This window comes from Pseudarthrobacter sp. NPDC055928, from assembly GCF_042270935.1.
In the GTDB taxonomy this organism is placed as follows: Bacteria; Actinomycetota; Actinomycetes; order Actinomycetales; family Micrococcaceae; genus Arthrobacter.
Genome location: NZ_JBHJZH010000006.1, coordinates 89,345 through 146,462 on the forward strand (window position 1 = coordinate 89,345; position 57,118 = coordinate 146,462).

Here is a 57,118-nt window from a genome sequence, read left to right on the forward strand (position 1 = left end):
TGTGGCCCAAGCGAACATCTAAGGCAACGATGACGATTTTGCCGGCACCCCTGAGGGTGATACCTAAAATGTGATGCCGACCAACGGAAGAATGCGCATACATTTTCCCCGGATGCCTCTTTCGCAGCCGTCTCAGGACTGCTTTCGGTCGTGAAGTCCTCGCCTTCCTGGCCGATCGGGCTGTGTTTATGCGCTGCTCTGCCGGGTCAGTCCGTACGGTACCTCCGGGTGGGCGCGAACAATGTAGTGGCCAGGCCCGGTCTGGGTGATCATGATGCCTACTTGATGGTGGGTTGCGGCGGGTTGGATGCTGTCCACAGCATTGTTGAGCGCCTTGTCGACTTCTAAGACGTTTTCGACGCGGACTTCGATCATTCCGGGCGACCTCTGGAACCCCTGGACATCGTTGTTCAGAGTTCTCATAACAGTTTCCATTGAGGCGTGCATCCGTGGGTTACACGGCTACGGACGGGCGGGTGGCCATCTCCGCGGCCTGGTGCAGCGCCTCCACCATGGACCGGGAATCGGCGATCGCCTTGCCGGCGATGTCGAACGCAGTGCCGTGGTCCACGGACGTGCGGATCACCGGCAGGCCGACCGTGATGTTCACGCCGGCCTCGATGCCCAGCACCTTCACCGGCCCGTGGCCCTGGTCGTGGTACATGGCCACCACCAGGTCGTAGTCGCCGCGGCCGGCCAGGAAGAACAGCGTGTCCGCCGGCAGCGGGCCCATCGCGTTGATCCCGTCAGCCTGCGCGGCCTTCACGCCCGGCTCGATCTTGTCCGCTTCCTCGCCCTGGCCGAACAGGCCGTTCTCGCCGGCGTGCGGGTTGATGGCGCACACGCCGATCTTCGGGTTCGGGATGCCGGCGCGGACCAGCGCTTCATGCCCGCGCCGGATGGTTCGCTGAACCAGGTCAGGGTTGATCTTGCGGACCGCGTCCATGAGGCCGATGTGCGTGGTCACGTGGATCACCCGGATCTTGGGCGTGGAGAGCATCATGGACACTTCCTCCGTGCCCGTCAGGTGCGCCAGCAGCTCGGTGTGTCCGGGGAAGATGTGCCCGGCGGCGTGCAGCGCCTCCTTATTAAGGGGCGCGGTGCAGATCGCCTGCACCTTCCCGGCCATCGCCAGCTCACTGGCCACCCGGATGTACTCGTACGCGGCGTGCCCGGCCACGGGGGAGAGCTGGCCCCATGGCAGGTCTTCCGGCAGCAGCGCCAGGTCGATCACGTTCACCCGGCCCGGCGTGAACACCGCGTCCTCCACGTCCCGGATGCTCTGGATGTCCGCCTCGATGCCCAGGACGTCCGCGGCCTGGCGCAGGCGCAGCGCGTCGCCGATCACCACGGGCCGGCACTCGGCGTTGCTCTGCGGATCCAGTACGGCGGCCACCACCACCTCCGGCCCCACCCCGGCGCCATCGCCCATTGTCACGGCCACATAGGGGAGTGGCTGGTTGTTCGTTGCTGACTCAGTCATTGTTGCTCCAGATTCGTGAAAGTATCGTGGGAAGGGCATTGGCAGGGTCCGGCGGGCTGGCGTCGGCGCTTCCGGATTTCGTCGTAAAGCTGCAGGAGGGCCAGGTCGTCACCGAAGCTGCCGGGCTTGGTGCCAACCAGCGTCCCGTCATCGGCGCGGCTCAGCACGGCCCCGTGCTGCACGGCCGCGAGCGGCACCAGGCTGTGGCGGCCGACGGCGTCCAGGACTTCCCGGGCCGTCTCACCGCCGGTAAGGATCAGGTCAGTGGGTGTTGCCTTCGCTGCCTCGGCCGCGAACTTCGACAGCGCACGCACGATGGTTGCTGCCTTCGCCGGGTCCACTTTCGCTGCTGCCAGGGTGACGGCAATGTTCTTGCCCGCCCTGAGGGCCTGCTTGGTTTCCTCAAGCTGCGTTTGGAAAGCACCGCTGGCTCCGGCATATAAAGGGTGCAGCCTGACCACCGTGAAGCCCCGTGCTTCCAGCTGAGTCAGTTGTGCCTGCGCGGTTTGGGACGCGGAACCGACGACGGCGAGCACTGGTCTCATGGATGGCTGCGGTTCGACGGTGGCTGCGTCCATGGATGCTACCTTTTGTGCAGTGCGAGCAACTTTCGCAGACAGTCGCTGGGCGAGCACATCGGCAACTCCACCGGTTCCCACCAGTACCACGCGCCGTCCGCCGGCGTGAAAGTGCAGCTCGAGTAGGGCATCCACCACGCGCTCCAGATCCTGCACCGTTTCGCCGTCGGCGACCACGAGCTGCGGCTCGTCAGAGTTCAGGAGTCCGGCCAGCTTGGTGGTCAGGGAACTGGACCGGACCTCGGCCAGCTCAACAGTCCTTACCAGATCAGGATCCTCGGGACGCAGCAGGGAGGCGACAGCAGCCGGTGCGGCGGAAGCCTCTGCCTGCCACAGGTCCGTCTCGGCCAGAGAAGTGCCAGCGATTAGAGGGCGGCCATGCACGATGGAACGCTGCAGCTGCGGGAGTGCCCCCGCCACTACGGCATGGAAACCGAGACTCGTCAGTGCGGAAATTTCGGCACGGATGTTGCCGCGCCACAGGGAGTCCATCTTCTTGAACAGCACCGGCGTACGGGAAGCTGCAGGGCTGGAGAAGACATCCTTTACCAGCGCCTCAGCGGCGGCCTCGGAAAGCCCGCGGGAGTGCGTATCGGCGACCATCACGTCGGCGGCTGACCCCGTACAGGAGGTGCAGCCGTCTTGGGTTCCCTGAAAAGTGCCAATGCCCAGGACGACCTGGGCGGATAGCCCGTGCTCCACAAAGCAGCAGCCAACCTCGGAGGCGCCGGAGAAATCGTCGGCTTGCACGTACACGGTGGCCATGGTGCTCCTCTCTGCGGGTGGTCAGCTGTTCTCCACGGGTAACTAGCTGGATCTGCTAGACATCATTACATATTTGCGCGAAACGCGCTATATAGACTGCACGAGGCGCGCATACGGTTTGGGGTAATGCAACCACTCGACCGAGCGCCAGCCTTGACACTTGGGCAAAGTCCGTTGAGCGGCCGGGAAGAAGGTGTGGTTTCGCGGTAACCGCGGGGTCTGTGAACAGTTTCCGAAGCTGCCCGCAGGCCTGGAACCCCCGACGAGAATATTGCTTTCACTACAACCCCCGCTGGGCCGGCCAGGCGGACAAATCGTCCGCCCCGCGGAACCGAAGTGTGGCTGTGGCAGCCTCACTGTCCCCAGACTGTGGCTGGAATGCACACGTACTTGATGGCGTCCCGGAGGTATGAGTAGGTCACATGAGCGGTCCCCGCCTCGTCAACGTAGATGCTGGGGTAGGAGATCTCCAGGCCACGGTATTCCGCCTCAGTCTCGACAACTCCGGCTTCAGCGAGCGTATCGGCATCCTCCAGATTGAGCACAGGGTGCCACGACTGCCCTTCGTCCTCAGACACAAGCAGGCTGAGTGGAAGGCGGGGAGTACCCCATACGGCGTGCCGCGAAAGCGGCTGCCGAGCGCCGGGCGCCGTGTACTTGCCTTCGGTGAGCAGTTCATCGTCGTCACCCTCATGCGCTCCTTCGGGGGCCGCGACTGGATTCGCGACGAGAAGGAGCGGGCTGGAGGCGTCTCGGGAGCCGACAGCGATCGATGAGTTGTTGTTTGGCACCTCCGTCGGCGTCGGTGCAGACCAGGTTTCGCCGTCGTCGTCTGAAGTTGTGCGGTATACCTTGTCGGCCCAACGGCTCCTGAAAAAGCCCACAAGTCGACCTTCAGATCGCCGTGCTATCGCCATATGTACGAGGCCGGTCGAGTCGGGAACCTCCACTTCGCGCCATGTTGCGCCCGCATCGTCGGTGATGAGAACAACGGTGACATCTCCCGAGCCCCGCCACTGTCGTCCCGGAAGCGGCAGGCAGCGGAACGCGGGTAGCAGCCACCGTGTCGGGGAGAGGGCGACGACCGGCTGGCGGATGAAAAGCCCGGGATCGCCGGCTATCGCGGCAGGCTCTGACCAGGAATCGCCGCCATCGCTGGACCGACGCAAAAAAACGCGCGATGTGTCCTGGGCTCCCAGGACCTGCGCAGTGTGCAAGAGCACCAGTTCACCGGTGGGGCTCCGAAAGAGAACAGGGTTCTGGTCGGATCGCCCTGGGGTGGCGGCCACCACCCGCTCCTCCGTCCAGATATCACCTTGCGAGGCGGCGGTTGACATCACGATGTCAACGTCCGGTTTTCCTTCGGCGCTTCCTGCAAACCACACGCAGCCGAGCGCGCCGTCCCCGAGCCCGGTAATAAAGGATGCATGGTTCTCCGGTGCGGATGTCGGAAGCAGCCCGGACGTAAGCCCTTGCGTTGTTGTGTCGAACGTGCTGGTGGGTTGACCCTGACTGCTGTGCATGATGCTCCTCAAAAGCTGCGCGTTGTGTTCATTCATACTAGCGCGTTACGCGCAGATTTCGAGACCCTAGACTTGGCGTGTGAGAGAAAAGGGAGATGTCGTGACAGAAACCAAAAATGACGAGACGAGTGGTCTGCAGTCCCTGTCGGCCCGCGAGCGGCGTGAACGGATCGTTCAGCTTGCGGGCGAGATGGGTGTCGCCAACGTCGCTGCGATCGCTCGGCAGTTCAATGTGACGCCATCCACTGTGCGCCGGGATCTGGCGCTTCTGAGCAGCAGCGGCCGTCTGGCGAGGACATATGGCGGCGCAATCGCCACCGTGGGGAAGCTTGAGAGCACTCTCGCGGTTCGGAGCCGCGAAGCCTACGAGCAGAAAGCGGCAATTGCTTCCTGGGCTGTTGGGCAAATCGGGCAGGGAGACAGTGTCCTCCTTGACGCTGGCTCTACGTGTGCCCTGGTTGCGCGTTCCCTGCCGGCGGACTCTGCTTTGACCGTCACCACCCCGAGTCTTGTCGCACTGAACCATGTCCACGCACGAGAGGATCTGGAGGTGTTCTGCCTTGGTGGACGCCTGCGAGCCACGAGCGATTCATTCATTGGCCCGCTTACCGAGTCCACGCTGGAAAGAATGTCATTCGATATCGCGTTCCTCGGCGCGGACAGTGTGCTGCCAACGGGGGAAGTTGTTGAAGCCGACCTCGAGCAGACCCGCCTCAAGGAGCTCATGGCGCGACGGGCGAGGAAGGTGTACGTGCTTGTGCACGCAAGCAAGTTGGGGACCAGGACGTACAAATATTCGGCGCGATTCGACAATAGGGAATGGACGATCGTTACCGATTGGACTGCCGACCCTGAGGTGCTCAGCCAGTTTGACCTAGAAGGAATCAATGTAGAGGTGGTTCCAGCACCGTAGCCACCCGGGTGTACGGGCGATGCCGCGCAAACGGCCAGTTCAATGCATCGAGGGGGCTCGCCACCCATTGCGGCATTACCTGGCGCGAGAAGATGCCACTGATCCGGTGGTTTTCACGACGGGCATAGGTGTCTCCATGACTTACCGCGCCTTCCCGCGACCGGGCGGTTCTTCGCGGCTTGAGGCCGGAGAGTACCTGCGTGCTTTCCCGGTTGCGGGCCCCGTATCTGGCCGTTCGAGAGCCCGCAATGGGCGTGCGACCGCCGGCTAGACCTTGCTCCCGCAAGATCTGAGCGCCGTCTCTAACTTCCGCAGGCGCGTTGTTCGGCCTCGTATTTCTAATCGGGCTCGACCCTGCTGCGCTGGGCAACTGCGACGACACCTCCACCAAGCCTCACGCCCTCAGAGTCGGTGAGCAAGTCCATTCGTTTGCGCGAAACAAGCGTGAACGATTGCTTGCAACGCGCAGTAGTTTGTCTTAGAGTGGTTCCACTCACACGTGAAAACGCAATGCGTCAACACGGTTTTCCCCGAACACAAGGAAGTGCGTTGAAGACTTCAATCAAGAAAATGGCCGCCGTTGCCGGGTCAGCCGCCCTCCTTGCGGCGCTTGGTGCCTGCACCCCGGGGGCGCCGGATAACAACTCGAGCGCCAGCGGCGGTTTCTCATACCGCCTCGCTACCCAGTACCAGGACTGGCTTAAGGATCTCCAATGGTTCCCGGCTGCACAGAAGCAGTCGGGCGTGAACGTAAACCTCGTTGACGGCGGGGCGAACGACAGCTACTACCAGAAGCTTGACCTTGCAATGACATCCGGCGATGTGCAGGACGCGGTGATTTCCTCCTACGCCCAGTCCCAGGTCTACGGCGCGCAGGGCGCGTTCCAAGACCTTGCCCCGCTGATCAAGCAGGAGGCGCCGAACATTCAGAAGTACCTCGACTCGAACGCCGAGTACCGCAACCTCGTCACGAACTCCCAGGGTCAGATCTTTGGGCTCATGGCAGAGCAGCCCAAGCTGTCGCATGTCACCTTCTACCGGTCTGACATGTACAAAGCAGCAGGTATCACGCCCGCTGAATCGGTAAACACCCAAGACTTCACAGACCAGTTGCAAAAGCTCAAGGACTTCTACGGGCAAAAGGTCGAGAACTACTACCCGCTCTCTGGCCGTGACTCCTTCCTCAAGTTCAACTACGCATTCGGCGCCGAGGACCGCATTGTTGACGGCAAGGTGCAGGGAGCATATGAGAACGGAGCTGGCCAGGACCTGTACTCCCCAAACTTCAAGAAGGAAATTGAGTGGTACAGGGACCTGTACTCACGTGGTCTCATCGATCCCGAATGGGTGAACGGCTCGAACACCGAGGATTCCTGGCAGGAAAAGATGCTCACGGGGAAGGCTTCCGTGGCCGATGATTTCTTCACCCGCCCACAATGGTTCATGCAGAACGGCGGACCTAAGAATGATCCGGCGTACGCGATCGACGTCCTGCCGGCATTCACAACAAGCGACGGCCAACCCGGGAAACGTCCGACCAGCGTCTACCAGACCAACCGCGTTCTGGCCGTTAGCGCCAAGTCAAACAAGGCGCCTCAGGTTCTGAAATTCCTCGACTACTTGTACAGCCCTGAGGGACAAACCACCTTGCACTACGGCGTCGAGGGCGAGTCCTACAAAATGGTTGACGGAAAACCCCAATACACGGTCGACTTCACCACGGAAGGCAACAAGCCCGTGGGAACGCCTGCATGGAACTTCCTCCAGGAACGGCTCACCTTCCCGACACCGGCGGACAACGACGCGTATCAGCAGTGGATGGACCCGCAGACCAAGTCCTTCGCTCCTGAATACTTCAACAACTCTGTCAAGGTTGTTCCCACGCTCACTTACAGCGCGGAACAGCTCGATAAGCGGACCTCGCTGAAGGCAACTGTCGACCCCTTCGTGACCGCGCAGATTGCGCAGTTTGTGCAGGGCAAGCTGGGCATGGATCAGTGGAACTCGTTCCTGGACCAGGCCACAGCTAAGGGCTACAAGGACATTGTGGCCATTGACCAAGCTGCCTACGAATCTTTGCAGAAGTGATGTTAAGGACGGACCAGGCAGCATCATGACCACCCTCGAATCAAAACCCATTGCTCCGCCGGCGGCTCCCGCAAGGGGCCGCCGGCGCGGCAAGCGCAGCCTCCTGCGGAACAAGTGGCTCTACCTCATGCTTGTCCCGGGGCTCATCCACCTTGTGGTATTCAAAATCGCGCCGGTTGCCGCGCTTGTCATCGCCTTCAAAAACTTCAGCCCGTTCCTGGGTCTATGGGGCAGTCCTTGGGTAGGACTTCAACAGTTCCAGGCCATCTTCAATGACCCTCAGATCCCGGGCCTGGTGGTCAACACACTGATCCTCGCGGTCGGAACCCTGATATTCAGTTTCCCCGCGCCGATAATCTTCGCCCTCTTCCTTAACGAAGTGCGGTTCACCGTCGCCCGGAAGTTCATTCAGACCATGAGCTTCGTCCCCTACCTCATCTCCTCAGCAGTTCTCGTCTCAATCCTCTACACCCTGCTCTCCCCGCAGGGGGGCCTGGTCAACGAGATCATCAAGGACTTCGGTGGCCAACCAATCTCATTCCTCACTGACCCGGACTGGTTCCGCCCGCTTTACATCGGGCTAAACGTCTGGCAGACCTTCGGGTATGGGACCATCATTTACCTCGCCGCAATGACTGCAATCGACCCATCGCTTTACGAAGCCGCAGAGATGGACGGCGTTGGCCGGTTCGGCAAGATGCGCTACGTGACGCTGCCGGCATTGGTGCCCATGATGGTCGTCATGTTGATCTTGGCGCTCGGCCAGGTGCTGACCGTCGACGTCGACAAGATACTTCTCATGTACAACCCCAACACATATGCGACCGCCGATGTGCTCCAAACCTATGTTTATCGCCTGGCGTTCGCCTCAGAAGGCTTCCCCAAGTACAGCTACGCGGCAGCAGTCAGCCTGCTGCAAGGCATCGTGGCGTTCGTTCTCGTGCTCGGAACGAATCGGATCACCAAGCGACTCACCGGATCGGGGCTCTTCTAAATGACTCTCACCCTCCGCCAAAACAAGCGGTCTTCAACGCTTCCGACCATCCGTCGGCGGAAGCTCACGGCGTTCGAATTTGTGAACCTCGTCGTGCTCTTCGCTATCGTCGCGGCGTGCATCTACCCCTTCGTCTACATCCTCGCAGTCTCGCTCTCCGACGGCACCGCAGTGAATGCGGGCAAAGTGGCGCTCATCCCCGAGGGCTTCAACCTCGAAACCTACAAATACGTGCTCACAAACGAGCGCCTCGGAATCCTTCGCTCGCTACTGAACTCGCTCCTCTACACTGCAGTCGGCGTTGCCTTCTCCGTTACCATCACGTATCTGACCGCCTATCCGCTGTCCAAGGCTCGGTTGGGGGGCGCAGGAGCCATCGTCATGCTCTTTCTCGTCACCTGGGTCTTCGATGCCGGCATCGTCCCCACGTACGTCATCAACTCGCAACTGGGCTTCGTCAACAACTGGCTGGCGATGGTGATCCCGTTCGGGTTCAGCACCTTCCTGCTATTGATAGCAATAACATTCCTGAGGAACATCCCGGTCGAGCTCGAAGAATCTGCATTGATCGACGGTGCCAACGATTTGCAGACCATGTGGCGGATATATCTGCCACTTTCTCGGCCTCTGCTCGGAACAATTGGCATCTTCTACGCCGTCCAAATTTGGAATGCATTCCTCGTCCCCCTGATCTACTTGCAGGAGAAGACCCTTGCCCCGATCCAACTCGTGCTCTACCGGCTGCTGCTTAACACCGATACGAACGCCACGTCATTCCAGCAAATAACGATGGGAGGACATCAGTTGGTCCCCCAAAACATCGCAGCGGTCACTATGATCTTCGCGATCGTGCCCATCCTCGCCTTCTACCCCTACGCCCAGCGCTACTTCCAGCAGGGCATCCTCGTCGGGGCGATTAAGGGATAACATCATGCCTTCTCAGACACACCCCGTCCCGCGCTCTGGCGTCAACGCCGCAATCGCTCTCGCAAACCCCGGTGTCGAATGGATCTGGCGCCTCGCCCTTCTCAACCTGCTCTGGATCGGACTGACCCTGGCTGGAGGGGTAATCTTTGGCCTGTTCCCAGCTACGGGTGCGGTGTACGTTGTGATGCGAAGTTGGTTCGTACACCCTGAAACACGCGACCAGTCTTTAATCCGTGCCATGACCGCCGCTTGGCGCGAGGGGTTTTGGCGGGTCAATGCGCTGGGCTGGGCCCTCACGGTGGTGGGGGCCCTGCTCGCCTACGGACTTTGGCTCAGCATTGGAAATCCAGGCCTGGCCGGATCGGTCGCCTTCTACGGCATCGTCATTGTGGCGGCTATGTTCTGCGCTATGCTCATTCACTTGCCCTTCGTTGCCGCTCACCTCGAGGCGGGCGGCATCCGGCTGATACGCGCAGCATGGATGCTGGCGCTGGCCCAGCCATTCGCGACGCTGGCGCTTGCTGCCCTCTTCGTTGGTTTGTCGTACATCCAGGCCGCCGTACCGGCGCTTCTTCTCTTCGCGTCGCTCAGCCCCCTCGCACTAGTGACCACGATCCTCGACTTGAGAACCTTTGCGGGGGCCGTTCAGCGAACGGACCAGTGATTCAGCGGACAGAACGGTCTCCGGTAACCCACGTTCAGGAGAGGTAAGGACCTTTCCTGAATGTAAGCGACTAAGCAACCACGAGGAATAAACGTATGAGCACGCAGCCCGAAGGCGCCCAGGTGGACGGCCTGAAACTTCCCATCTCCCAGCTGGTCCTGGGGACCATGACGTTCGGCGACACCGCTGACGAGGCCACCGCGGGCCGGATGGTGGAGGAGGCACTCGCGGCCGGCATCACCACCATCGACACCGCGAACGCATACGTGGGCGGGGTCACCGAGGAGATGCTGGCCCGGCTTCTCAAGGGAAAGCGCGACGGCGTCATCCTGGCGTCCAAGGCCGGCATGCCCCATCCGGATGCAGGATCCAACCCGCCGCTCTCACCAACGGCGTTGCGGGCCAGTGTCGAAGGCAGCCTGCGCCGACTGGGCGTGGACAGCATCGACCTGTTCTACCTGCACCAGCCGGACCGGGCCACGCCTCTTGCTTCCACTTTGTCTACAGTGGCTGAGATGGTCGCCGAAGGAAAGATCGGAGCGCTTGGTGTGTCCAACTTCGCCGCGTGGCAGATCGCCGACGTGATCCACACAGCGCGTGAAGTGGGGGCGCCGCGGCCCGTCGTCGCGCAGCAGCTCTACAACCTGGTGGCCCGCCGGCTCGAGGAGGAATACCTCGAATTCGCCGCCACCGACAACGTGCACACCATGGTCTACAACCCGCTGGGCGGCGGCCTGCTCACCGGCATGCACAGCTTCGACGCCAAGCCCACCGAGGGCCGCTACGGCGATTCCAAGCTCGCCGCCATGTACACGCAGCGGTACTGGGACAAGCAGCTGTTCGACGCCATCGGCGAGCTGTCCCGCATCGCGTCTGACGCCGGGATTTCCCTGGCCGAGCTGTCCCTGCGCTGGCTCGCGTACCGTCCCGGCGTAGGGTCGATGCTGCTGGGTGGATCCAAGGTGGAACAGCTGCGCGCCAACATCGCGGCCGTGGCGAACGGGCCGCTGCCGGCCGACGTCGTGGACCCCTGCGACGCCGTGGGCACCTCCTTGCGCGGCCCGATGCCCGCCTACAACCGCTGATTTCCCCGCTTGCTGAACCGAACTCTTGACAGAACCGACTGACTGAAGGACTCTGATGACCTCCGAACTGGCCACCGAATTCGCCCGCAAGATCCGCGCCCGTGAGCAGGCGGTGGGCTACTGGGCGGTCCTGGACGCACCCGTGGCCACCGAACGCATCGGCCGCCTCGGCTACGACTACGTCGCCCTGGACGCACAGCACGGCCTGCTCGGCTACTCCGGCGTGCTCAACGGACTGATGGCCATCGACGCCGGGCACACCGGCGTCGGCATGGTCCGAGTGGAAGCCAACGACTTCACCGCGATCGGCAAGGCACTCGACGCCGGGGCCGTGGGCGTCATCGTCCCGCTCATCAACAACGCCGGGGACGCCGCCGCCGCCGTGGCCGCGGCGAAGTACCCGCCCATGGGCGGCCGCTCCTACGGCCCCATGCGTTCGGCCCTGCGGATCGGGCCGAAGCCTGCTGACGCCAACGGCACCACTATGGTGTTCGCCATGATCGAGACCCCCGAGGGGCTGGCCAACGTCAAAGAAATCTGCGCCACTCCCGGTCTGGACGGCATCTACGTGGGGCCCTCCGATCTCGCGATTGCCGTGGGCGGGGCCTTCCCCGGAGACCCGCAGGTGGACGCCGAATTCAATGCGGCGCTGGAGACCATCGCCGAAGCCGCAGCCTCCGCCGGGATTGCCGCCGGCATCCACACCCCCGCCGGCACTGTAGCCGCGCAACGGCTGGCGCAGGGCTACACCTTCGCCACCATCGCCTCGGACCTGACGCACCTGGAACAAATCGCCAAATCCCACCTCGACGCCGCTACTTCCAAAGACTGACCTTCATTTCAAACACCACGACCGACGCGTACAGCACCATCACCGCCGACGGGCGGTGAAGCAGGCCAACGGCCCTCACTTACCTGCCTGCGCCGCCCTGTCTGCACCCGCCGCGCCAGCCACGGACGATGCCCCCAAAAAACGCAGGGTGGGACGGGCCATCTCAGGTTACTTTCCTCTAGTCCTGTTCAGCGCCGATAACAGCGATTCGGTCAAGTGGCCGACGGATCGTAGCCACGAATGAGAATCGGTACCGCCGCAGCACGAGGTTTGGTGGAAGTCGTCTCGCCGAAGCCGGCGTTGGCGTCAGAACAGGGTGTAATTCGTTTCATTGACAGTCGCTCAATGAAGTTCTCAGATCCCACCCTGACATTCCCAGAGTCAAGGAAACAGACGGGTGAAGAGCCGTGGACAAGCTTGAATGGCCGAAATATGGGGCGTGGCGGTCCATTTGGGGGAGGTGTTCGCCATGTCTCTGCTAACAGCCCTACCGGTGGGTTAGAAGCAGGCCAGAGCTCCGCCGACAGGCGCATTCTTCCTGGTGAGGCGCCCTAACGTCAGCTTGGGGTGTAGCTCAAAGAGAAAAAGCAACCTCCACTCACGCGGGTGAGTGGTTTAGAGAATCTATTCAGAGAGCAGCCGGCATTCAGGACGGAAATTTGTTCTCTAGGCTTTATGGACGGCGGGCAACCAAGTTGTCTTGTCCTCTAGTTCACCTTCGCGCGATCTATTCGCGGGACTCCCGAGCTGTGCCGCAAGGCACTTCGTGGTCTAGCCGAACGGTGTACTTACCATAATCGCGTTGTACGACCAGGATTCCCTGCCTGCGTTCAAGAGCGGCGGGTATGAGTCTGTTGATGGCACGGTTAAGCTTCTCGTCTCTGCTTTGGGGCTCCTCCACCGTGACGACTTCAAGGGAAAGAGGAAGCCCCGGGCTTGGCAACAGGACGCCGCCCGTTAGCGAGAAGGCAGCGCTGGACTCCGGTTCATGCAACTTGTAGGACACAAGTCCTCCTTACTAGGTCGACCGGGAGGAGTGCACGGTCGAAATTGCCGTTCGTTGGTTTCCTGCCGGATCACATGGCCTGCTTCCAGTCCTCTCGTCTAGTGAGGCGGAAGCTTCCACCCGACTGCATATGAGGTTGAGTCCTGGGTCTTGCCTGCAAAGAATCCAAGGTCCGGCCGAGGGCGTCGGATTGAGGTGTGCCCCAAGGGACGGACGGCCCACCCTGCGCTTCCTTATCAAACTCTTGCGTCAGACCCTCTGAGGCATGGCTAGTGGCGGTGTACGCGCCGCGATAGTGGCAGTTCGTGGACCAGGGTCCAGAGCGTGCGTGAACCGCCGAGGGGAGGCATAATTTCTCCCTGCTGCACATAGCGGAACGGTTGCGGGTCTTCGTCGGGCCGCCACCATCCGCTGGTTGGTGCATGGTCGCCGGTAGCCGCAAGGGAGGTGGTCTGTCGGGTGGGAGAAGTGGTTTGGATCACGGCGTGACCTTTTCCTTAGTCGCTTGAAGAGCTTCGTTTGTTTCTGTTAGAGCCGTCGCCTGAGGCATCAGGCCTCAAAGGCAAATGGCGTGGCGCGTGAATGGTCAGGATCAGCACCGGGACGCAATCGAAGTGATTTCAATGGACGCCTATGTAGACCTCGTCCTTGTCGGGGAAGATCCAGCCTTGCGTTGGCTGGTTTTTGTACCGCGGACCATTCTCTTTATTTCCGGTGCTGATATTCCGGTTAGTGCCGCGATCTGGTAGTCGTCGTAGGTTCCGAGCCTTTGCGCAGTCACGATGAGTTCGTAACGTTGGTGTTCCAGCCGGGCCTTGTCTGCTTCGGCGTTCTGCAGCTCCGTGGCAGTGGATAAGAGTGTGGCGACGTGGGCATCCTTGTGTGCTCCTTGGGGGAGCATATCGTCGTAGGACAGCCCGATGGTGCGCACTGCTGTCAGGCTGGTTCCTGTTGCAGAGGCGACGGCTGTGGGCAGAACGCCGTCCCAGAGCGCATCAGCTATCTGTTGGTTCCTGCGTGTATTGATCGCCCTGACTGTGGCAGCGGCTTGGGACAGTGCCTGACGATTCTCCAAAAGTAATTTCTCGACGTTTGGCTTCATGGCACTGGAGGTGCCTTCGGTTTGGTTGGATTTACCTCGGTACCGGTAGCCGCCTCTGGGACTGGAAGCGGGGACCGGGTGATAGATTCTTCCTCCGACTGCTGGGCTGTGCATCATTGCGTTTGGTTTCCCACCGGCTGGATTTGGGGCTCGAGTTGGAGTGCCGATGCGGTCATGCGGTAGCACCGCTTGCCTTCGAGTTCCTGGGGCTCCACCCATACGACGTGGTCTTCGGCGGCTTCGAAGATCGCCCTGTTGTGGAACTCATCAGCGGCGAGCCACAGTACCGACGAGTCGGGCATCGAATCATCGACGAATCCGCTTCGGATGGTCTTGGAGTTTTGCCGGATTTCGACGAAGGCGCCAACGAGCTGGTGCCAATCGTCATGGCGGTACGCGGTCATGTTGTTTCCTCGGTGGTTCCGCCAGTGTGCTGGGGATCCTCCCAGCACACTGGCGATAAGAATGGCTTAGGCGTCCCGGAGGGGCACGTGGGCCTTGTCGGTGACGGTGCTGACGGCGATAAGGGTGCCGAGCGCGGTGATGACTGCATAGAACGCGGGCATGTAGACATTTCCTGTGGTGTTGATCAGCCAGGTCAGTACAAACGGCGCGGTGCCACCGAAGATGGCCGTGGAGATGTTGTAGCCCAGGCCGTAAGCGGAGTAGCGGACACGGGTCGGGAACAATTCAATGATCATGACGTGCATGACCCCGGTGTGTCCGGCAAAGATGACGGCCATGATGGTGGCGCCCAGGATGGCCAGGGGAACGGACCCGGTTGCGATGAGGGCGTAGCAGGGGATACCCGCGACGGCCATGCCGATGGAGGCGCCGATCAGGACCTTTTTACGCCCGATTCGGTCGGAGAGCCGGCCCGCGAAGGGGATGGCGATGCAGATGGCGATCAGGCTGGTGCCGGTGACCAGGAGGCCTTGGGCGACGGGGAATTTCAGGGAGCTGGACATGAAGGCAGGCATGTAGCTGAAGAGTACGTAATAGCCGGCGCCGTTCATCAGGGGGATAAAGAGGGCCAGCAGCATGGCACGGCGGTGCTCGGGTGAGGAGAAGGCTTCCTTGAGCGGGTTGTTGGAGAGCCCGCCTTCTTCTTTGAGCTTGATGAAGTTGGGGGTGTCTGTTATTTTCTTGCGGATGTACCAGCCGATGAGGCCCATGGGGATGGCGAGGAGGAACGGGATCCTCCAGCCCCAGGCGAGCACATCTGCTGCGGGGAGAACGTGGTACATCAAGAACGCGACGGCGGTACCGGTGAAGAGCGCGAGGAAGGATGCGAGCTGGGCGTAGCTGGTGATCTGGCCACGTTTGCCTTCGGGGGCGTATTCGGCCAAGAAGGTCAGTGCACCGGAGGTTTCGCCGCCTACTGAGAAGCCTTGGACGAGGCGCAGGGCGATGAGCAGTATGGGTGCCGCGATTCCGATAGCTGCGTAGGTGGGGAGCAGGCCGATGCCTGCGGTTGCAATGCTAATCAACATGATGCATAGGACGAGCATTTTTTGGCGGCCAATTTTGTCGCCGAGGTAGCCGCAGACGACGGCGCCAAGGGGGCGCACGAGGAATGAAACGGCGTAGCCGGCGAATACCAGCAGTAGGGCGTCGGAGGGCTTTTGGGCCTGCATGAACACCAGGGCGAGCGTGGTGGCCATGAAGCCGAAGATGCCGTTGTCATACAATTCAACGAAGACACCGACACACCCGGCCGTGACGACTTTTCGGACCTGTTTGGGGTCCAAGTGTGTGTGGTCAGTTGTGGGGGCTACTTGGGACATGTTCCTTTTTCCATTCTTCCCTTAAAGGCGGGAAAGGGTTTTGAGAAGTTGTTTAGGCTGCACGGCTGAACGACTCGATGCCGTCAAAGATGGCCTTCATCGTTTCTTCGAGGGTGTCGAGACGGCTTCTTTCGGCTCGGTAGTTCGCCGCGGCCTTTTCGACGGTGACCTGGCGGAAGCGGACCTTGTTGCCTGGTGGGACCTGTGCCAGGGCGGAAAGTCCCGTTAGGGTGGTCACGGCCAGCACGGGGTAGCCGGCGGTGACACCGCGGCCGCGGTGCAGGATGAGCAGCTCGCTGCCGGTGGGGACTTCAATCGCCCCGACGGGTACGCCTCGGGAGAGCATTTCCCCCGTTGTTTGTTTCTTTGGGAGCGGGCCGGTGAGGCGGAGCCCAATGGTGTTGCTCCTTTCGGTCATGGTGAATTCGCCCGTATACAGGTTCTCGGCGGTATCACCGAAGTCCGCAACGTCGGGGCCTTCGGTGACGTCGATGATCGTGGTGTCGGTATAGGTGGGCGGTTGGAAACCTGGGCGGTACAGCGGATGGACATAGACGGGGTGCTCGACCGGGGGATGTTCACCGAGCAGCGTGATTTCGTGTCCGGTATGTAGGAGCGTCCCGAACCCGAGGACCGGGTCGGGGGAGACGCTTCCCATGTAGGTGTCGGCTTCGAATGAGCCATGCACTGCAAGGTAGGTGCGCAGACCGCCTCGGATGTTGCGGATCGCAAGGCGCTGTCCTGCGCGGACGGATACGGGCAGCCATTGGGGGCAGGTCAGGCCGTCCACGGTGACCTCGGCGGGCGCGCCGGTGACGGCGATGAGGGTGTCAACGCCAGGGGTGGCGGCGAAATCGAGGGCGGTGATTTCGATGACCGCAGCGGTCTGCTCGTTGCGTGCCAGGATGTTCGCTGCCCGGCAGGAGAAGTGGTCCATGGCTCCGTTAGCGGGCAGCCCATATTGGGCGCCGTGAGGGCGCCCAAGGTCCTGGACGCATGCAAGGGAGGCCTGCTGGATCTTCAGAGTTCTAGTCATGGTCGGCCTCAAGTTTGGCGCCGGCGTAGTCGTCCCAGCTGCTTTCATCGATAGGTTCGAAGATAAACCGGTCCCCGGGTTTATAAGGGGTCAGTCTGTCACCGGCCGGGTCCACGATGTCTACGGGGGTCTGGCCGATAAGGGGCCATCCGGATGGTGCCTGCAGGGCGATGATGATGGCCTGTCTTCCGGCGATGGCCACTGACCTGGAGGGAACTTTCGTGCGGGGTTCCCCAAGCCGGGCTACCGGTGCGGGCAGGTCGGGCCCGTCCATCATGGGCGATCCCGCGGGGGAGCCGAAGCAACGCACGGTGTAGGGGGCTTCTGAGTGCCGGCGGATCAGGTCCGCAGACGTGATGCCGAGCTGCCGGGCGACCAGTTCCAGGTCCGGCCCGTGCTCACCGCCGTAGACCACCGGGACCCGGAAGGTGCTGGGCTGCCCGCCGAAATCGGAATCGGACAGGGAGGACTCGATCATCCTCACGGTGTGTTTCAGAGAGGAGTGGGTGATGGTGAAAGGGTCGAATTCGACCAGGACGGAGTCGTAGGTCGGCGCCAGTCCTGTTAGGCCGGGGATGGAGCATTTGTCCAAAGCTTCGGCGAGGGCGTGGACCCGCTTCCAGACGGCAATTTTGTCGTCGCCGCTGACGATAGCCCTCAGGGCTGAGTCACCGGCATCGACGATGGTGAAGGTTGGGGAGCAGATCATGTCAGGAAACCTTGTTGTGGAGTATCTCGGCGACGGGGGCGAGCCGTACACCGGCCTGCAGAAGTGCTTCGCGGGTCTTGAGAGCGACTTGGATGGACTCCGGGTTGTCGCCGTGCAGAAGGACGCTGTCGCACTGGATCGGGATGGCTTTGCCGTGGATGGATTCAATGACGCCCTCGGTGACCATCTTCACCGTCCGCGCAGCGATCAAGACCGGATCATGCAGGACAGCGTTGTCCTTGGAGCGGGACACCAGGGTGCCGTCATCTTCGTAATTTCGGTCGGCGATTCCGAAGATGGCCACCGGCAGTCCCCGTCGCCGGGCCAATGCGGCCAGTTCCCCTTCCTGAGCGAGGAAGATGATGTCGGGGTTCACGGCGGTGGCTGCGTCGATGACGGCACGGGCATAATCTGCGCGGGTGACAACGAGGTTGCCCAAACTTCCATGAGGGGTGATGTGCTGGAGCTTTATACCGTGCGCGGCAGTGAACGCTGAAAGGGCGCCGAGTTGGTACATGACGTCGAGGCGGATCTCTGTTTCTGTCAGTTCCATGGGGCGGCGTCCAAAACCTGTGCGGTCCGGGAAGCTGGGGTGGGCCCCGACCGCCACGCCGCGGAGCTGGCATGCAGCGACCGTGCGGTCCATGACCTGGGGGTCCCCCGCGTGGAAACCACAAGCGACGTTAGCCGAAGTGAGGACGTCCAGGAGCGCATTATCGTCGCCTAAAGTGTAGGCGCCGTAGCTCTCGCCAACATCAGCCACAAGATCCAAAGTGGGTGTCACCATCTTCTCCTCAGTTCGTTTTCGCGTTTGCCGTTCTGCAGCCGAGCTTAGGTCTGCGGGACAGGCACTGCTTAGGGCCTGAACACTGTTTTGCGGCCCTTGCGGAGCCCGACCTGGCCGCGGGTGAGCTCAAGGTTCATGTCGCGCAGGACGTGAAATGGACCGAAGTGCTTGTTCACTCCCTGCATGGAAATCATGGTCGCCACGGTCGAAGTATCACTTTCGGAGATCAGGACCGCTCCGGGAGTCTGGGAGGAAGCCATGGTTACCACCCGTATCGCTGAAGAGTAGGGAGCAGACCAAGAAGCTCTGCCGTGGAGGCACCCTCGTCCAGGATGCGGCGCCGGAATTCCTCCTCCTTGGCCTCGCGGGCTTCGGCTTTTGCCAGAGAGTCGAGGACGTCGGCGGCCTTGACGACGACGAGGCCGTCCCGGTCACCTATGATCACGTCGCCGCGGTCTACCAGGGTGCCGGCGAGGTTGATGGTTTCGCCGACCTGTCCAGGGTCAACCTTGGTTGTTCCACGGATGGAGATTCCGCGGGAAAAGACCGGAAAACCAGCGTCGATGATGGCCTCGGAGTCACGGACGGAACCGTCAATGACGAGTCCTGCAATCCCTGCCTGCTGCGCGGCGAGGGTCAGGACGTCGCCCCAGGGGCCGGCGTCGGTGAACCCTTTGGCGTCAACAACCAGGACGTCGCCGGGGCGTGCCACCAGGACCGCCTGGTGGAACATGAGGTTATCCCCGGGAGTGGTGTTCACCGTGAGTGCGGTTCCCACCAGTTTCATGGCGGGGTCCAGCGGCCTGATTTCGGACGCGATGGATCCGCGTTGGCCCTGTGCTTCGTAGACGGTCGCGGTGCCGAGCTTCAGCAGCCGTCGCAAATCTTCATCGGTGAACTCCGGGGGCGTGGTGTTTGCCTGGGTGGTCTGTTCTTGAGTCTGGGTCATTGGGATCGGCGTGACGCCTGGTCTCCTTCGGTATTACGGTGTTGGCCCGGGGGCTGCGAGAGACGGGAGGCGGCTGCGGGCATCCCGGTCCGATGAGAGGGACTGCCCGGCGCCGAATGGCGGACCACCTCATGACGAGTGCTGTTCCTAAGCTCGACGAGCGATCTGCGCTTCATCCTGGCCTTCTCCTTGTCATTGGGGTTCAAACGAGCCCCGCACTTCCTTGTGCCTTCCATCACACTAAAGCACGCTGAGAGCGGAGTCGCAAGTACGAGTCTTGTCGCATTATCTTGGGACGTCAATGGGTTTCCCAAGTGTTTACACGCCAGAAACACGGAGGCTGTTGCTGGAACTCCCTTGAAACACAACAAATCCACCGTACGCGGGATGCGGTCTTGTGAACTTGCGACTGATGTCTTAGTTTGGAATAGAACCCTACAACTTCGGAGCCAACCGTGAATCTATACAGGCCCTCAGCAACCATCGCCCGCGTCACCGCCGCTTCTTTGCGCCCTACCGGTGCCGCCGCTCCGGCCGGTGCAGTGTCGCTGTCGATGGGTGAACCGGACTTTGAAACGCCCCGGGAAATCGTCGACGCCGCCGTCGACGCGCTCCACGAAGGCTGGACACACTACGGGAACATGAACGGTGACCCCGAGTTGCGCCAGTGCATCGCCGACCTAGTCTCGGCCGAGTCCGGTCGAAGTGTCGATCCCGAGTCGGTCCTGGTCTCCCATGGAGGAGCCGCGGCGATCACCGCGACCATCCTGGCCACCGTGAACCCCGGGGAAAAAGTAGTCATCCCTGAGCCCACGTACTCGCTGTACCCTGACGCGGTACGGCTCGCCGGCGGAGAACCTGTCTTCGTACCCACGCGCCCGGACAACCAGTTGGACGTCCCGGCCCTGCTGGCGGCAGCGAAGGATGCGCGCCTCATTACTCTCTGCAACCCCGTCAACCCCACGGGTGCAGTGTTCAGCGGGGAATCGCTGGAGCAACTGGCTGAAGGGCTCCAGGGAACCGATACCTTGGTCCTGGCTGATGAGGCCTACGCCCACATAGTCTACGACGAGGGCTTCATCTCCTCGCTGGCCATCCCCGCCCTGCAGGAACGCCTGGTCTACTGCCAGACCCTGTCCAAAACATATGCCATGACCGGTTGGCGGGTGGGCTACGTCGTGGCCCCCGAGGAAATCGCGGAGTCTATCCGTGCGGTACACCGCACCATGAACAGCTCCGTCAACGCATCAGCGCAGCGGGCTTCGCTCAAAGCCCTGCAACTCGGGCCCGGAATCTCCACTGACATGCTTGCCGCCTACCGGGAACGCCGGGACTACGTGGTCAAACGCCTCAAGAACATCCCTGGGGTGGAATTCACCGAACCGACTGGAGCGTTCTACGCGTTCTTCCGCTACCCTCAGGCGCTCCCTGCAACCGTCATGCTCGAGAAGTTCAAGGACCACGGCGTCGTCCTGCGCGCTGGAAGCGAGTACGGCCTATCCGGCGAAGGGCACCTGCGGCTGTCGTTCGCCGCAGACCTCGATACCCTAAAGACTGCCCTTGATCGCATCGAACAAGGCATTCAGGAGATACAGGGGTGACCGTCCTGGCTACCGAACAGCTCAACGGGGCCGCAGTGCGCGGGCGCCGCGATGTGGTGCGCAACAAACGCCGGCTGCTCAACGCTGCCGGGGAGCTGCTGCGGGAAGACCCTAAAAATGCTTCCATGCCCGCAATAGCGGAAAAAGCTCAGCTTTCAGTTGCCACCGCATACCGGTACTTTCCCACCATTGAAGAGTTGCACAGCGCCTACCTGCACAGCGTGCTGGTCAACGTACGTGACTACACCCTGGCCTCGCCGCTGCACGGAACAGCACTATTCGAAGACGTAGTTATCCGGTGGGTGAAACTGCTTGAAACCTACGGCCCGGCCATGATCCAGGTCCGCTCCAAGGAAGGCTTCCTCACCCGCCTGCACGCGGACGATGACGTCATCCGCACGGTCCATGACGGTTGGGAGCGGCCAATCCGCGAGGTCCTGCGGGAACTGGGCGTACCCGAGGATCGCTTCGACTTCGCCCTGATGTTCTACAACGCCCTGTTCGACCCCCGCGAAATCAACGACCTGCTTCACAACCGCGGCAAGCTCTCAGAGGACGAGGCGATCCACACCCTGATCCAGGCGTACTACGGGGCCCTCAAAGGCATGGCCGCGGGCTAATCCTCGACCGGACCGATCTCAGTCAGCACGGTCTTCGACCTGGTCTGCATGTTGGCTGCGATCGGTGTCTGGGCCGTGCTCATGCCCGAGGTGCTCGGTCAGTTCCGCTTCCGGCGCGGTCTCCAGCACGTTCCTCGTGAGCTGGTTCAGCAGCACGCCCGGGCCTACCAGGCTCACGCCCTGCTCCTTTGTTTTCGCCGTCGATGATTGTTTGGCCAGCATCATGCGCATCTCCGGCAGCTGGCTCACGGCCCATTTTTGAGGCACTCTCCCGGGCTGTTTTAGAACGCCGATAACGGATATTCCGTCAAGCTTTCGCCCGGGGGACAGGCTCGGCTGTAGCTGAGATTCAGCGGGTTTCAGTGGGCTCCGGTTTGCATGGCTTGGCGTACTGCTTCGGCGGCGCCCTGCTTCCAGGGGGCTCCGTGACCGGGCAGGAGCACGGCAGCGCCGGTAGCTCCTATGGCCTCCAACGAGGCCAGGGACTGCCGGGTGTTTTTTGTTGCTGCGGAAGCGACAATTTGAGGGCCGGACTTTCCGGTGTAGGGGTCCAGGGTGACCAGGGCGTCACCGCTGAGGACGACTCCCCGGTCCGGCAGCTGGAGAATGCAGTGGCCGTCAGTGTGACCTGGTGTGTGTGCAACGGTAGGGCACCCGGGCACCGGGACGGCGGTACCTGGTTGCAGCCGCTGGGTAGTTGATACGCCCTTGACCTTGAGTGCCCCGGCGGCGGCCATGCCTGCCAGCAGTGGCAGGGATCGGGGGTGGGTAAAGGGGTAGAGGAAGCGGTTGCGCTCGGGCTTGTACCGGTACGGGTGGGCAGCGAGGTAGGTGTCCTGTTCGTGGACCAGCACAGGCAGGCCCCATTCCTGGTGGGCTCGCAGGGCAAATCCGACATGGTCGAAGTGGCCGTGGGTGAGCACCAGTGCCTTGACTTCGTCCGGGCGCCTGCCGCGGTCCTCGAGGAGTTGGCACAGCATGGGCCACATGGTCGGTAGACCCGCGTCGACGAGGGTGATCCCCTCGGCGTCTTCGATGACGTAGCAGTTGACGTGCGCAGGGTGATCATGTGTATGCCGTCGCCGACCTCCAGATGGATCATGCGCCCTCCCTCCAGCACCAGAGTGCTTTTTGCGTGACCGCGGTCGGTCTTGTTTCGTCGAGAGAATCCATGGGACAGGTCCGCCCAGCCTGTACGGCTGCCACCACCATGTCAAGAGACGGCACAGGTTGCACGTAGAACTGAACCTATCTGGGCCGGCGGCGACAGGTTACGGTGCAACTCATCCCAACGGCGGGATCTAACGAGGCCAGATCCGGCACCGGGTCCTGGTGAAGTACGGCGTTTATCCTTGACTGGACAGTGCTGGTGGCGAGGGATAGCTTCAAGGCAACACCGCATGGTGCTACCGCCGCGTGCCGCTGGCGGGACTCATACCTATCTAAGGCGGCGGCGTGAGTGCAACCCATTTTGATGACTTTGTTCGGGACGCCATCAACAGCGACCCGGGTAGTGACAGGGGGTTGGAGGCTGAGGAACTGTTCGGTCTGTACACCAGCTGGTGTCTGCTAACGGAATGCCCGCAGGAATCAACCGAGGCCCTTTGGCATGCCCTTGATGCCAGGGGCATCATCCCAGGGAGAAATACTCTCGCGATGACCGGGCAGGCTGCGGCCGATTACATCCTCGCCAGCGCACCAGGCCTCGTCTAAGGGAGCCGGTCCACGCTGCCGCTGGGTCTTGAGCGGAAATTGCTGTCGTGATCCGAGCTGCCGACGCAGCGGGGATAAGGTGCAGGAGGTTGCCTGCTTGGCGACGGACCCAGGCAACGAGCTTGCCGATCAGGAGACTGACTGTCTTTCCAATTGGCGAAGTTCCGGTCAAATAGCGGTTGACCGAAGCTCCGGTCCATTATGTGCCACCGAAGCTTGGAATTTCCTGGGAACTAGCCAAAGAGAGCGCGGACCATCATGGAGGGGTTGGCAGTGGTTCCGAGTCAAGCGAACTTCAGAACGACAGTCTAGAGAGCCGACAATAAAGATTCCGTCAACCTGGGCAAGGGCCGTCGGAAGCTTTAAGCCTGAAGACGTAGGAGTTGTGGTCGTTGTAGAGTTCGAATGTTCCGGTCATGGTTTCCCCTCTTGCTACCCTGGCATTGCCTTGGGTTCGCGTTACCTATGAAAGCGCATCGTTGCGCTCCGGCCCCCAAGCCGCGCGGCACCCCCACCGTAACGAAGGACTCATTTACCCGCGAGTACGATGGGACGGCGCGTGTTTGCGATCAGTAACGGGATGGCAATGGGTCCGCCGCCTTGGTGTCCATCCTAGTTTTAGCGGCCGTTTGGCTGGGCGCAGGCCATGAGTATGGTGCCGCCGCTAGACGGTTTGCCCTTACGGCTCGCGGCAAGCGCGGCGAGGTCCCGGATCAGCCGCTGAACCTCATGTTCCCGACCTTTACGCGCTGGAAGCTGGGGCACTGGCCGCGGCCGAGCGAGTCGGTGGCGGTGCGGTGCTGGAACTGCCCGTTCCGTACCGGTTTGGATTCCACTCGTGCTCATACGTCCCCCAACGCGATCATTGCTTGCTTGTGGTACCACTCTAAAAAACCGGGTGGAGGAGCGGAAGCGAATAGACCAATCCTCGGCAGACCTTGTGTCGATCTTGAGCAGCGGGCAACTTTCGTAGCTCAGCCCAAGGACTGATCCTCCTCCTTCATGTAGTAGTCCACGCCGCTGTATCCACCGTCGGGGACGAGCGATGCCCCGGTGATGAAGGCCGCCTCAGGGCTCAGGAGAAAGGCGACGATCTTCGCGATGTCCGCCGGTTTGCCGTTACGGCCTAGGGGGGGTGATGTTTGCCGCGGCATAGGAGCCCGGCAGAATGCCTGAATCAATCCAGCCGGGGGTGACGGCGTTGACTCGGACACCGCGTGGACCAAGGACGTTGGCCAGGCTCCGGGTTAGCGAAAGAAGCGCAGCCTTGCTCGCGGGGTAGGCAATGCCCCGGTACGAGCCAACGAACGCATCGATGCTGGCAAGGTTCACGATGCTTCCGCCTGCCGGCATGCCGGGCCCGATGGTCTGGGCTAGGATCAGGGGAGCGGTGACGTTGACCTCCAGTATCCTGTCCCAAGCATCAAGCGTCATGGAATCGAAGGTTTCCTTCTCGAGAATCCCGGCGTTGTTGACCAGGGCGCTCAATGGAAATTCCTGGCATATCTGTTTGGCGAACGCGAGGGTTTCCGCGCGGTTAGCAAGGTCGATTTGGCGTATCTGGACGTCATGGGTGCGGGCCAGGTGTTCGGCTTCATCGCGGCCAGTAAGGTAGGTAGCCACGACGTCCCACCCGGTCGCGGCCAGGCGTTCGGCGATGGCCCGGCCGATTCCGCGGGCTCCGCCCGTAACCAGAACCGTGCCAGCTGACATCATGCCTCCCTCGGGCTTGGTTAGGAACGGGTAGACATACCCTGGGCCTGTCAGCCGCGGAAAGCCAGCCCTAACTCCATCCGTGCCGCCGGAAAAGCGTTTTCGCCTCGGGTAGCCGCCAAGGAAGCTCTCAGGAAATCATTCCGGCCAGAACTCGCGCCCCGGTCCGGGCGCCGTCGGCCTCCCGGATCCGCTGGCCCACCATGGTTGTTGCACTGCGGAAGTCCGCTGAGTCCAGCACAGTCTTCACGACGCCGGCGATCTGCTCACGGGATGATGACGCCTTGATCACCAGTCCCGCCCCGGCGTCCTGCACTGCTTTGCCTACCATGCGCTGGTCCAACAAGGGATGCATCGGTGCTATCACCAGGGGGAGTCCGTGGCCCAGTGCCAGCATGGTCGTGGCGTGGCCGCCGTGGCCAATCACCGCGGCGCAGTCGGGCATCACGTCCCTGTGGGGAAGGTAGCGGTGCACGATCGTGTTCGGCGGCGCGGTAAAGCTTGCCGGATCAATGGCTGGACCGGTGGTTACCACCACCTCGAGCGGAAGATCGGCCACCGCCTGCAGTACCTTGTGAAGGAAGCCCTCCTGGCCGGGAAACGCGGTCGTGCTCAGGCTTACCAAAACCTTGGGTGGTGAGCCTGATGGGGCAGGATCTGCCGGCTGAGCGACGTCGACGACCGCCCCGGTCCACGCCAATTTGCCGTTGCCGTTCTTGCCTCCGGCCGGGTCCAGGAGCGGATCGGAGCACACCAGGATCCGGTCGGCACGCTTCATCACGCGTCGTGGCCCGAGGCCCCGCGCTGTGATCACGGCCGTGAGGGGCGTCCGCCGGAACGGGCCGTCGAAAAAGGCGTAGAAGGAATGCACCAACACGGCGGTGCGGAGCCCTGCCCGCACGGCAGCGTCAATACCACTGAGCAACAGGCAGTCAACGATGACCACATCAGGCGGATCCCGCCGCGCCTCTTCCACGATGTCGCGCGCGACGCCGGGATGGGTGAACGCAGACACCATCATGGAGATCTGCTGCAGTGTGGACATGTGCTCGGCCGGGGTCATCCGGAACGAACCGTCATAAGCGCGGAATTCCGCGCCCACGGCCTCTATCTGCCCCGCCTGCTGTCGATTTCCCAGGAACCGCACGCGGTGACCGTCCCGGACCAGTTCACCGGCGATGCCAACGGCTGGCGGAACATTCCCGCCAGCGTCGAGAGTCGAGAAGAGAAAATTTGCCACTAGGACCTCCCGGCGGTCAGGCACGACTGGGGTAAACACCAACGCTCGCCCCGCCTCATGCGACCGCTCCTCCCGAAGACGCTATGCCCCGGACGATCACAACCGCGTGCTCGACGGGTCATGCACGGTCTCCCGGTGCTACGTTCCTTGCTGATGCTGATTATGGTTCCTAAGCACGCGTTACTACCGCGTTATCCGGATTTCATTACCTTCCGGCGGACCGCTGTCGATCGGAAGCGACTGCGAACGGGGAGAGATCGAAAAGGGTGCGCTCAGCGAACGTAGCGCACCTTTTTCGTGCCCGCGGGTGGGCAAACGTGGCACTTTTCATGGCTGCTGACACCGTGGGTTCTGCAGGAATCGCCTGGATTGGATCCTTTGTCGCCGGAACGAACCTTGGTACTGGCTGGAGGCTCGAGGCCACCCGCCGGACCCTCTCTCACGCCTGAGGACCAGCCAGACGCTTTTCAGCCGGGATGCTTGAAGGGGCTGTCAGCCATCGCCGGGAAGACGCGTCCTTCTGGTCGGGGTGTCATGCTCCGGACGGGCCCGCCCACGCACTGAAGTCGCCCCTTCGTCCTTTCCCACGTTCGTCGTCATCCTTGCCACACCGGCGGCACCGCCTATACACCGCGCCGTCCTCAGCGTGTTCGAGATGCCATTCGTGCCGGAAATTCAGCTTGCATAGCAGGGCCTGAAACATGGCAGCCTCCGATCAAAACCGCAGGACTCTGTACGCTCAATGATGCTCCTCACGACCCCCGGAAGAAACCAGCAACTGGTGGTAATACGGCTGCCCAGGAACCTCTGGACCCCCACTGGAAGACGATGGCAACAGTCCTGCGCATCATCATCCTCGCATTGGCGGCTGCCGCCGACGGCCTGACTGTCATCTGGCTGATCCTGCGCATAACGGCCAAAGATCCCGCGAAAATCCGCGGGACAATGCTGTTCAACCGGTTCGGATCGGCATGATCCAGGGACTCACTGTGCACCACCTGGTGGGGATCCGGTTCGGCAGCAAAAAGGCCAGCGCCAACTAACTGAGGCCCGTTTGCTCCGGCTCCAACTGCAGCTTCTCCCAGCCGATCCAAAGTGCCGATAATTGATCTTCCGTAAAGCTACGGCCGAGGGCAGGTCACTCCAGCTTGGCGTGGCGCAGGTTCTGGTAGACGGTTTCCCTGCTGATTCCATAGTCGCGGGCAAGTAAGGCTTCGGTACGCCGCTGTCGGCGCGCTGGACCAGTTCGGCGGCCCGTTCTGGCGTGAGGGTCTTTTCCGTCCTTTGTAGGCGCCACGCTGTTTAGCCAGCGCGATGCCTTCCCGCTGGCGTTCCCTGATGAGGGAGCGTTCGAGCTCGGCGAACCACCCATGACGGAGAGCATGAGGTTGGCCATGGGCGAGTCCTCACGGTGGGGGACGAGTTGGCCGGGTAGAGGGACTGGTCCGGGTAGGTGTGGCCGGAGTTGTTGGCGTCGGCAGCGACCTGCCAGCCGGCGAGATAGAGGGCCCGCAGCCCGGCCTTGACCTGCTGCACGGTCTGGTTGCCGGTCAGCGCACCCAGGGCGTTGGTGTAGCCGCCGGACTTGTGCTCTTCGGTGAGCTGCTTCCACAACTTCTCCGAGCCGCGGCGGGCAAGGGTGTGTTCTTCGGAGACGCGGCCGCGGAGGCGGACGACCGGAAGCTGAGTAGTCCCGGGTCACACCTTCCCAGCGCGGGTTGGCGGCCCACTCGAGCTCCAGGGCGGCGGCCTGCTGCTCGGGCGTCTGCGAGGTGGGCTCAAATGCTGCAGTCATCGTTGATCTCCTTGGTTGCAATCCGGCCGCGTCCCTCCTGCCTCGCGGCAGGTCTGTTCGGTGGATCGGTGCGGTGTTGCACGGCTTTGCAGCCGTGGGGTGTTTCTGAGTTTGGGGCGGCGGGGCGCCGTCTGTGGCGCCTCCGCTCACGGCCATACTCCGGTCGTTTTTCGCTGGACAATCAGCGCCCGGCGGCGGCGGTACCAGAATGCGCTAGGTGAGATACCACCGTCGCCAGTTGCTGTTGTCGGGACTGATCAGTACTTGATGAGGACCTAGTACTTGATGACGACGCGACCGTCGATCTTGGCGTGCTTCATCTCGTCGAGAACGGCGTTCACCTCCGAAAGCTCCCGGGTGGAGACGGTGGGGTGGATCTTGCCCTGGGCGTAGAAGTCCAGCGCCTCCTCAAGGTCCTGTCGGGTTCCCACGATGGAGCCGCGAACTGTCAGGCCCTTGAGTACGATCTCGAAGATCGGCGCGGGGAAATCTCCCGGCGGCAGGCCATTGAAGACGATGGTGCCGCCCCGGCGGGCCATGCCGATGGCCTGCCCGAAGGCTGACGGGTGCACTGCCGTGACCAGGACGCCATGGCAGCCGCCGGTTTCGCGCTGGATGACTTCAACGGGATCTTCATGCAGCGCGTTGACGGTGAGCTCCGCACCGTGCTTCTTGGCCAGGGCCAGCTTGTCGTCCGCGATATCCACGGCGGCCACCCGCAGGCCCATTGCCACGGCGTACTGGACGGCTATGTGCCCGAGTCCGCCGATACCGGAAATCGTGACCCACTGGCCCGGTTGGGCCTCGGTCATCTTCAGGCCCTTGTAGACGGTGACGCCGGCGCAAAGCACCGGGGCGACTTCCACCGGGTCCGAACCCGCCGGGATGCGTGCGGCAAAGCGCGTATCCACGAGCATAAACTCGCCGAAGGAGCCGTCCACACTGTAGCCGGCGTTCTTCTGCGCTTCACACACTGTCTCCCACCCGGTGCGGCAGTACTGGCAGTCGCCGCAGGCGGACCAGAGCCAGGCGTTGCCGACGAGGTCTCCGACAGCCAGGTCAGTGACACCATCGCCCAAGGCAACCACTTCGCCTACGCCTTCGTGGCCGGGGATGAACGGGGGTGACGGCTTGACGGGCCAGTCGCCCTCCGCTGCGTGGAGGTCGGTGTGGCAGACGCCGGTGGTGATGACCTTGACCAGCGCCTCACCCCGGCCCGGGCTGGGAACGGGGAGGCTCTGGATCTGAAGATCTTTGCCGAATTCAGTTACTACAGCTGCTTGCATCGTCGTCATTGTCGATTTTCCTTCGTCGTTGTTGCCGGCAGAAAGTACTGCAGGGGCAGGAAGTGGAGCGGCAGCCAGGTCCGATGTTCACCAGCATGCTGGACCGCGTGGTTCAGCATCCCGTTGGAGTGCGGACTCCGCACCACCTCAACCGGGAATACGGGTGAGGGGAACGGATTTGTCAGGGCGCGGGTAGCCCGTCAGCGTACCAGTCAGTATCTTGTCGTGAAATGTTGGTCTGGACGTCTTGGTCTGCCATGTGAAACACGAGCATCGTTCACTTGTAGTGAGCCGGTGCGATGGCCGTCGTGCTCAGCTTAGGGATGCGAGGGTTGCGACAGAGTTGCAGACCTGTGAGTCAACTCACGGACGCTGGTGTGTTTCGAATTCGGATTCCAAACGCTCCAGGTCAGCAACCACGGCCGCCCGCTTGGGGGAGCGCGGGGGCAGTAGTTTCAGCGCCGCCATACGGACGGCCATGTCATCCCTCGCTTCAGGAAGGTCCGCATGCTGGAGCAGGGCCTCTGCACTGCCGTCCGTGAGGAGAGCTTCCCGCAGCAGGGTGGAGACGCGCTGCCGCGGGTGAACCACACCTTGAGCCTCCGAGTGCGGCAGCACCGGACCCCGATAGATGTCCAGGGCAACTCGATGTGCTCCGCGCTGGAGGCAGCTGAGTACTTGGCCAGCGTCGGGCATGACGTTCGTCGTGGAGGTTAGAAGGCCCCGCCATCCCGTATTGCCTGTTCGCCCCGGCTGTTCGACCTCAAGACGAAAGCAGGGAAAGCGATCAAGCGATTCCCATCGAGTACAGTCGACGCCATTAGGCGCTGGTCTCGGCGGGGCCGCTTGCTCGCCCCGGCGTTCAATAAGCCACGTACGTTCCAGGTAGCCCTTGACCGTTACCGGCCAGTAGGGTATCTGTGCGGATCGGCTTTTGTGCCTACGAGTGACGGGTCTTTTATGCGACGGTTTCTCGTGGTGAGCCTCGGAGACGACTTTGCGGATTGCGGCATCACCCTTACCTTCGCAATGTAATGGAAGGCTCCTGTTGTCAGCGGCCGGCCAGCAGTTCTTCGTCGCGGGAGTCGTCATAGTCGTCCCGTGCCTTGAGGATTTCGGGCACGTGGCTCTCAGCCCAGGCACGTAACTGGCCCAACGGCACCAGCAGGGACCGGCCCGTTTCGGTCAACTCATAATCGACCCTGGGCGGAATCGTGGGATGCACGGTCCGGGTGATGAGCCCGTCACGTTCGAGCGCCCGCAGGCTCTGCGTCAGCACCTTCGGCGTCACGGTGTTGACCATGTTTTTCAGGGCAGTGAACCGCACGGGGCCATCGGCGAGGACCTGGATGATCAGTGACGCCCACTTATCACCGATGCGTTGGAAAATCACCCGGGAGGGGCAGTCAGGGTCGAGGATGTTGGCTGTCCTGCTATTGCTATCCATTTGGGTACTCAGTTCCTTTGAAGCTATCAGTATCTAAAAAATACTATAGAGGGGTACCAGCAAGGCATCAACCCCGAGGAGAACCCGTGAAGATCGCAGTCTATGGAGCCACCGGCATGGTCGGCAGCCAGATCGTCAGCGAAGCGCTGTCCCGAGGCCACGAAGTGACGGCCATTTCCCGCCGCGGTGCAGAAGTTGCCGGCACCCAGGTCCAGGCAGCTGACCTGGCAGACGCGGCAACCTTTGCCGCTGTCGCAGAAGAACACGACGCCGTGGTCCTGGCCACTGGCCCCAGCCGCACCGGCGGAGACCACGGGGAATGGCTCACCGCGATGAAGACTGCCTATGCCAACGCCAGCGGCACGCGCCTGCTGGTCGTGGGCGGCGCAGGCGCACTGGAAATCAACGGTACCCGCCTCGTTGACACCCCGGAATTCCCCGAAACCTACAAGGCCGAGGCCCTCACCCTGGGTGCAGCGTACGACGCCATCAAGGAAGCCCCGGCAGACCTGGACTGGACCATGCTCGCACCGGCCCCCGTCATCCAGCCCGGCGAACGCACCGGCACGTACAACACCGCCAAGGACTCCCCGGCCGGCGACAGCATCTCCACCCAGGACTATGCGGTGGCCATGCTTGATGAAATTGAGCGCCCGGCATACCGCAACGCCCGGTTCACCGCCGCCAACTGAAGCGCCTAAGAAAACACCCACAGCTAAGCAGTGCCGTGCGGCCAGATCACCATCTGACCGCACGGCACGCCGCGCGGTAAAACCTCAACACCTAGGCAAAGGACCACCATGACTTCCACCAAACTGACCTACGTCTTCGACGCCTACTGCGGCTGGTGCTACGGCTTCGCCCCGGCACTGCACGAACTGGCCCAGGACGACAGCATCGACATTGAGGTCATCAGCGGCGGCCTCTTCAGCGGCGACCACGCCGGCCCCATCGGCGCGCTGCCGCACATCCCCGGGGCCAATGCGCGGATCGCCGCCCTTACCGGCGTCCGCTTCGGTGAAGCCTACGAAACAGTTCTCTCAGACGGAACCCTGCACATGGATTCGGACGACGCCGGGGCAGGTCTGGTCGCACTGAAAGAAGCATCGGGCGGCAAAGACCTGGACATGGCAGCAGCAATGCAGCAAGCGTTCTACATCGACGGACTCAGCCTCTCCGACACGGGAACATACCGCACCATCGCGACGCGTGAAGGTCTGGATCCCGATCTCGTGGAAAAGCTCTACACCGATCCCGGCACCCGGGAAAAGGCATTGTCGGAACAGGAACGCGTTGCAGATCTCGGAATCCACAGCTACCCCACCCTCCTCGTGCACACAGCTGCAGGTCCGGTGAGAATCGGTAGCCCGGTTTACTCCGCCCAGCAACTGCGCAAGGCACTAAAAGACCTGCACGAAGCACAAACCAGCTGAGTTCCCACCCACGCTGGCCGTCGGGGCGGGCCAGGACCGCCATTGCACGCCGTAGACACATCATCAATTCGCAGCAGTAGTGGGCTCCCTCAATGCCGATCCCTACTCCCGCCGGCACATCGTCTCCGCGTGGAACGTCGCTGAAATCCCCGGCATGGCCCTGCCCCCCATGCCAGACCCTCTTCCAGTTCCACGTAGACCCAACAAACACCCTCCGGCGCCGACAGGCTCAGCCGCCAGCTCTACCAACACAGCGCAGACCTGTTTGTCGGAGTGCCGTTCAACAGCGCCTCCTACTCCCTACTTACCGAGATGTCCGCCCATCAACTCGGCTTGGCAGCCGGAGAGTTCAGCTGGACCGGCGGGACTGCCACACCTACGACAACTACACCGACCAGGTCCGAGAGCAAATTCTGCGTGCTCCGTTCCCATCACCTCGATTGTCCTTCCGCCGCCGCCCGGAACACCCTTTTTGACTACACCTGGAATGACCTCCAACTCCTGGACAACCGCCATCATCCAGCCATAGCCGCCCTGGTAGCAGTGTCAACACGGTCCATCAGAGACGCAGCCCGGCCCTGGACGGGAGCGGGCTTGCATGTAAGCGCGACCACACGTATCGTTTTCTGCTAATGGCGATAACCGCCAACAGGATTGTTACCCGGAAACGGGGCAAGACCTGAGAAGCACATACGTGCGTTCTCGGGTCTTTTTTTGTGCCCAAAAACTGACAGAGAGGTCTGACATGGCAACTGTGGACTACCGGTCTCTTGCCGGCGATATTCTTCAGGGGGTCGGCGGCGAGCAGAACATCGCCAGCGCAGCCCATTGTGCAACGCGGCTGCGGCTGAAGCTGCGGGACGACGCCAAGGCGGACACTGCCACTATCGAAAAATTGCCCGGCGTCATCGCGGTGATGAGGGCCGGCGGCCAATACCAAATAGTCATCGGTGACAACGTACCCACCGTTTACGCTGAACTTGGCAAAATTACCAAGCTCACCGGTGACGCCGCAGAGGATGAAGCACCCGCGCCCCATGGCAACCTGCTCAGTCGCTTCATCGAACTGATTTCCGCGATTTTCAACCCGGTCATTTGGCCGTTGGCCGCCGCCGGCCTGCTCAAGGCGTTCCTGAGTATGGCAACGCAGCTCGGCTGGCTCGATCCGGCGTCACAGACGAACGTGATTTTGGCTGCCACCGGAGATGCGCTCTTCTACTTCCTGCCGATATTCCTGGCCGTGACGGCAGCCAAGAAGTTCAAGGCCAACCAGTTCACAGCCATGGCTATCGCAGGGGCGCTGGTTTATCCGACCATCGTGGCTCTTGCCGGTAAGCCGGAACCGGTGAACTTCGCAGGCATCCCCGTAGTGATGATGAACTACACCGGCTCCGTCGTCCCGATCATCGTGGCCGTCTGGCTCCAGGGCTACCTGGAGCGTTTCCTGACGCGCGTGCTTCCCTCTGCGATCCGGAACTTCACGACGCCATTGCTGACCCTGCTTGTCATGGTCCCGCTGGTCCTGATGACTGTTGGGCCAGTGACCACCATTGCCGCACAAGGACTTTCTTCAGGTATCAGCGCAGCCTTCACCTTCGCGCCGTGGCTCGCGGGCGCCATCATGGGTGGTTTCTGGCAGGTCTTCGTACTCTTCGGCCTGCACTGGGGATTCCTTCCCGGCATGCTTAGTGAAATTGCCACCCAGGGCCACTCGCTCCTGTTCGGGCCGCTGCTCCCTGCCGTGCTCGCCCAAGCAGCCGCGACACTTGCCGTGGTGCTCCGAACCCGCAACAAAGCCCGCCGCGCCGTAGCCGGGCCGGCTGCTCTCTCGGGCTTCCTCGCGGGCATCACTGAGCCCGGAATCTACGGAGTCAACCTGCCACTGAAGAAGCCCTTCTACTTCGGCATCGCCGGTGGTCTCGTAGGCGGCGCCGTTGTCGCTGCCGGCGGCACCGGGGCCACGTACTTCGTGTTCCCGTCACTGCTCGGTCTGCCCGCCTTCAGCACCGTCGGCAACTTCGCCCTCCTGCTCCTGGGCACCGGCATCGCCGTCGCCCTCGCCTTCATCCTGACCTTCCTCTTCGGACCACGCGAACAGGAAGACGTGGCAGCACCGGAGAGCCCCACCGCGTCCGTTGGGACGGCGGGCGCCCATGCTCACACCTCGGCAATGGCTGTACCTGCCACTACCGGCCTGGTTGAGGTAGTAGCTCCTGTCGCTGGCAAGGCAGTGGCACTGGCCGACGTGCAGGATAAGGTCTTCGCATCCGGCGCCATGGGGAAAGGCCTTGGCATCGTCCCAGCAGACGGCCGGATCGTTTCACCGATCACCGGAACCATCAAGGCGGCCATGAAGACCGGGCACGCCTTCGGCATCAAGTCCGACGACGGTGTGGAGGTTCTGGTGCATATCGGCATCGACACTGTCCAGATGCAGGGCCGCGGCTTCGAGCCAGCGGTCACGCGGGGCCAGCAGGTGCGCGCTGGTGACCTGCTCGCCGTCGTCGATCTCAACGCTGTTGCTGCGGCAGGCTACGACACCACCACCCTGGTGATGGTCACCAACACGGCCCAGCTTCGAAGCGTAGACCCGGTAACAGAAGGGACCCTCGCACAGGGCGATGCTGCCATCACCGTCGAGGTCTAACCACCAATCCGCCAACTTCGGTCCCTACAGCAAAGGAACCACACTGTGACCACTACTTTCCCTGATGGATTCCTCTGGGGCGGCGCGACCGCCGCCAACCAGATTGAGGGCGCCTACAACGAGGGCGGCAAGGGCCTGTCCATCCAGGACGTGATGCCCAAGGGCATCACCGAGTCTCCGACCGAGGGCCCGACGCCGGACAACCTTAAGCAGGTGGCGATCGACTTTTACCACCGGTATGAGGAGGACATCGCTCTTCTCGCGGACATGGGCTTCAAGGTGTTCCGCTTTTCCATTGCCTGGAGCCGCATCTTCCCGCTCGGCGACGAGGATACCCCCAACGCCGAGGGCCTGGCCTTCTACTCACGGATCCTGGACGAACTGGAAAAGCATGGCATTGAACCGCTGGTCACCATCAGCCACTATGAGACCCCGCTGCACCTGGCCAGGAAATACAACGGCTGGACCAACCGGGAGCTGATCGGCTTCTACGAGCGGTACTGCCGCGCCCTGTTTGAGTACTTCGGCGGCCGGGTCAAATACTGGCTGACGTTCAACGAGATCAACTCCATCATCCATGAGCCCTTCCTGTCTGGCGGCATCCCGGCTCCCAAGGAACAGCTCACCAAGCAGGACTTGTACCAGGCCATCCACCATGAACTGGTAGCTTCCGCCAGGGCCACCAAGCTGGCGCACGAGCTGATGGCCGGCGCCCAGGTTGGCTGCATGATCATCGCAATGCCGGCCTATCCGCTGACCCCGGACCCGTCGGATGTCGTGGCCGCGATGCATACCTCGCAGGACAGCTACGCCTTCGGCGATGTTCACTGCCGCGGTGAATATCCCGGATACCTGCTGCGCTACTTCCGGGACAACGGCATTGAACTGGACATTACGGCGCAGGACCGCGAGGACCTGAAGCACACGGTGGACTTCGTCTCCTTCAGCTACTACATGAGCATCTGCGAAACCGCCGACCCCGCGAAGAAGATCAAGGGGCCCGGCAACATCATGGGCGGGGTGCCCAACCCGACACTTAAAGCTTCCGAGTGGGGCTGGCAGATCGACCCCCAGGGGCTGCGCGTGGCCTTGAACGACTATTGGGACCGCTGGCAGAAACCGCTGTTCATTGTCGAAAACGGCCTCGGCGCAGCTGACCAGCTGGTCGAGATGGACGGCCGGAAAATTGTCGTGGACGATTACCGCATCGCTTACCTCAACGACCACCTGGTCCAGGCGCGCGAGGCTGTGGAGGACGGGGTCCGGCTCTTGGGTTACACCGCCTGGGGCTGCATCGACCTGGTCAGTGCCTCCACGGCACAGATGAGCAAGCGCTACGGCTTCATCTATGTGGACCGTGATGATGACGGCACCGGCTCCCTGGAGCGCTACCCCAAGAAGTCATACGGGTGGTACAAGGAAGTCATCGCCACCAATGGTGCCAGCCTCAAGAACTAGGACCAGCCCGCTGGCAATCACCGGCCAGCAAGTCATGGAGCCCCGCCGCAAACGAAAGGAGGACGACATGGAGGTCCTGCGCGTCTTTAATAACAACGTCGTCCTTGCCCGCACGGCAGACAGGGGAGAGGTGATCCTCACAGGCCGGGGTCTCGGCTTCCAAGCCAAACCAGGCAAGGCGGTGGACCAAACCAAAATCGTTCGCGTCTTCGTCCCCGAGGACGGGCGGGACGCCGATAACTTCGGCGCACTCGTGGCAGCGATACCGCCTGAGCACCTTCTGCTCGCTGATGAGGCGCTGCAGATAGCAAGGAAGGGCCTGGCGAGCACCATAAGCTCAACCACTGTCGTCGGCCTTGCGGACCATCTCAGTTTTGCAATCAAACGCGTGCGCCAGGGCATCAACCTCGAGTACCCCCTGCGCGCGGAGGTTTCCCACCTCTACCCGGAGGAACTCCAGACGGCTCAACGCGTCCTCGACTTCGTCAATACACGTGTCGAGCATCCCCTGCCTGCCGCCGAAGCTGTTCCGATCGCCCTGCACCTGGTCAACGCCGGGTTCGCCACAGGCGACCTGTCCCTCACCTATCAAATGACGGGCGTTTTCACCCAGCTTTTCGAGGTCCTGGAACAGTCATACGAGCGTCCCTTCAATCGCGACACCGTCAACGCCGCCCGCTTCATCACCCACCTGCGCTACTTCTTCGTCAGAGCCCAGACAGGGAGGCAACTCGAAGAAGGCGCGACGGCACTGAGCAAAGCAATCCGCGAGTCCTATCCTGACGCTTACGCCACAGCGCTGAAGCTCCAGACAGTACTCGAACTCCGCCTGGGGGAACCCCTTACCGAAGACGAAGTCACATACCTGACGCTCCACATCGCCCGGATGGTCGAAGATCTCCGGTTGTAGTAACTACCCACAAAACTGGACGGAAAAGACATATGTTCGAACGCACTGCCACAATTGCCAGTACTTCCGGTCTTCATGCCCGGCCCGCCACCATCTTTGTCGAAGCGGCAACGGCCTACGATGGGCTTGAGATCACCATCGGCCGTGCGGGGGAGCTTGCCGAGGATGCCATGGACGCCACCTCGGTTCTTTCTCTCATGAGTCTTGGCCTCGAACACGGGGACCGGGTGGTTCTCCGTAGCGAAGCTGCCGGCTCAGAGCAGGCACTGGATCGACTCGTCGGTCTGCTCGAGACCAACCACGACGCCTGAGAGAGTCTGACGTGAAAATTGGCATCCTTACCAGCGGTGGCGACTGCCCCGGACTGAACGCGGTCATCCGTGGCGCCGTGTTGAAAGGCATTGCCGTCCACGGCCACGAGTTCGTCGGTTTCCTCGATGGTTGGCGCGGCGCGGTGGAGGGCGACATCATCGACATCCCCCGCACCATGGTCCGCGGTATCGCCAAGCAGGGCGGCACCATCTTGGGCACCTCCCGCACCAATCCGTTCGAGAACGGCGGCGGCCCCGAGGTCATCAAGGCCCACATGGACCGGCTCGGCATCGACGCGATCATCGCCATCGGCGGTGAGGGAACCCTCGCCGCGGCCAAGCGCCTCACCGACGCCGGCCTGAAGATCGTTGGTGTCCCCAAGACGGTGGACAACGACCTCGACGCGACCGACTACACCTTCGGTTTCGACACCGCGGTACAGATCGCCACCGAAGCGATCGACCGGCTCCGGACCACCGGCGAATCCCACCACCGCTGCATGATCGCCGAGGTCATGGGCCGGCACGTCGGCTGGATCGCGCTGCACGCCGGGATGGCTGCCGGCGCCCACGTCATCCTCATTCCGGAGCAAAAAGTCAGCATCGAGCAGATCACCTTGTGGGTGAAGGAAGCGCATGCCCGTGGCCGAGCACCTTTGGTGGTTGTGGCTGAAGGATTCGTTCCCGAACATATGGAGACCCCGCACTCCGAGCGCGGCCTGGACACCTTCGGCCGGCCGCGCCTGGGCGGCATCGCCGACCAGCTTGCCCCCGAGCTCGAAGCCCGGACCGGCATTGAAACCCGCGCCACCATCCTGGGCCACATCCAGCGCGGCGGCGTGCCGTCCGCCTTTGACCGCGTCCTGGCCACCCGGCTTGGCATGGCAGCGATCGATTCCGTGGTGGAGGGCTACTGGGGCACCATGGTGGCCCTCAAGGGCACGGACATCGAGCATGTGGGCTTCCAGGCAGCACTGGGCCAGCTGAAGACGGTCCCGCAAAACCGCTACGACGAAGCCGCAGTCCTGTTCGGTTAAGAGCTAACCCGGCGGCCGGACTAACGTCGAAGAATCTGGCGTAGTGCTTAAAGCATCAACACGGCTGGGACGATCTGCCGGCCAAGCTCTCCGACATGATGTCCCCGCACCGCCTGCTGAAAACACCTTGGGCGGTGTAATCGTTGGGAAACGTGTTCTTCAAGTTCTCAGTGGAAGAGTGCCAGGGGCCCCAGGGGTTGTTTCAATGATGCCGCCACGGTCTGCTGGAACCATCTTTGGGCTGGTGAGGTGGGCGGCGTACCGTTCCAGTACAGCGACACGTTAAAGCTCGGTATGGTGAAGGGCAGTTCTCGCAGAGTTACAGGCCATTGGGCGGCAAAAAGTTCAGCCACCCGCAACGGGACGATGGCAGCATAGTCACTACTTGCAATGACGTAGGGGAGAACCGAAAAATGGTGCAGCCGCAGTGCGATTCGACGTTGGATGCCCATCGATTCCAGGAGCCTGTCCGCTTGAGAGTGACCGGCTGACGGGTCGATGGCCACGTGGCGGAGGAAAGCGAACTCTTCGGCACTGAGTTGGGTTGGCGAACCGCTGTACGTTTTTGGAAGGACGCAGACGTAGCGCTCTTCGTAGAGGACCTCGTGGTGTTCTGCGCCTTCGATGGGAATACTCGCCACGGCTGCGTCTATTTCCCCTTGGATGAGCCATTGTGAGACTGCGTCGATTTGCATTGGAACGATTTCCAGGGTCGCGTGGGGGGCTTCCGAACCGAAGGCTTGCAGGATGGGGGAGAGGAATGCCAGCTCCCCCAGGTCCGTGAGGCAGAGGCGGAACTGCTGTCGGGTGACAGCTGGATCGAAAGTCCTGCCGGCTTCGACTGACGCGTCGATGGCGTTGACGGCCTTTTTGAAGGTGGTGAACAGCTCGGTTGCTCTGCGGGTGGGTATCATTCCCTCCGCATTACGGATGAACAGTTGGTCGGCAAGTTGTTTGCGTAGCCGCGCTAAGGCGTAACTCACCGACGGCTGAGTGACGGAGAGTTCTTCGGCGGCGCGGGTGAGGCTTCCGCTTTCATAGATACTGAGGAATGTTCGGATCAGGTGAAGGTCGATGCCGGCCATTTGCTTATCATAATGTGGGATTATTACCGCGCCGCCGCGAAGGTCTAGCTTTCGCCCTCAAGCCTTTCCAGGGCATCGTGTGCCGCAGCTGCAACCGACTTAGCTGCCTGGACGAGCTGGTCGCGCTCGGTTGTATCGATAGGTCCGAGTTCGGCAGTGACAGTCCTGTGAGTGAATCTTGCGGGCAGTGAAACGAAGCTGTCCGGGAGGCCACCAAGATCCTTGGTCCACACGGTGGCGGGGTGGAGTTCCCCCTCCGCCATGTTCCGGACAACGTGGGCGACGCCCAGTGGAGTGGTCCATCCGCTGCTGCGCCCGGGCTTGAGCTGCGACCATCGGAAGAACCAGCCTGTGATGTCCTCGGTGACACGTGCGCGCTGGGCCGGATCAAGGTTGGCCGGTTTTCCATCGACGGTGAGGGCACTGAACAGTGGCACTTGTCCGTTGCCGTGCTCGCCGAGAACGAGACCGTCGACACGATCCGGAGCGATAAGCAATTCGCGGGCGACGGCGGCGCGGAACCGCAGGGAGTCGTTGAGGCTGTAGCCAACGATACGGTCAGGGCTGATATTGGACAGCCGTCGCAGGGACTCTGCCAGGACGTCCACTGGGTTGGACAGCAGCAGTACCGTTCCCTCGGTCCCAGACAAGCGCTCGATGTCGGGAACGAGGCGCCGAAGCAGTCTGAGGTTGGCAAGGAGGAAGTCCCGCCGGTCGCCGTCGGGAGTCTCTGGAGCGGACGCTGCGACGATGACCAGGTCGACAGCCGAACCGTCGGCGGGTGGCCCGACGACGAGCTTGGTGCGGGACGCAGAGAGTATTTGTGCTTCGGAGATGTCTATTGCATGCGCGTGGAGGATATTGTCGCGCAAGTCGATCATGTGAACAGTCTCTGCAAGGCCATCGACAGCGAGGCGTTCGACAACGCCGGATCCAATAAGGCCTGCTGCTCCGATAACGGCAACCGTCCGGGGCCAGCTGAAACTTGCTTCTAAGGGTGCATCCTTGGTGTGTTCGGTCATTCTTCTCTCCAGTTGTGCGTGATGTTAGGGAGCGGGTGGTGCCGCCTGACCGCAGGTGCGATCGGGCGGCACCGCGTCATTTCGCGGCGACTGGTTCTGCCGACGATTGGGGAGAGCGGGCAGCGGCGAAGCCCTGCAGGTGCCGGTCCCTGATGGCTAGAAGGCAGCCGATGGACATCGCCATGAAGACCATGATGTACCCTGCGATCGCCAGAGAGGTTCCGGTAGCCTGGTGCAATCCTTCAGCGATGGCTGGCGCGAAACCGCCCCCCAGGATGCCGCCGACGGCGTAGGGGAGTGAAGCGGCGGTGTAGCGGATACGCGGCGGGAAGAGGGTGGCGAACAACGAGCTTTGCGGTCCGTAGGAGACGCCGAGTCCGATTGCGAGAACGAAAACGGCAACCGCGAAGGCAACCAGTGATCGCGAGTCAATCAGAACGAACATGGGGATGGCCCAGAGGCCGATGAGGATGTAACCGCCCATCATGGCTTTTCGTGCACCGAACCGGTCGGCCAGGGATCCGCCCCACAGCGTGCTGCCGATCCATATCAGGGATGCGCACATCAGAATCAGCAGTACCGGCCCAGCTTCCATCTTGAGCCCGGAGGTGGTGTACGGCAGGAAGTATCCGATGAGGAGCAGGCCAGCAAGGATGTTGGCCATGAACGCTCCCGCTGCCAGTGCCATGTGGCCCGTGTAGCCCTTGAATGCTTCCTTGAGGGGGATTTTGGCTTCAGTGTGTTCCCTCTTCACTTCCGCGAACGCTGGGGTTTCTTCGATGGATGTCCTGATTTTGATGCCGACGAGGACGAGGGCGACGCTGATAAAGAAGGGGATGCGCCATCCAAAGGAAGTGAACTGTTCCGGTGTGGTGAGTGACTGGACGAGAAAGAAGCTGCCGGTGGCCAGGACGAATCCTGCGGGTGTTCCGATTTGGGAGAATACGCCGTAGAAGCCACGTTTCCTTTCCGGCGCGTACTCAACGGCCATCAGGGCCGCGCCTCCCCATTCTCCGCCCGTGCTGAGGCCTTGAATGAAGCGCAGGATGACCAGCAGCACGGGGGCGGCAACGCCGATCTGGTCATAGGTCGGAAGCACGCCCATTCCGAGACTGGCGATTCCCATTACGCCCAGCGTCCCGATAAGCGTCGCTTTTCGTCCATAACGGTCTCCGAAGTGCCCGGCGATGATCCCCCCGAGCGGGCTGGCGATGAAGCTTGCCGCGACGGATCCGAGCGAGACGATCAGGGCGTCGGGGCCTAAAGCGCCGAAAAACTGTTGGCTGAAGATGAGGCCGGCAGCGGAGATGTAGGCGAAGGACAAGTACCACTCGATGGTGGATCCGATCCCGCTGGCGAGTCGTACGTTGCGCAGTTGAGCACGACTGGGGGGCGTATGCCCCTGGCCTGATGTTGTTGCTGTCATGGGAGGTCCTTTGGGCTTGCTGGGGAGGGAGAAGGTGCCAGCGCGAGGGATAGCGTGCTGGGGGAGGCGACGTGGGAGATGTGCGGCTCCAGCGTTGTGACCAGGGCCAGAAGATCGTCATCGGTCTCCGGCGGCGAGGTGAACTCGATGCCCACGGGAAGGCCCGTTCGGGTTCCGGGGCGAACGGGGACAGAGATGCCGGGCAGACCGAGCACTCCGCCGAGGTCGGTATGGCGGATGAGGGTGGGGAACACGGGCACGTTTCGCCCGTTGTGTTCCATCAGGTCGCTTTCCTTAATGAGCGGTGCAACAACCGGGACGGTGGGAAACATCAGGGCCTGCACACCTGCCGTGTTGAGTCGGCGGCTCAGTTCAGCCCTGAGTTGTCTCCTGGTCTCAATGGCAGCGGAGTAATCCCGCTCGGACACGGAGCCAAGGCCGGAGGAAAGGATAAGGCGGACGTCAGGGCTGGCGATGCTCCCGATCAGATCCTGCAGGCTCGGCCCGCCAGCGTGGTCCAGGTAGTCCTGGATGCTTTTTTCGGCCTCGCCCCACAAGATGGTGGTCGCTATCGCGCCGGCACTCTCGACGATATCGCCGATCGCGACATCGCTAAACTCGACTGCCTTAGATTGAAGGGTCTGAAGAGCACGCGCGTAGCTGTTGGCGACGTCTGGGTGCAGGTCGTAGGAATGGAATGGACTGGTTCCTAGACGAATGGCGTCCACCGCGGGAACTGGTGTTGCCGCCGGGCGTGCTGCGAGCACAGAGTCGATGAGGAGAATGTCCTCCATCGAGCGGGTAAGCGGGCCGGCCGTGTCCCGGGTGGGACTGAGGGAGAGCATGCCGCCCTCCGGGTACCGCCCGGGGGAAGGCCGGAAACCGAACAGGCCACAGAGGGCTGCGGGCATCCTGATTGACCCCCCGGTATCGGTGCCGATACCTACAGGGGCAAGCCCCAAGGCAACAGCGCCGGCCGTCCCGCCACTGCTGCCTCCGCAGATCCTTGTCGGGTCCCACGGGTTTCGCGGTACTCCTTGGAACGCGTTATTTGAGGTCGCACCCAGGGCGAGCTCGTGCATGGTGTTCTTGGCTGTAACGATGGCACCTGCACCGATGAGGCGCTCGACCAGCGGTGCGCTGGCTGAAACCCGGTTGCCCGCCAAAGCCGGTGTGCCGCCGGTCGTCGCGGAACCGGCGACATCAATGTTGTCCTTCACGACTATCGCGACGCCGGCAAGGGTTCCGCTGCGGTGCCCGATGAAGGTGCTTGTGGCTGTTTCGCAGACGGTGCTGTAGCTGGCCAAGTCCACGGAGAGCGCCAACAGGTCTTCCAAGTAGTCCTGCTGGTTCGTTGAGCCAGCGTCCACCGCTGCCAGAAAGGCCGATGCCGTCAGGTCCCGAGGAGACTGACCTTCTCCGAAAGTCTTTACTGCCGATGGGGCGGCGGGCGTGTCCATTGCTCTGTCCTTAGATTCTTTCCTGGTTTCTGGCTGGCCGTTGGGTGCAGACGTGGGCGTGCCGGTGGCTAATCTCTCGGTAGTAACTTTCCGAATGCCCCCATGCGGTGCGGGCGAGGCTGCAATTTTTTCGACGACGAACGTGATGGGGGTTCGTTTCGAAACGGATTGGTAGGTCCTACTGGCCTTGGCGGTGAAGCTGACCACGGTTCTCCACTGGCGGACCAGCGGCCTGATGTTGGCCTGGGCCCAGATACGAGGCACACCACTTCAGGGACGGCAACGTGGGTGATGGGGGGCGGCGGTCAGTCGTGTGCTGCAGTGGCAAATAGGCGTGGCGGGGCAGGTGACGCCTCGGGCTCCTTTTCGAGGGCCGGGAATCCCTGTGGCGGGAGGGGTTCCGCTGCGCCTTCGGTGGTTACGGGTGCAGCGGGCGCTGCGTTGAAGACCAACCGAAGGACATCGGGGCGGGCATAGTGGCCCGCCGGATCCAATGTGTTTTTGGCCAAGTCGACGCTGGATAGGTCGATGTCTGCATAGACGATGCCCTCCTGTGTCGGGGGCAGCTGTTCGGTGATTAGTCCGGAGTCGGGGCCGTAAACGCGGGCGAACCCTCCACCGCCGGTGTACACGGGAGTTGGACCACCGGTGGCATCGGGAAAGGCGCGTGCGCCTTCATCACTCATGATTTGTGATGAGGTGATGACGAAGGTGCCTCCTTCTAAGGCGTAGGTTTGGGAGGCGGCCATGATGGACTCGGGGCTCAGGGCAGGCGCGTTGCCCAGGATGCCGAGGCAGGGCCAGGCGGCGACGTGGATCTGTTCGTTCTGTGAGTACATTGCGTACTTGGTCAGAGGCTGCAGGTGCTCGGCGCAGTTCAGTGCTCCCAGTCGCCCCAGGGCCGTGTCGATTACCCTGATTCCGCTGCCGTCGCTTTCCCCGAACAGGGTACGTTCAACGTGGGTTGGCTTGAGCTTGCGGCGGTGCAGCAGGACTTCACCGTCCGGACCGATGATGGATTGGGCCATGTAGAGGGACCCTCCGAATTTTTCGCTGTATCCCAGCACGACGGTGATGGAGTGTTCACGGGCGGCCCGTCGGATCCGCGCCATCTGTTCGCCTGAGATTGATATGGAGTTGGCGTGGTAGCGGGCGACGAACTCCTGCTGGAGGTAGACCGGGTAGCTCCAGAGAAATACTGGGTATCCCGGAATCCAGGTCTCGGGGAATGCAAGCAGGTCGGCGCCCCCCGCGGCGGCCTCGGCGATGAGAGCCACTGTTTTCGCCACAGTGGCGTCTGCATCGAGCCAAACAGGCTCGGCCTGAATGGCGGCAACACGGACGCTCATTTCTACTCCTGCATTTGGTGGGAAAAAGATCCTAAGGTGGGGTCTGAAGTGGAGAGGATCACTCAGTGGATACGACTCTACTGAGCAGTGTGCCATCAAACCAGTAGATATTTTTTGTATGCCTAATAGATAGCATCTATGAAGCTGCTGACACAGGTTTTCGTCGCTACGCAACTAGGACGAACAGCGGGTTTTGCCGGGGCTGAAGCCCTGATCGGAGTTGACGGCGCCTCACCCAAGCGGCGGCAACTCCGATCCGAAGGCCGTGTCGTAAGCCTTAGAAAGGGTATTGGCGGGGGCTGCTCTGGACGCTGACCCACTGGTCAGTCGTGAATTCCTCGATCGCCCATTCGCCGTTGAATCGGCCTAGCCCGGAGCTCTTCTCTCCACCGAAGGCAACGTGTGGTTCATCGTTGACCGGGATGTCGTTGATGTGGGTCATGCCGGCCCTGATGCCGCGAGCGAAGCGCAGACCGCGTTCAGTGTTCCCGGTAAAGACCGCACTGGAGAGACCGAAGCTGCTGTCATTGGCAAGCTGCAGGGCGTGTTGTTCATTTTCTGCGCGGAGGATGCCTACTAGGGGTCCAAAGATTTCCTCGCGTGCGATCTCCATGTCTGCTGTGACGCCGGTGAAGATGTGCGGCGGCAGGACATTGCCATCGATCTGTCCGTCGAGGGCCGTCTTGGCACCCTGTTCCTGGGCTACCCGGATCTTTTCACGAAGCCCGTCCAGCTGCTTTCCGTTAATAACCGGTCCGATAATGGTGGCAGGGTCGGCCGGGTTCCCGGTGGGCAAGGAGCGAACGTGCTCGGTAAATTTCTGCACGAATTCGTCGTGGATGGTTTCTTCGACGATGATCCTGTTGATGGCCATGCAGATCTGTCCCTGGTGCAGGAACTTCCCCATCGCGGCGGCCCGGACAGCCTGATCAACGTCGGCATCGGCCAGTACGACGAACGGGCTGTTACCGCCAAGCTCCAACGCAACGTGCTTGAGGTGTTCGCTGCTTCCGGCGAGGCGGGCCACGTTTTGTCCTACCGGGGTGGAGCCGGTGAAGGAGATAAAGGACGGCACCGGATGTTCGACGAACGCGTCACCGATTTCTGATCCGGCACCAATGACGACATTTAGAACCCCGGCTGGAAGCCCTGCCTCTTCGAAGACCTTCGCCAGAATCAGGCCGCCTGTCACCGGAGTGTCACTGGCGGGCTTGATTACGACTGCATTTCCCAGGGCAAGAGCGGGCGCTATGGATCTCTGTGTCAGGTGCAGCGGGAAGTTCCAGGGGCTGATCACACCGACAACGCCCAGCGGCCGACGATAAACCCGGTTCTCCTTGCCGGCAGTATTCGATTCTAGGATTCGTCCTTGGACACGATGCGGGAAGGAGGCTGATTCGATGGTGATTCCGATCGCGGCACCGAGTTCGATGTTGGCTTTTAGGACGGTGCTGCCGGATTCAGCCACCAGCCAGGAAATAATCTCTTCGCGTCGTTCTTCAAGGATTTGCGCTGCTCTCAGCATGACCCGTTGCCGGGCCGCCGGGCTGGCGGCCGCCCAGTCAAGCTGGGCACTTTGCGCTGCTGTATAGGCGGCGTCAAGGTCGGCGGCATCGGCCTGACGGATTGCGACGAGGTCATCGCCATTGAACGGGTTTGTGACGTTCAGCACCGTGGAAGAGTTTCCGTCCCGCCACAGGCCGCTAATGAATTGGTGGCCTGTAATCCAGGCGGTCGGGGTGGGGGTTTCCTGTGCGAGCTGGGTGGTCATGTCAGATTTCCTAACGTCGGCTGATTCGTGGGTCTTAGTTCTTGACTGCAAGGTAGTTCTCGGAGTTCTCGTTCGTCTTCGCGGTTTCTGCCCGAATTGCGGGCTTTGGGCTGATGACGAGGAGAACGGCCAGGATGGCGACAGCCCCGGGTGCTGCGAAGACGAGGAAGTTCTGCTCAGGCGGAAGCTTCAGTGCCAGGAGGCTGCCGCCTAAAAGCGGCCCTGCAATTGCTCCGAAGCGCCCAATGGCAGAACACCAGCTGACCCCGGTGGAACGGATCGAGGTGGGGTAGTAGTCGGCGCCGAATGCGTGGATCACGGCCAAGGTTCCAATAGTCGTGGCGCCCGCTACGAAGAGTAATGCATTCAGGAGGACGGAAGCAGGGTGCATACCCAGAAGGACAAGCGACAGGACTGCCAGCGCGAAGAAGGCCACGAGGACCTTTTTGTTGCCGAACCGGTCCCCGAGCCAGCCTCCGGCGAGGGCGCCAACGGTGGCACCGATGTTCAGTACCACCAGGAACTGCAGGCTGGAGCCCAGGTCGAAACCGCTGGCGATCATGATTTTCGGGAGCCAGGTGTTCAGTCCGTAAACCATGAGCAGGCACATACCAAAGGCCAGCCAGACCATGGGTGTCCCTAGAGCGCGTCCGGATCGGAAGAGCTCGGCCACGGAAACTGATTCTCGCTTCGTGGCTGGGGGCACGGTCCAGTCGATCGAGTCGTGATCTGCGGCGGAGGCTGCACGGGTCAGCAGGTGGCGGGCCTCACGAACCCGTCCCCGGCTCATGAGGAAGGCCATTGACTCCGGCATCTGTCGGTAAAGGACCGGAAGAACTAGCAGTGACGCGCCGCTGATGAAGAAGACAGCCTGCCATCCCAGCAGGGGCAGAACCCACAGTGCGATCAGGGTGGCGATGATCGACCCGACTGAGTACATGCTCAACATGACTGTGGTCAGGGTGTGTCGCTTTGAAGCGGGCGCAAGTTCGCTCATCAGGGACACAATGTTGGGTATCACCCCTCCAAGAAAGACACCGGTAATGAACCGTAGCGCCCAAAAGACGTCCGGATTAGGTGCAAACCCTGTTGCCACCGCTGCGAGGGAAAAGAGCAGCGTGCCGTGGAGGATGACCGGGCGTCGGCCGACCCGGTCCGCGAGGGAGCCCAGGAGGACTGCTCCGCACATCATGCCGATGAGGGCGGCACTGCCGAGCCAGCCTGCCTGGTCCGGGCTGAGGGACCATTCGTTCATCAGGGTTGGGAGCACTGATCCGTAGACGATCAGGTCGTAGCCGTCGAAAAACATAATGAACGAGCAGCCTGCGAGCAGGGCCAGATGAAACCTGTTGAGCGGCGCTCCTGCCATGGCAGAGCTGGGGGTGAATTGCCTCATTGCGATTCCTTGCCTGCGTTCTCTTGGAGAAGATTGAAGGTAGTACGGGAGAATGATGCCTAGTCAGCAACGACCTGTGCGTCGATAAGAAATGGCCCGTTTCCTTCCAATGCCTTTTTGTAGACCAGCACGAATTCTTCGCGGGTTTCGGTTCTCTGGGCCGGAACTCCGTAGCCTTCGGCAATGGCGACAAAATCGATCCTGCCCAGCTGGAGGCCAGGAACATCGGGCACGCCCATGCGCTCGGCGAACGCCGCCAGGGCCCCGTAGCTGGAGTTGTTGACGATGACGAACACGGTTCGCGTTTGGCGCTGGGCTGCCGTGTACAGGGCGGTTATCCCGTAGTTGGCAGAACCATCCCCCACGGTGGCGACAATTGTCTTTTCCGGGGCACCCAGCGACATTCCTACGGCCGCGGGGAGGCCGAAACCCAGTCCCCCCGATGCCGGAAAATGGTACATGCTCGGACGCTCGATGGCGACGCGCTCGAGGTACTCCAAGTCCAGGGTGGTCGTCTCATTCACGTACGCCACATCGGTGTTGCTGTGGGCGTTCAGCACTTCGAGGACCTCGGTGCCCGTCATCCCAGCTGAGGAGGTTTTGGCCGCCGGCAAGGCACGCGAACCGCGAGCCCCGCGCCGGTGACCGCGGTCAGTAACACCTTCGGACAGGGCCTTTGCTGCGCCGGCAATATCGGCCACAACAGCCCGACCGAAGGGCGCACGCGTGGCTTCCCGGGCATCCTGAGTCAGGTGAATGACCTGGGCTCCGGCGGTCAGGTAGTGGCCGGGTTCCCAACGGTGGTAGCGGAAAACCGGGGCCCCCAGGACTAGGACCACGTCGTGGCCGGCCAGGCGTTCCCGCACGGACGTGATCCCCGGAACGAGCACCCCGATGAAGTTGGGGTGCGTGGTGGGAAAGGGGCAGCGTGACGGGGATGGAGCAACATAAACCGACGCATCGGCCTTTTCAGCCAGGGAAACAACTGCCTCGAAGACAGCCGGATCCTGCACGGCTGCCGCGTCCACCTGGGGGCCAAGGACAAGAGCAACGCTTTTTGCCCCATCGATGAGGGCAATGAGTTCCTCCGCCAACGCGCGCGGCAGGTCCCCAGCCATCGACACGGAGCGCTCGGTCAGCAGGAAGTCGTCCTCAAGCGCCATCTCTGCCCAGTCGTCGAGCGGGACGGAGACGTAGACCGGGCCACACGGCTGGGTGGAGGTCTCAAAAATTGCTTGAGCCAAAGTGCGGGGGACGTCGGTCGCGGAAAGAGGCTCGTGCGAGTACTTCACCAGGGGCGCAGGCAGTGTTGCAGCATCCGCGCTGGCGAGCATCGTCTCCTGCCCCACGGTTCGCCGTACCTGCTGGCCGGCCAGGATCACCATCGGAATGTGCCCGTAATGAGCATTTGTTAGAGCACCCATTGCGTTACCGGAACCGGACGCCGCATGAATGTTCACCAAAGCAGGCCTTCCCGTGGCCCGGGCGTAGCCCTCGGCCATGCCCACGACCACCTGTTCATGCAGACCAAGGACAAAATCAAAGTCCTCGTTGAGGCCCGCGAGGAACGGGAGTTCGTTGGAACCGGGATTCCCAAAAACGGTCGTCATGCCGTGGGAACGGAACACGTCCAGACTCGATTCCAGAACAGTCTTCTTGGTGGTCACGGGTCCCCTTCGATTGAAAATGGCAGCAGGATGATTTAGGTATTGCATGGCCCTAAGGCAGGATGAGCGGCTCCGAAGGGCCCCATGCCACAAACTATCGACCCGATAAGCAAAAGCCCTCCGAGTCCGCAAAGTCCGGAGCGGGAGAGTCCCCCTTGGACACATTCAGGCTAAGTGATACCGATCACCTAGGTCTAATAAAGAATCCAGCCTGTTTATATAGGCAGCGCTTATGGGAAGTGCATGCACGCCAAGGAGTCGGTTCATCTGCTCAACGGTTTTGGAAACGCCCCTCTCCAGCACCATTCAGACCTGGCGCAACGTTTGGATTGCCCAGTCCACAAACCAAAGTGTTGCCGAGGACGAAGGGTGAAGGGCTGTGTGGGCACGGACAGGGGTTGCGAACTCGTCACTGGTCAAGGGTATGACCTCAAAGCCCCATCGGGCGGCCCAGTCTGCGGTTACCACTTCCGGGACGAAGGCGACCAGGTCCGAGGCTGCCAGTACCCCCGGGATGGCCGCGAACCCAGACAGGTGAAGGGAGCCCGCGACCGGAGCTGGCAGGAGGGACTGCATGAGGGCGTGTCCTGTCGTTCCCCGCACGACCACTCTGGGCAGCGAGACCAATTCTTCGAGGGTTGGAGTCCTATCTCCGAAACGACCGGGCCTTGCCACGCAGCAGTAACGGTCCCAACGAATTACAGAGCTGCGCAACTCCCCTCCAAGCAGGGTTGACGAGACGGCGAGGTCGAGGTGCCCCGATTCGAGGTCGTCGCTTGCCGTCTCGGTATCCACATTAACGACGTCCAGGCTGCAATAAGGGGCGATCGCTGCGAGGCCAGGTACCAGCGCGGGAAGGAACACCGTCTGGCCCAGATCAGTCAAAGCCATTCGAAACGTCGACCGCGCCGTCGCAGGATCAAATCGTGAGAGCCGGCCAATCGCCGCATCGGCAATCTGCGGAATCCCCCCGACCTCCGCATACAACTGCAGCCCAGCACGGGTGGGAACGATCCCGCGCCCTTCACGCTGGAAGAGATCGCTCCCTGACGCCCGTCGCAACCTGTTCAACCCTTGGGTAACTGAGGGCTGAGACATCTTCAGCCGCTCCGCTGCTGCCGTGACCGACCCCTCCTCGATGACGGCCGTAAAAACCCGGATGAGGTTCAAGTCCACCATGGACGGCTCCTGCGTTTTATTCCTACGGGCACCGGAGAGCGGCAAAATATGCCGGCGGTGATGTGTATATAGGGGAACAGTGGACGCGACAGCCTAACGTACATGCCCCTCCGCAACCGATAATGCCATGGAGAGCCAGTCCGTGGAGATCCCTACACGGGCAGTCGTTCAAGATTTATATTCCGACCCCATCTCACCCTAAAAGCGCTTCTGCTGGCCGCCCAATACGAGGAACGACTGCCGATGATTGAAACCGACCCTCAAACTGGAAAGCAGCCGTAACTGCCTGTCCTCGAGCGCACCACTCGAGCTCTCACAACGAGAGAACATCAGCTATATGTAGTCCCGTCTATATGTATTCCCATCACAACGAGGTCATTTCCGTTGATCGGAACATCTGTAACCGAAGTCACTTCCTTTGACTGACACTGATGACAGACGAACGAATTCGGTTCCGCCGACGGCGGAGCCCGCAACGAAGCGAGACAACCATGGCACGCAAGATCATCACCACCCAGGTGGCCATCATGGGAGCGGGGCCCGCCGGGCTGATGCTCTCCCACCTGCTGGCGAAAGCCGGCATCGAGTCCACGGTCATCGAAGTCCGGAGCCACGAGGAAATCTCCGAAACCGTCCGCGCCGGCATCCTGGAGCACGGGACCGTGAACCTGCTGGTGGACAGCGGCGTGTCGGACCGGGTGCTGCGCCAGGGCGACCGGCACGACGGCATCGAGCTGCGGTTCAACGGCGAAAGCCACCGCGTGGATTTCAAGGACCTGGTGGGGGAGTCGGTGTGGCTGTACCCGCAGACGGATGTGTTCCTGGATCTCGCCGCGCGCAGGAAGGACGACGGCGGCGACGTCCGCTACAGCGTCACTGACACGTCCGTCCACGATCTTGAGGGAAAGCCGAAGGTCTGGTTCACCGACGCGGACGGCGTGGAGTTCGAGATCCAGGCGGACTTCCTGGTGGGCGCGGACGGCTCCCGCAGCCACTGCCGGTTCCAGATTCCTGAAGCGCACCGCAAGTGGTACTTCCACGAGTACCCGTTCGCGTGGTTCGGCATCCTGGCCGAGGCGCCCCGCAGTTCGGACGAGCTCATCTACGCCAACTCGGACAACGGGTTCGCGCTGATCAGCCAGCGCACGGAGACCGTGCAGCGGATGTACTTCCAGTGCGACCCGAAGGAGAACGTGGCCGAATGGGATGACGACAGGATCTGGGCAGAGTTCCGCAGCCGGGTCAACGGCAACGGCTTCCAGCTCAAGGAGGGTCCGGTCATCGAGAAGATGGTCCTGCCCTTCCGCAGCTTCGTCCACACCCCCATGCGGTACGGCAACCTGTTCCTGGCCGGCGACGCCGCGCACACCGTGCCGCCCACCGGCGCGAAGGGCCTGAACCTGGCCATCCATGACGTGAAGGTCCTCTTCGAAGGGCTGGACAGCCATTACAACTCCGGCTCGGACCTGCTGCTGGAGGCCTATAGTGACAGGGCCCTGGAGCGGGTGTGGAAGGCGCAGCAGTTTTCCTACTGGATGACCACTATGCTGCACACCCCGGCCGGCGCCGATGACTTCTCCCGTGCCCGCCAACTGGGCGAGCTGAACTCCGTGGTCTCCTCGCGGCACGGCATGGCCTACCTCGCCGAGGCCTACACCGGCTGGCCCGGCCGTTCCTAACCCCGAACTAACCCTCTTGCTTCCAGGTGGCTCTCCACCGAAATCAAAGACCGGCAGTCTGATCCCATGAAATACACCAAACTTCGTAACCTGACAGTGTCCGCGATTGGTCTCGGCTGCATGGGCATGTCCCACGATCTACACGGGCCAGAGGCAGCCCGAACAAAATTTGATCCGAGTTATCCATCGGGCGATGAAGCTTGGCGTCACGCATTTCGATAACGCGGCTGTACGGGCCGTTCAAGAATGACCTTTTGCTGGGCAAGGCCGTGAAAGGGCGGCGGGACCAGGTTGTGCTCACCTCCAAGTTCGGTTTGATGTCCCACGTCGGACGAGGCCCTAGGACGGCTCGGCTGCAAACGTTCACGCCGCGGTAGAGGGTACCCTGAGCAGCCTCGACACTGAGTACATCGACCTGTACTACCAGCACCGTGTTGATAAGACGGTACCGATTGAAGAGGTTGTTGGCACCCTGGCCGAACTCATCGACGAGGGTAAGATCCGGCACATAGGTCTGTCGGAGGCAGGACCGGACACCATCCGTCGGGCAAACGCGGTCTATCCGATTACCGCTCTCCAGTCCGAATATTCCTTGTGGACCCGTGACGGTGAGGACGGGGCGGTGGACCTGCTGCGGGAGTTGGGGATGGGCTTTGTGCAGTACTCTCCTCTGGCTCGGGGAATGCTGAGCGGAAAAATCCGCTCGCGCGCCCAACTCGAGGCGGTTGACTGGCGTTTGAGCAACCCGCGATTCGAGGAAGGCGTCCTGCAGAGGAATCTCCAAGTTCTCGCTGAGGTTGAGGCGATAGCCGAGGAAGCCGACGCCACTCCTTCCCAGGTGGCCCTGGACTGGCTGCTCGCGAAGGGCGGTGACTGGTCACCAATTCCAGTGACGGCCCGGATCTCCCACCTCGAGGAAGACCTCCTCGCTTTGGACGTGAAACTCACCCCGGAACAGGTCAGGGCGTTGGACGGCGTCACGCAACCTGAGGGCGGCAATGACACGCAGGCCCAGATGAAACCGTTCGACCGTGAGAACTCGCTGAATCCGAAGTCAGGAAGATAGTTCCCTATTAGCGACCAGGCGAACATCGTTGTTCTGGGTAGTGGACCGGCGGGGTCGTCCCTTGCGCAGAGAATTCATGCAGTGGGCGTTGACGCCGCCTTCATTGACGCGATCACCCAGAAAGCCGGCAGCGGCTCCATGGCGCATGGTTTCGATGATGCGGCGGCGTACGCCGGTATTGCGATCGCCCAGAGAACCGGCCCGCGTTGACGCCATGGAGCGCGCCGCTTCCCGTCTCAGAACAAAGGCGTTCTTGGGACATGAGCCCCGGAGCCCGGCGGCCAAGACGATGCTCACAGCTCTTTTCCAGCCGGGTTCATACATCAATGTGACGGTTCTGAACGATCTGACTGATTCCACTGGAAGGCTTTGGATGAATTCAGGAACTGCGGCGCGTAATTCATCGCGTTACTCGCATCCCTGATCGTCGGCGTTGGCATTGAATACGTTTCCGACATCCCAGGCAGTGCTACCGGCCGGGGCTGCTGCGCGATTACCGGCCAACGCCTGGCAGGGGTGATCATCGATTCTTTGGGCGGCCCAAAGCATGGGCCAGCAGGACTGGGCGTAACAGGAAATCCTTCACGGGTTTGAGTCCGCTTCTGCGGAGACGGCCAAGCGGTTCTCGGCACTGCCCAGCAGGTCAAGCGCCGCGAGATGGAAGTGTTGGAAATTGCCCAGATGCTCCAGGACAGCAGGTATGACACGCCATGATTTCGGCTCTTCAGTTCAATAACGCCGGATTCTGCATAGAACTAGGGTTCCCTTTGGGAGGAAACCCTAGTCCCGGACAGCACAAGAATTTCAGCTGTTGCTTTAGCGCGTCCTGCCAGGCTTTACACCCGGAGATCCTTTCCTTTCGTCTCCTTGACGGTGGAAACCGCGATCAGCGAGATGATGGACAGTCCAGCGATGTAGAGACCAATGCTGATGCTGCTGCCGGTCTCTGCCAGGAGAAGTTCGGCAATAAGAGGAGCGAATGCGCCGCCTAGGATTGCTCCGATGGCGTAACCGATGGAGACTCCGGAGTAGCGGATGTTGGTGGGGAACATCTCGGCGTAGAGCGCCGCCTGTGGCCCGTAGGACAGACCCAGCCCGATCGTCAGAACCAGGATGGCCACGGTGAACCAAAGGATTTCCCCAGATTCGATGAGCATAAACATGGGCACGGCCCAGAGGATGAGGAAAACGTAGCCGATCTGAAAAGTGCGAACCCGGCCGATCTTGTCCGAAATGATGCCTCCAAACATGGTGAAGATGAGCCAGGTGAAAGCGGCGAGCGTGCTGGCAAGCAGCACCGGCCCCCGTTCCATCCCCAAATGCTTGGTGGCGTAGGCAGAGAAGAAGGCAATGAGCAGGTAGCCGGCCGCGTTGTTGGCGAGGAAGATCAACGCCGACTGCAGGACCTGCTTGGAATTGCTGCGGAACAGTTGGCGCAGGGGAGTGGCGGATTCGGACTTGCGGGCCTGCATCTCTTTAAAGACGGGGCTTTCATCCACGGAGCGCCGGATGACGAAGCCGACCAGGATCAGCACGACGGAGAACAGGAACGGCAGGCGCCAACCCCAAGCGAGGAAGTCTTCGTTGCTGAGCAGGGTCGTCGCCAGGTACATAACGAACGTTGCGAGGATCATCCCGCATGGGACGCCGATCTGCGGGTATGCCCCGAAGAAGCCGCGTTTGTTGACTGGTGCGTGCTCTACAGACATGAGGGCCGCGCCGCCCCATTCACCGCCGGCGGAGAAGCCTTGGATTATGCGCAGAACTACGAGGAGAACTGGCGCCCAGATACCCCAAGTGGCATAGGTTGGGAGGAGACCGATTAGAGCGGTTGCGGCACCCATGAGGATCAAAGTGAATACCAGCATGATCTTGCGGCCAAGCCGGTCTCCGAGGTACCCGGCGACGATGGCCCCCAGGGGGCGGAACAGGAAACTGATGCCAAGAGAAGCCCAAGAGATAATTTGGGCCAGAGCAGGATTGTCAGAGGTTACTGGTGCAAAATAGAGCCCAGCGAGGACGAGTCCGGCGGCTTGGGCATAGATAAAGAAGTCGTACCACTCAATTGTGGTTCCGACGAGAGTTCCGGCGAGGACTTTGCGTTGTTCTGCCCGGGCGGCTGGGTTGAGTAGTTGGGCTGGGGTAGCTGAGGTTGACATGCATACTCCTATGTATGGCAGGTAGGCGGAAGCTGGGTCTTTCAGTGCCTTCGAAGTGCATAAAGTTTTTGTGCGAGGTTGAAAAGCATGGTTCACGCACTGCTGTTCCCGGGTTCTCCTCTTGAGCCAGCCGGGGAGAAAGATGTCGGTGCGTCCCATTGCTTACGTAGCCCAATCCTAGAGCGGGTTGGTCAATCAACCCACTAGATAATTTGGATCCACAAGATAGACTGCATCTATCTCAGACCAGAGTCAGCTGGACTCAAAAAACTAGCTATAGCCTCTCTGGGAGTTGCCGGACACACCAGCTCGAGTTCGCCTTCGAGTCCGCACTGCGGGGTGGCTTCGACGACGTGCGGGGTAAGCTCCCTCAACGGCCAGGAGAAAACGCCGATAACGGATACTCCGCCAAGCTGCGCGTCTCAGGTGCAAGTGCTGTCCAGGGCCTCTTGGGCGACCAGGAGCAAGAGAAGACGGTGCTGCCGTTCCGCAGCTTCGTCCACACCCCGATGCGGCACGGCAACCTGTTCTTCGCCGTGGACGCCGCGGACACGGTCCCGCCCCCGGGCGCCAAGGGCTTGAACCTTGCCATCCACGACGTCAAGATGCTCTTCGAAGGGCTGGACAGTGACTACAACTCCGGTTCCGACCGGCTGCTTGAGGCGCACAGTGACCGCGCGCGGGAGCGGCTCTGGAAGGCCCAGCAGTTCTCCTACTGGCTGACCACCATGCTCCAAACACCGGCCGACGCAGACGACTTCTTCCGCGCCCGCAAGCTCGGCGAGCTCAACTCGGCGGTGTCCTCACGCCACGGCAAGGCCAACCCCGGGTGGCCTACACCGGCTGGCCCACCACAGCTTCGTCCTAACTGAGTCACGATCTATTGGCGCACGACAGACTGTTGCCGAAGCCTGGGACGGATGCTGGGAAGCTCGGAGTAAACGCGAAGGGCCAGCTGGCAGGTGATGGCCGGCCATATGCAGAAGCAGTATTCAACTTCCGGTGCCACGAGGAGCCATTGGCGTTGACAACACCAGACCTGCAGGGGGCACGTCCGGTTGCGCCGATCACTCAGGATCTCGTGGGATGCAGACAGACCGCCCAGGGAGATCTTCGATTATTCTGCGGTGATTCGCGCCATCCTGCATTAGCCAAAGGAGTCGTCCGTCGCTGGTGGCCTCCTCAACCCTCCCCTGGTCGAGGAGCCTTCCTCCCTGTTTGACGGTTATCTCGCGGCCCACCAAAGTTGACCAGGCGCCGACGAATTTCACTTCCGGCAGGTGATGGTGCTGGGCCTCGACGTGCGAATCACTCATGTGCTTGGCCTCATTCTGCGTATTCAGCTCGCCTGACCTTGCTGGCAGGAGCTTAGTGGTTCCTCCGCGGGTACGGAGGCGTCTGATAATCGTTAGCTCCCCCC

General features: G+C 61.7%; 53 protein-coding genes and 4 pseudogenes. 23 read left to right on the forward strand and 34 right to left on the reverse strand.

Going from position 1 to position 57,118, the window contains the following annotated elements; genetic code table 11:
- Positions 1-186: 186 nt before the first annotated feature.
- From ACFC25_RS09955 to ACFC25_RS09970, 4 genes are all read right to left on the reverse strand, one after another.
- Positions 187-423 (reverse strand): hypothetical protein, encoded by a 237-nt coding sequence (locus tag ACFC25_RS09955; RefSeq protein ID WP_376044991.1) that lies wholly within the window; start codon positions 421-423, stop codon positions 187-189.
- Positions 424-454: 31 nt separating this feature from the next.
- On the reverse strand, positions 455-1,483 hold the full coding sequence (gene pdxA / locus ACFC25_RS09960; RefSeq protein WP_376044992.1) for a 4-hydroxythreonine-4-phosphate dehydrogenase PdxA: 1,029 nt from the start codon (positions 1,481-1,483) through the stop codon (positions 455-457).
- The gene (locus ACFC25_RS09965; protein WP_376044993.1) at positions 1,480-2,826 is read right to left on the reverse strand and encodes a four-carbon acid sugar kinase family protein; all 1,347 of its coding nucleotides are present in this window, start codon (positions 2,824-2,826) and stop codon (positions 1,480-1,482) included. The genes pdxA and ACFC25_RS09965 overlap by 4 nt, the downstream gene beginning before the upstream one ends.
- Before the next feature lie 353 nt (positions 2,827-3,179).
- Positions 3,180-4,349: an exo-alpha-sialidase gene (locus tag ACFC25_RS09970; protein WP_376044994.1), complete on the reverse strand. Its 1,170-nt coding sequence runs from the start codon at positions 4,347-4,349 to the stop codon at positions 3,180-3,182.
- Positions 4,350-4,449: 100 nt separating this feature from the next.
- Here ACFC25_RS09970 and ACFC25_RS09975 point away from each other — a divergent pair, with 100 nt between their 5' ends.
- From ACFC25_RS09975 to ACFC25_RS10005, 7 genes are all read left to right on the forward strand, one after another.
- Positions 4,450-5,262, forward strand: a complete 813-nt coding sequence (locus tag ACFC25_RS09975; RefSeq protein WP_376044995.1) for a DeoR/GlpR family DNA-binding transcription regulator — start codon at positions 4,450-4,452, stop codon at positions 5,260-5,262.
- A gap of 549 nt (positions 5,263-5,811) precedes the next feature.
- Positions 5,812-7,350: an extracellular solute-binding protein gene (locus tag ACFC25_RS09980; RefSeq protein ID WP_376044996.1), complete on the forward strand. Its 1,539-nt coding sequence runs from the start codon at positions 5,812-5,814 to the stop codon at positions 7,348-7,350.
- Positions 7,351-7,375: 25 nt separating this feature from the next.
- Entirely contained in the window at positions 7,376-8,344 is a 969-nt protein-coding gene (locus ACFC25_RS09985; protein ID WP_376044997.1) for an ABC transporter permease, read from the forward strand.
- Positions 8,345-9,271: a carbohydrate ABC transporter permease gene (locus ACFC25_RS09990; RefSeq protein ID WP_376044998.1), complete on the forward strand. Its 927-nt coding sequence runs from the start codon at positions 8,345-8,347 to the stop codon at positions 9,269-9,271.
- Between the two features lie 4 nt (positions 9,272-9,275).
- Positions 9,276-9,935: a YesL family protein gene (locus tag ACFC25_RS09995; RefSeq protein ID WP_376044999.1), complete on the forward strand. Its 660-nt coding sequence runs from the start codon at positions 9,276-9,278 to the stop codon at positions 9,933-9,935.
- Between the two features lie 95 nt (positions 9,936-10,030).
- A complete protein-coding gene (locus tag ACFC25_RS10000; RefSeq protein ID WP_376045000.1) occupies positions 10,031-11,020 on the forward strand; it encodes an aldo/keto reductase in 990 nt (329 codons plus the stop codon).
- Positions 11,021-11,075: 55 nt separating this feature from the next.
- Positions 11,076-11,852: an HpcH/HpaI aldolase/citrate lyase family protein gene (locus tag ACFC25_RS10005; RefSeq protein ID WP_376045001.1), complete on the forward strand. Its 777-nt coding sequence runs from the start codon at positions 11,076-11,078 to the stop codon at positions 11,850-11,852.
- A 1,275-nt stretch (positions 11,853-13,127) separates the two neighbouring features.
- Here the strand turns inward: ACFC25_RS10005 and ACFC25_RS10010 are convergent.
- The 9 genes from ACFC25_RS10010 to ACFC25_RS10050 form a co-directional block, all read right to left on the reverse strand.
- Positions 13,128-13,340: a hypothetical protein gene (locus ACFC25_RS10010; protein WP_376045002.1), complete on the reverse strand. Its 213-nt coding sequence runs from the start codon at positions 13,338-13,340 to the stop codon at positions 13,128-13,130.
- Positions 13,341-13,489: 149 nt separating this feature from the next.
- Positions 13,490-13,960, reverse strand: a complete 471-nt coding sequence (locus ACFC25_RS10015; protein WP_376045003.1) for a hypothetical protein — start codon at positions 13,958-13,960, stop codon at positions 13,490-13,492.
- Between the two features lie 113 nt (positions 13,961-14,073).
- Positions 14,074-14,364 (reverse strand): hypothetical protein, encoded by a 291-nt coding sequence (locus ACFC25_RS10020; RefSeq protein WP_376045004.1) that lies wholly within the window; start codon positions 14,362-14,364, stop codon positions 14,074-14,076.
- A 66-nt stretch (positions 14,365-14,430) separates the two neighbouring features.
- Positions 14,431-15,747: an MFS transporter gene (locus tag ACFC25_RS10025; RefSeq protein WP_376045005.1), complete on the reverse strand. Its 1,317-nt coding sequence runs from the start codon at positions 15,745-15,747 to the stop codon at positions 14,431-14,433.
- 52 nt (positions 15,748-15,799) lie between these two features.
- Complete coding sequence (locus tag ACFC25_RS10030) at positions 15,800-16,783, reverse strand: biotin-dependent carboxyltransferase family protein (RefSeq protein ID WP_376045006.1); 984 nt, start codon at positions 16,781-16,783, stop codon at positions 15,800-15,802.
- Positions 16,776-17,492 carry an allophanate hydrolase subunit 1 gene (locus tag ACFC25_RS10035; protein ID WP_376045007.1) on the reverse strand — a complete coding sequence of 239 codons (717 nt, stop codon included), beginning with the start codon at positions 17,490-17,492 and terminating at the stop codon, positions 16,776-16,778. The genes ACFC25_RS10030 and ACFC25_RS10035 overlap by 8 nt, the downstream gene beginning before the upstream one ends.
- 1 nt (position 17,493) lies before the next feature.
- Positions 17,494-18,276, reverse strand: coding sequence for a LamB/YcsF family protein (locus ACFC25_RS10040; protein WP_376045008.1), 783 nt, complete (start codon positions 18,274-18,276; stop codon positions 17,494-17,496).
- A 71-nt stretch (positions 18,277-18,347) separates the two neighbouring features.
- Positions 18,348-18,539, reverse strand: coding sequence for a hypothetical protein (locus ACFC25_RS10045; protein ID WP_376045009.1), 192 nt, complete (start codon positions 18,537-18,539; stop codon positions 18,348-18,350).
- A gap of 2 nt (positions 18,540-18,541) precedes the next feature.
- Positions 18,542-19,228 (reverse strand): RraA family protein, encoded by a 687-nt coding sequence (locus tag ACFC25_RS10050; RefSeq protein ID WP_376045010.1) that lies wholly within the window; start codon positions 19,226-19,228, stop codon positions 18,542-18,544.
- A gap of 455 nt (positions 19,229-19,683) precedes the next feature.
- On the opposite strand from ACFC25_RS10050, the gene ACFC25_RS10055 reads away from it, so the two are divergent.
- Both ACFC25_RS10055 and ACFC25_RS10060 read left to right on the forward strand, forming a co-directional pair.
- Positions 19,684-20,829 (forward strand): pyridoxal phosphate-dependent aminotransferase, encoded by a 1,146-nt coding sequence (locus ACFC25_RS10055; protein WP_376045011.1) that lies wholly within the window; start codon positions 19,684-19,686, stop codon positions 20,827-20,829.
- Positions 20,826-21,449, forward strand: a complete 624-nt coding sequence (locus tag ACFC25_RS10060; RefSeq protein WP_376045012.1) for a TetR/AcrR family transcriptional regulator — start codon at positions 20,826-20,828, stop codon at positions 21,447-21,449. Before ACFC25_RS10055 ends, ACFC25_RS10060 begins: the two co-directional genes overlap by 4 nt.
- 18 nt (positions 21,450-21,467) lie before the next feature.
- Here the strand turns inward: ACFC25_RS10060 and ACFC25_RS10065 are convergent, their stop codons facing one another.
- Positions 21,468-21,698, reverse strand: a complete 231-nt coding sequence (locus ACFC25_RS10065; protein ID WP_376045013.1) for a hypothetical protein — start codon at positions 21,696-21,698, stop codon at positions 21,468-21,470.
- 110 nt (positions 21,699-21,808) lie between these two features.
- The gene (locus ACFC25_RS10070; protein WP_376045014.1) at positions 21,809-22,666 is read right to left on the reverse strand and encodes an MBL fold metallo-hydrolase; all 858 of its coding nucleotides are present in this window, start codon (positions 22,664-22,666) and stop codon (positions 21,809-21,811) included.
- Positions 22,667-22,904: 238 nt separating this feature from the next.
- On the opposite strand from ACFC25_RS10070, the gene ACFC25_RS10075 reads away from it, so the two are divergent.
- Positions 22,905-23,162 carry a hypothetical protein gene (locus tag ACFC25_RS10075; RefSeq protein WP_376045015.1) on the forward strand — a complete coding sequence of 86 codons (258 nt, stop codon included), beginning with the start codon at positions 22,905-22,907 and terminating at the stop codon, positions 23,160-23,162.
- A 974-nt stretch (positions 23,163-24,136) separates the two neighbouring features.
- Here ACFC25_RS10075 and ACFC25_RS10080 read toward each other — a convergent pair.
- The 3 genes from ACFC25_RS10080 to ACFC25_RS10090 all read right to left on the reverse strand — a co-directional run bounded on the left by ACFC25_RS10080 (position 24,137) and on the right by ACFC25_RS10090 (position 26,115).
- Entirely contained in the window at positions 24,137-24,316 is a 180-nt protein-coding gene (locus tag ACFC25_RS10080; protein WP_376045016.1) for an SDR family oxidoreductase, read from the reverse strand.
- Positions 24,282-24,875, reverse strand: coding sequence for an SDR family NAD(P)-dependent oxidoreductase (locus ACFC25_RS10085; RefSeq protein WP_376045017.1), 594 nt, complete (start codon positions 24,873-24,875; stop codon positions 24,282-24,284). Before ACFC25_RS10085 ends, ACFC25_RS10080 begins: the two co-directional genes overlap by 35 nt.
- A 130-nt stretch (positions 24,876-25,005) precedes the next feature.
- Positions 25,006-26,115, reverse strand: coding sequence for a glycosyltransferase (locus ACFC25_RS10090; RefSeq protein ID WP_376045018.1), 1,110 nt, complete (start codon positions 26,113-26,115; stop codon positions 25,006-25,008).
- An 828-nt stretch (positions 26,116-26,943) separates the two neighbouring features.
- Here ACFC25_RS10090 and ACFC25_RS10095 point away from each other — a divergent pair.
- Positions 26,944-27,090, forward strand: coding sequence for a hypothetical protein (locus tag ACFC25_RS10095; protein WP_376045019.1), 147 nt, complete (start codon positions 26,944-26,946; stop codon positions 27,088-27,090).
- Positions 27,091-27,253: 163 nt separating this feature from the next.
- Here the strand turns inward: ACFC25_RS10095 and ACFC25_RS10100 are convergent.
- The 5 genes and pseudogenes from ACFC25_RS10100 to ACFC25_RS10120 all read right to left on the reverse strand — a co-directional run.
- Positions 27,254-27,523, reverse strand: a pseudogene (locus ACFC25_RS10100) (recombinase family protein); the annotation flags it as partial.
- A pseudogene (locus ACFC25_RS10105) lies at positions 27,514-27,910 on the reverse strand (isocitrate lyase); the annotation flags it as partial. The pseudogenes ACFC25_RS10105 and ACFC25_RS10100, both read right to left, overlap by 10 nt.
- Positions 27,911-28,185: 275 nt before the next feature.
- The gene (gene adhP, locus ACFC25_RS10110) at positions 28,186-29,196 is read right to left on the reverse strand and encodes an alcohol dehydrogenase AdhP (protein ID WP_376045117.1); all 1,011 of its coding nucleotides are present in this window, start codon (positions 29,194-29,196) and stop codon (positions 28,186-28,188) included.
- A gap of 363 nt (positions 29,197-29,559) precedes the next feature.
- Positions 29,560-29,898, reverse strand: a pseudogene (locus ACFC25_RS10115) (transcriptional regulator); the annotation flags it as partial.
- 349 nt (positions 29,899-30,247) lie between these two features.
- A complete protein-coding gene (locus ACFC25_RS10120) occupies positions 30,248-30,643 on the reverse strand; it encodes a winged helix-turn-helix transcriptional regulator (protein WP_376045020.1) in 396 nt (131 codons plus the stop codon).
- Positions 30,644-30,729: 86 nt separating this feature from the next.
- Here ACFC25_RS10120 and ACFC25_RS10125 point away from each other — a divergent pair, with 86 nt between their 5' ends.
- The 8 genes from ACFC25_RS10125 (at position 30,730) to ACFC25_RS10160 (ending at position 38,439) form a co-directional block, all read left to right on the forward strand.
- The gene (locus ACFC25_RS10125) at positions 30,730-31,335 is read left to right on the forward strand and encodes an NAD(P)-dependent oxidoreductase (protein ID WP_376045021.1); all 606 of its coding nucleotides are present in this window, start codon (positions 30,730-30,732) and stop codon (positions 31,333-31,335) included.
- Positions 31,336-31,443: 108 nt separating this feature from the next.
- Positions 31,444-32,076: a DsbA family protein gene (locus tag ACFC25_RS10130; RefSeq protein ID WP_376045022.1), complete on the forward strand. Its 633-nt coding sequence runs from the start codon at positions 31,444-31,446 to the stop codon at positions 32,074-32,076.
- Between the two features lie 273 nt (positions 32,077-32,349).
- Complete coding sequence (locus ACFC25_RS10135; RefSeq protein ID WP_376045023.1) at positions 32,350-32,709, forward strand: thymidylate synthase; 360 nt, start codon at positions 32,350-32,352, stop codon at positions 32,707-32,709.
- 112 nt (positions 32,710-32,821) lie between these two features.
- Complete coding sequence (locus tag ACFC25_RS10140; RefSeq protein ID WP_376045024.1) at positions 32,822-34,723, forward strand: beta-glucoside-specific PTS transporter subunit IIABC; 1,902 nt, start codon at positions 32,822-32,824, stop codon at positions 34,721-34,723.
- A 45-nt stretch (positions 34,724-34,768) separates the two neighbouring features.
- Positions 34,769-36,181, forward strand: coding sequence for a glycoside hydrolase family 1 protein (locus tag ACFC25_RS10145; RefSeq protein ID WP_376045025.1), 1,413 nt, complete (start codon positions 34,769-34,771; stop codon positions 36,179-36,181).
- 67 nt (positions 36,182-36,248) lie between these two features.
- Positions 36,249-37,091, forward strand: a complete 843-nt coding sequence (locus tag ACFC25_RS10150) for a PRD domain-containing protein (protein WP_376045026.1) — start codon at positions 36,249-36,251, stop codon at positions 37,089-37,091.
- A gap of 32 nt (positions 37,092-37,123) precedes the next feature.
- Positions 37,124-37,402 carry an HPr family phosphocarrier protein gene (locus ACFC25_RS10155; protein WP_376045027.1) on the forward strand — a complete coding sequence of 93 codons (279 nt, stop codon included), beginning with the start codon at positions 37,124-37,126 and terminating at the stop codon, positions 37,400-37,402.
- A gap of 11 nt (positions 37,403-37,413) precedes the next feature.
- Positions 37,414-38,439: a 6-phosphofructokinase gene (locus tag ACFC25_RS10160; protein ID WP_376045028.1), complete on the forward strand. Its 1,026-nt coding sequence runs from the start codon at positions 37,414-37,416 to the stop codon at positions 38,437-38,439.
- Positions 38,440-38,606: 167 nt separating this feature from the next.
- Here ACFC25_RS10160 and ACFC25_RS10165 read toward each other — a convergent pair whose 3' ends face one another.
- The 9 genes from ACFC25_RS10165 to ACFC25_RS10205 form a co-directional block, all read right to left on the reverse strand.
- Positions 38,607-39,524 carry a LysR family transcriptional regulator gene (locus ACFC25_RS10165; protein ID WP_376045029.1) on the reverse strand — a complete coding sequence of 306 codons (918 nt, stop codon included), beginning with the start codon at positions 39,522-39,524 and terminating at the stop codon, positions 38,607-38,609.
- Positions 39,525-39,568: 44 nt separating this feature from the next.
- Positions 39,569-40,546: a hypothetical protein gene (locus ACFC25_RS10170; RefSeq protein ID WP_376045030.1), complete on the reverse strand. Its 978-nt coding sequence runs from the start codon at positions 40,544-40,546 to the stop codon at positions 39,569-39,571.
- Between the two features lie 76 nt (positions 40,547-40,622).
- Positions 40,623-41,972 carry an MFS transporter gene (locus ACFC25_RS10175; RefSeq protein WP_376045031.1) on the reverse strand — a complete coding sequence of 450 codons (1,350 nt, stop codon included), beginning with the start codon at positions 41,970-41,972 and terminating at the stop codon, positions 40,623-40,625.
- Entirely contained in the window at positions 41,969-43,432 is a 1,464-nt protein-coding gene (locus tag ACFC25_RS10180; protein ID WP_376045032.1) for an amidase family protein, read from the reverse strand. Before ACFC25_RS10180 ends, ACFC25_RS10175 begins: the two co-directional genes overlap by 4 nt.
- A 305-nt stretch (positions 43,433-43,737) precedes the next feature.
- The gene (locus tag ACFC25_RS10185; RefSeq protein WP_376045033.1) at positions 43,738-44,781 is read right to left on the reverse strand and encodes a carbon-nitrogen hydrolase family protein; all 1,044 of its coding nucleotides are present in this window, start codon (positions 44,779-44,781) and stop codon (positions 43,738-43,740) included.
- A gap of 277 nt (positions 44,782-45,058) precedes the next feature.
- Positions 45,059-46,552, reverse strand: coding sequence for an aldehyde dehydrogenase family protein (locus ACFC25_RS10190; RefSeq protein ID WP_376045034.1), 1,494 nt, complete (start codon positions 46,550-46,552; stop codon positions 45,059-45,061).
- Between the two features lie 34 nt (positions 46,553-46,586).
- Entirely contained in the window at positions 46,587-47,948 is a 1,362-nt protein-coding gene (locus tag ACFC25_RS10195) for an MFS transporter (RefSeq protein ID WP_376045035.1), read from the reverse strand.
- A 59-nt stretch (positions 47,949-48,007) separates the two neighbouring features.
- Positions 48,008-49,615 carry a benzoylformate decarboxylase gene (gene mdlC, locus ACFC25_RS10200; protein WP_376045036.1) on the reverse strand — a complete coding sequence of 536 codons (1,608 nt, stop codon included), beginning with the start codon at positions 49,613-49,615 and terminating at the stop codon, positions 48,008-48,010.
- 306 nt (positions 49,616-49,921) lie between these two features.
- Entirely contained in the window at positions 49,922-50,794 is an 873-nt protein-coding gene (locus ACFC25_RS10205) for a LysR family transcriptional regulator (protein ID WP_376045037.1), read from the reverse strand.
- Positions 50,795-51,285: 491 nt separating this feature from the next.
- On the opposite strand from ACFC25_RS10205, the gene ACFC25_RS10210 reads away from it, so the two are divergent.
- The 3 genes from ACFC25_RS10210 to ACFC25_RS10220 all read left to right on the forward strand — a co-directional run bounded on the left by ACFC25_RS10210 (position 51,286) and on the right by ACFC25_RS10220 (position 53,749).
- Positions 51,286-52,473, forward strand: coding sequence for a 4-hydroxybenzoate 3-monooxygenase (locus ACFC25_RS10210; protein ID WP_376045038.1), 1,188 nt, complete (start codon positions 51,286-51,288; stop codon positions 52,471-52,473).
- 385 nt (positions 52,474-52,858) lie between these two features.
- Complete coding sequence (locus tag ACFC25_RS10215; protein ID WP_376045118.1) at positions 52,859-53,539, forward strand: aldo/keto reductase; 681 nt, start codon at positions 52,859-52,861, stop codon at positions 53,537-53,539.
- Positions 53,540-53,620: 81 nt separating this feature from the next.
- Entirely contained in the window at positions 53,621-53,749 is a 129-nt protein-coding gene (locus ACFC25_RS10220; protein WP_376045039.1) for a hypothetical protein, read from the forward strand.
- A 626-nt stretch (positions 53,750-54,375) separates the two neighbouring features.
- Here ACFC25_RS10220 and ACFC25_RS10225 read toward each other — a convergent pair.
- Positions 54,376-55,698, reverse strand: coding sequence for an MFS transporter (locus ACFC25_RS10225; protein ID WP_376045040.1), 1,323 nt, complete (start codon positions 55,696-55,698; stop codon positions 54,376-54,378).
- Positions 55,699-56,165: 467 nt separating this feature from the next.
- Between ACFC25_RS10225 and ACFC25_RS10230 the strand changes: the two are divergent.
- Positions 56,166-56,566, forward strand: a pseudogene (locus tag ACFC25_RS10230) (FAD-dependent monooxygenase); the annotation flags it as partial.
- A gap of 199 nt (positions 56,567-56,765) precedes the next feature.
- Here the strand turns inward: ACFC25_RS10230 and ACFC25_RS10235 are convergent.
- Positions 56,766-57,014, reverse strand: a complete 249-nt coding sequence (locus ACFC25_RS10235; protein WP_376045041.1) for a hypothetical protein — start codon at positions 57,012-57,014, stop codon at positions 56,766-56,768.
- Between the last annotated feature and the right edge of the window lie 104 nt (positions 57,015-57,118).

Bases quoted from the DNA above. Each gene is read 5' to 3' on its own strand.
- ACFC25_RS10030 (WP_376045006.1), bottom strand. From the start codon at position 16,783: ATGACTAGAACTCTGAAGATCCAGCAGGCCTCCCTTGCATGCGTCCAG.
- ACFC25_RS10175 (WP_376045031.1), bottom strand. From the start codon at position 41,972: ATGACAGCAACAACATCAGGCCAGGGGCATACGCCCCCCAGTCGTGCT.
- ACFC25_RS09970 (WP_376044994.1), bottom strand. From the start codon at position 4,349: ATGCACAGCAGTCAGGGTCAACCCACCAGCACGTTCGACACAACAACG.
- ACFC25_RS10020 (WP_376045004.1), bottom strand. From the start codon at position 14,364: ATGACCGCGTACCGCCATGACGATTGGCACCAGCTCGTTGGCGCCTTC.
- ACFC25_RS10050 (WP_376045010.1), bottom strand. From the start codon at position 19,228: ATGACCCAGACTCAAGAACAGACCACCCAGGCAAACACCACGCCCCCG.
- ACFC25_RS10210 (WP_376045038.1), top strand. From the start codon at position 51,286: ATGGCACGCAAGATCATCACCACCCAGGTGGCCATCATGGGAGCGGGG.
- ACFC25_RS10120 (WP_376045020.1), bottom strand. From the start codon at position 30,643: ATGGATAGCAATAGCAGGACAGCCAACATCCTCGACCCTGACTGCCCC.
- ACFC25_RS09990 (WP_376044998.1), top strand. From the start codon at position 8,345: ATGACTCTCACCCTCCGCCAAAACAAGCGGTCTTCAACGCTTCCGACC.
- ACFC25_RS10165 (WP_376045029.1), bottom strand. From the start codon at position 39,524: ATGGCCGGCATCGACCTTCACCTGATCCGAACATTCCTCAGTATCTAT.
- ACFC25_RS10205 (WP_376045037.1), bottom strand. From the start codon at position 50,794: ATGGTGGACTTGAACCTCATCCGGGTTTTTACGGCCGTCATCGAGGAG.
- ACFC25_RS09985 (WP_376044997.1), top strand. From the start codon at position 7,376: ATGACCACCCTCGAATCAAAACCCATTGCTCCGCCGGCGGCTCCCGCA.
- ACFC25_RS10095 (WP_376045019.1), top strand. From the start codon at position 26,944: ATGGCAACAGTCCTGCGCATCATCATCCTCGCATTGGCGGCTGCCGCC.
- ACFC25_RS10025 (WP_376045005.1), bottom strand. From the start codon at position 15,747: ATGTCCCAAGTAGCCCCCACAACTGACCACACACACTTGGACCCCAAA.
- ACFC25_RS10085 (WP_376045017.1), bottom strand. From the start codon at position 24,875: ATGTCAGCTGGCACGGTTCTGGTTACGGGCGGAGCCCGCGGAATCGGC.
- ACFC25_RS10155 (WP_376045027.1), top strand. From the start codon at position 37,124: ATGTTCGAACGCACTGCCACAATTGCCAGTACTTCCGGTCTTCATGCC.
- adhP (WP_376045117.1), bottom strand. From the start codon at position 29,196: ATGCAAGCAGCTGTAGTAACTGAATTCGGCAAAGATCTTCAGATCCAG.
- ACFC25_RS10185 (WP_376045033.1), bottom strand. From the start codon at position 44,781: ATGAGCGTCCGTGTTGCCGCCATTCAGGCCGAGCCTGTTTGGCTCGAT.
- ACFC25_RS10080 (WP_376045016.1), bottom strand. From the start codon at position 24,316: ATGCCGCGGCAAACATCACCCCCCCTAGGCCGTAACGGCAAACCGGCG.
- ACFC25_RS10190 (WP_376045034.1), bottom strand. From the start codon at position 46,552: ATGACCACCCAGCTCGCACAGGAAACCCCCACCCCGACCGCCTGGATT.
- ACFC25_RS10195 (WP_376045035.1), bottom strand. From the start codon at position 47,948: ATGAGGCAATTCACCCCCAGCTCTGCCATGGCAGGAGCGCCGCTCAAC.
- ACFC25_RS10045 (WP_376045009.1), bottom strand. From the start codon at position 18,539: ATGGCTTCCTCCCAGACTCCCGGAGCGGTCCTGATCTCCGAAAGTGAT.
- ACFC25_RS09995 (WP_376044999.1), top strand. From the start codon at position 9,276: ATGCCTTCTCAGACACACCCCGTCCCGCGCTCTGGCGTCAACGCCGCA.
- ACFC25_RS10235 (WP_376045041.1), bottom strand. From the start codon at position 57,014: ATGAGTGATTCGCACGTCGAGGCCCAGCACCATCACCTGCCGGAAGTG.
- ACFC25_RS10000 (WP_376045000.1), top strand. From the start codon at position 10,031: ATGAGCACGCAGCCCGAAGGCGCCCAGGTGGACGGCCTGAAACTTCCC.
- ACFC25_RS10170 (WP_376045030.1), bottom strand. From the start codon at position 40,546: ATGACCGAACACACCAAGGATGCACCCTTAGAAGCAAGTTTCAGCTGG.
- ACFC25_RS10225 (WP_376045040.1), bottom strand. From the start codon at position 55,698: ATGTCAACCTCAGCTACCCCAGCCCAACTACTCAACCCAGCCGCCCGG.
- pdxA (WP_376044992.1), bottom strand. From the start codon at position 1,483: ATGACTGAGTCAGCAACGAACAACCAGCCACTCCCCTATGTGGCCGTG.
- ACFC25_RS10140 (WP_376045024.1), top strand. From the start codon at position 32,822: ATGGCAACTGTGGACTACCGGTCTCTTGCCGGCGATATTCTTCAGGGG.
- ACFC25_RS10180 (WP_376045032.1), bottom strand. From the start codon at position 43,432: ATGGACACGCCCGCCGCCCCATCGGCAGTAAAGACTTTCGGAGAAGGT.
- ACFC25_RS09955 (WP_376044991.1), bottom strand. From the start codon at position 423: ATGAGAACTCTGAACAACGATGTCCAGGGGTTCCAGAGGTCGCCCGGA.
- ACFC25_RS10005 (WP_376045001.1), top strand. From the start codon at position 11,076: ATGACCTCCGAACTGGCCACCGAATTCGCCCGCAAGATCCGCGCCCGT.
- ACFC25_RS10015 (WP_376045003.1), bottom strand. From the start codon at position 13,960: ATGAAGCCAAACGTCGAGAAATTACTTTTGGAGAATCGTCAGGCACTG.
- ACFC25_RS10130 (WP_376045022.1), top strand. From the start codon at position 31,444: ATGACTTCCACCAAACTGACCTACGTCTTCGACGCCTACTGCGGCTGG.
- ACFC25_RS10150 (WP_376045026.1), top strand. From the start codon at position 36,249: ATGGAGGTCCTGCGCGTCTTTAATAACAACGTCGTCCTTGCCCGCACG.
- ACFC25_RS10035 (WP_376045007.1), bottom strand. From the start codon at position 17,492: ATGATCTGCTCCCCAACCTTCACCATCGTCGATGCCGGTGACTCAGCC.
- ACFC25_RS09965 (WP_376044993.1), bottom strand. From the start codon at position 2,826: ATGGCCACCGTGTACGTGCAAGCCGACGATTTCTCCGGCGCCTCCGAG.